The organism is Streptomyces sp. KLMMK, assembly GCF_036961605.1.
Lineage (GTDB): Bacteria > Actinomycetota > Actinomycetes > Streptomycetales > Streptomycetaceae > Streptomyces > Streptomyces telluris.
The window spans coordinates 1-56,717 of record NZ_JBAMDC010000012.1 but is presented as its reverse complement, the minus strand read 5'-3'; the positions used below and the strand labels follow the sequence as shown (position 1 = coordinate 56,717).

At 71.8% G+C, this 56,717-nt stretch carries 52 protein-coding genes and 1 pseudogene (1 of these 53 running past the window's edge); 36 read left to right on the top strand and 17 right to left on the bottom strand.

The features are described from left to right. Positions 1–906: the 5' portion of a sensor histidine kinase gene (locus V7793_RS04105; RefSeq protein ID WP_335581504.1), read on the bottom strand. It extends 423 nt beyond the left edge of the window; only the first 906 of its 1,329 coding nucleotides appear in the window; its start codon is at positions 904–906; its stop codon lies beyond the left edge, outside the window. A 166-nt stretch (positions 907–1,072) separates the two neighbouring features. Here V7793_RS04105 and V7793_RS04100 point away from each other — a divergent pair, with 166 nt between their 5' ends. Together V7793_RS04100 and V7793_RS04095 are read left to right on the top strand one after the other, a co-directional pair. Further along, the gene (locus V7793_RS04100) at positions 1,073–1,987 is read left to right on the top strand and encodes a CPBP family intramembrane glutamic endopeptidase (protein WP_335581503.1); all 915 of its coding nucleotides are present in this window, start codon (positions 1,073–1,075) and stop codon (positions 1,985–1,987) included. A gap of 19 nt (positions 1,988–2,006) precedes the next feature. Further along, positions 2,007–2,948 carry an amidohydrolase family protein gene (locus tag V7793_RS04095; protein ID WP_335581502.1) on the top strand — a complete coding sequence of 314 codons (942 nt, stop codon included), beginning with the start codon at positions 2,007–2,009 and terminating at the stop codon, positions 2,946–2,948. Between the two features lie 46 nt (positions 2,949–2,994). On the opposite strand, the gene V7793_RS04090 is transcribed toward V7793_RS04095, so the two are convergent. The 4 genes from V7793_RS04090 to V7793_RS04075 all read right to left on the bottom strand — a co-directional run bounded on the left by V7793_RS04090 (position 2,995) and on the right by V7793_RS04075 (position 5,915). Further along, complete coding sequence (locus V7793_RS04090; protein WP_335581501.1) at positions 2,995–4,050, bottom strand: cation diffusion facilitator family transporter; 1,056 nt, start codon at positions 4,048–4,050, stop codon at positions 2,995–2,997. Positions 4,051–4,120: 70 nt separating this feature from the next. Continuing rightward, the gene (locus V7793_RS04085) at positions 4,121–5,116 is read right to left on the bottom strand and encodes a hypothetical protein (protein WP_335581500.1); all 996 of its coding nucleotides are present in this window, start codon (positions 5,114–5,116) and stop codon (positions 4,121–4,123) included. After that, the gene (locus V7793_RS04080) at positions 5,097–5,708 is read right to left on the bottom strand and encodes a PadR family transcriptional regulator (RefSeq protein ID WP_335581499.1); all 612 of its coding nucleotides are present in this window, start codon (positions 5,706–5,708) and stop codon (positions 5,097–5,099) included. Before V7793_RS04080 ends, V7793_RS04085 begins: the two co-directional genes overlap by 20 nt. A 45-nt stretch (positions 5,709–5,753) precedes the next feature. Continuing rightward, a complete protein-coding gene (locus V7793_RS04075) occupies positions 5,754–5,915 on the bottom strand; it encodes a hypothetical protein (protein ID WP_335581498.1) in 162 nt (53 codons plus the stop codon). A gap of 288 nt (positions 5,916–6,203) precedes the next feature. Between V7793_RS04075 and V7793_RS04070 the strand changes: the two genes are divergently transcribed. The 6 genes from V7793_RS04070 (at position 6,204) to V7793_RS04045 (ending at position 13,294) form a co-directional block, all read left to right on the top strand. Next, entirely contained in the window at positions 6,204–9,812 is a 3,609-nt protein-coding gene (locus V7793_RS04070) for a CHAT domain-containing protein (RefSeq protein WP_335581497.1), read from the top strand. Beyond that, positions 9,809–10,204, top strand: coding sequence for a hypothetical protein (locus V7793_RS04065; RefSeq protein ID WP_335581496.1), 396 nt, complete (start codon positions 9,809–9,811; stop codon positions 10,202–10,204). Before V7793_RS04070 ends, V7793_RS04065 begins: the two co-directional genes overlap by 4 nt. A 184-nt stretch (positions 10,205–10,388) precedes the next feature. Then, entirely contained in the window at positions 10,389–11,258 is an 870-nt protein-coding gene (locus tag V7793_RS04060) for an SDR family oxidoreductase (protein WP_335581495.1), read from the top strand. 70 nt (positions 11,259–11,328) lie between these two features. Beyond that, positions 11,329–11,694: an AraC family transcriptional regulator gene (locus V7793_RS04055; protein ID WP_335581514.1), complete on the top strand. Its 366-nt coding sequence runs from the start codon at positions 11,329–11,331 to the stop codon at positions 11,692–11,694. Between the two features lie 91 nt (positions 11,695–11,785). Beyond that, positions 11,786–12,196, top strand: a complete 411-nt coding sequence (locus tag V7793_RS04050) for a VOC family protein (protein WP_058044088.1) — start codon at positions 11,786–11,788, stop codon at positions 12,194–12,196. A 114-nt stretch (positions 12,197–12,310) separates the two neighbouring features. Further along, complete coding sequence (locus V7793_RS04045; RefSeq protein WP_335581494.1) at positions 12,311–13,294, top strand: asparaginase domain-containing protein; 984 nt, start codon at positions 12,311–12,313, stop codon at positions 13,292–13,294. Positions 13,295–13,315: 21 nt separating this feature from the next. Here V7793_RS04045 and V7793_RS04040 read toward each other — a convergent pair whose 3' ends face one another. After that, positions 13,316–13,942, bottom strand: a complete 627-nt coding sequence (locus tag V7793_RS04040) for a hypothetical protein (RefSeq protein WP_335581493.1) — start codon at positions 13,940–13,942, stop codon at positions 13,316–13,318. Between the two features lie 119 nt (positions 13,943–14,061). On the opposite strand from V7793_RS04040, the gene V7793_RS04035 reads away from it, so the two are divergent. The 3 genes from V7793_RS04035 to V7793_RS04025 all read left to right on the top strand — a co-directional run bounded on the left by V7793_RS04035 (position 14,062) and on the right by V7793_RS04025 (position 16,586). Next, positions 14,062–14,973 carry an alpha/beta fold hydrolase gene (locus V7793_RS04035; protein ID WP_335581492.1) on the top strand — a complete coding sequence of 304 codons (912 nt, stop codon included), beginning with the start codon at positions 14,062–14,064 and terminating at the stop codon, positions 14,971–14,973. A gap of 125 nt (positions 14,974–15,098) precedes the next feature. Then, positions 15,099–15,782, top strand: a complete 684-nt coding sequence (locus V7793_RS04030) for a DUF5701 family protein (protein ID WP_335581491.1) — start codon at positions 15,099–15,101, stop codon at positions 15,780–15,782. 120 nt (positions 15,783–15,902) lie between these two features. After that, complete coding sequence (locus tag V7793_RS04025; protein ID WP_335581490.1) at positions 15,903–16,586, top strand: DUF899 family protein; 684 nt, start codon at positions 15,903–15,905, stop codon at positions 16,584–16,586. 252 nt (positions 16,587–16,838) lie between these two features. Here V7793_RS04025 and V7793_RS04020 read toward each other — a convergent pair whose 3' ends face one another. Beyond that, on the bottom strand, positions 16,839–18,032 hold the full coding sequence (locus V7793_RS04020; RefSeq protein ID WP_335581513.1) for a saccharopine dehydrogenase family protein: 1,194 nt from the start codon (positions 18,030–18,032) through the stop codon (positions 16,839–16,841). Positions 18,033–18,702: 670 nt separating this feature from the next. Between V7793_RS04020 and V7793_RS04015 the strand changes: the two genes are divergently transcribed. The 3 genes from V7793_RS04015 (at position 18,703) to V7793_RS04005 (ending at position 21,888) form a co-directional block, all read left to right on the top strand. Continuing rightward, positions 18,703–19,251, top strand: a complete 549-nt coding sequence (locus V7793_RS04015; protein WP_335581489.1) for an RICIN domain-containing protein — start codon at positions 18,703–18,705, stop codon at positions 19,249–19,251. 236 nt (positions 19,252–19,487) lie between these two features. Then, entirely contained in the window at positions 19,488–20,387 is a 900-nt protein-coding gene (locus V7793_RS04010; RefSeq protein ID WP_335581488.1) for a putative RNA methyltransferase, read from the top strand. 214 nt (positions 20,388–20,601) lie between these two features. Beyond that, positions 20,602–21,888, top strand: a complete 1,287-nt coding sequence (locus V7793_RS04005; protein ID WP_335581487.1) for an NAD(P)/FAD-dependent oxidoreductase — start codon at positions 20,602–20,604, stop codon at positions 21,886–21,888. 97 nt (positions 21,889–21,985) lie between these two features. Here V7793_RS04005 and V7793_RS04000 read toward each other — a convergent pair whose 3' ends face one another. Next, complete coding sequence (locus V7793_RS04000) at positions 21,986–23,170, bottom strand: DNA polymerase III subunit beta family protein (RefSeq protein ID WP_335581486.1); 1,185 nt, start codon at positions 23,168–23,170, stop codon at positions 21,986–21,988. 415 nt (positions 23,171–23,585) lie between these two features. On the opposite strand from V7793_RS04000, the gene V7793_RS03995 reads away from it, so the two are divergent. The 6 genes and pseudogenes from V7793_RS03995 (at position 23,586) to V7793_RS03970 (ending at position 29,107) form a co-directional block, all read left to right on the top strand. Next, positions 23,586–24,059, top strand: coding sequence for a hypothetical protein (locus V7793_RS03995; RefSeq protein WP_335581485.1), 474 nt, complete (start codon positions 23,586–23,588; stop codon positions 24,057–24,059). 468 nt (positions 24,060–24,527) lie between these two features. Beyond that, a complete protein-coding gene (locus V7793_RS03990) occupies positions 24,528–25,643 on the top strand; it encodes a PLP-dependent cysteine synthase family protein (protein ID WP_335581512.1) in 1,116 nt (371 codons plus the stop codon). Further along, on the top strand, positions 25,640–27,040 hold the full coding sequence (locus tag V7793_RS03985; protein ID WP_335581484.1) for an MDR family MFS transporter: 1,401 nt from the start codon (positions 25,640–25,642) through the stop codon (positions 27,038–27,040). The genes V7793_RS03990 and V7793_RS03985 overlap by 4 nt, the downstream gene beginning before the upstream one ends. Positions 27,041–27,419: 379 nt before the next feature. Next, a complete protein-coding gene (locus V7793_RS03980; RefSeq protein WP_335581483.1) occupies positions 27,420–28,199 on the top strand; it encodes a class I SAM-dependent methyltransferase in 780 nt (259 codons plus the stop codon). A 23-nt stretch (positions 28,200–28,222) separates the two neighbouring features. After that, positions 28,223–28,405, top strand: a pseudogene (locus tag V7793_RS03975) (MOSC domain-containing protein); the annotation flags it as partial. A gap of 39 nt (positions 28,406–28,444) precedes the next feature. After that, a complete protein-coding gene (locus V7793_RS03970; RefSeq protein WP_335581482.1) occupies positions 28,445–29,107 on the top strand; it encodes a hypothetical protein in 663 nt (220 codons plus the stop codon). A 76-nt stretch (positions 29,108–29,183) separates the two neighbouring features. On the opposite strand, the gene V7793_RS03965 is transcribed toward V7793_RS03970, so the two are convergent. The 3 genes from V7793_RS03965 to V7793_RS03955 form a co-directional block, all read right to left on the bottom strand. Further along, positions 29,184–30,164, bottom strand: a complete 981-nt coding sequence (locus V7793_RS03965) for an FG-GAP repeat domain-containing protein (protein WP_335581481.1) — start codon at positions 30,162–30,164, stop codon at positions 29,184–29,186. A 274-nt stretch (positions 30,165–30,438) separates the two neighbouring features. Next, positions 30,439–31,260, bottom strand: coding sequence for a hypothetical protein (locus V7793_RS03960; RefSeq protein WP_335581480.1), 822 nt, complete (start codon positions 31,258–31,260; stop codon positions 30,439–30,441). Positions 31,261–31,283: 23 nt separating this feature from the next. Beyond that, on the bottom strand, positions 31,284–31,640 hold the full coding sequence (locus tag V7793_RS03955; protein WP_335581479.1) for a hypothetical protein: 357 nt from the start codon (positions 31,638–31,640) through the stop codon (positions 31,284–31,286). Between the two features lie 153 nt (positions 31,641–31,793). Between V7793_RS03955 and V7793_RS03950 the strand changes: the two genes are divergently transcribed. Together V7793_RS03950 and V7793_RS03945 are read left to right on the top strand one after the other, a co-directional pair. Continuing rightward, complete coding sequence (locus tag V7793_RS03950) at positions 31,794–35,381, top strand: CHAT domain-containing protein (protein WP_335581478.1); 3,588 nt, start codon at positions 31,794–31,796, stop codon at positions 35,379–35,381. Between the two features lie 82 nt (positions 35,382–35,463). Continuing rightward, entirely contained in the window at positions 35,464–36,297 is an 834-nt protein-coding gene (locus V7793_RS03945; protein WP_335581477.1) for a MerR family transcriptional regulator, read from the top strand. Positions 36,298–36,361: 64 nt separating this feature from the next. Here V7793_RS03945 and V7793_RS03940 read toward each other — a convergent pair whose 3' ends face one another. Continuing rightward, a complete protein-coding gene (locus V7793_RS03940) occupies positions 36,362–37,333 on the bottom strand; it encodes a GlxA family transcriptional regulator (protein WP_335581476.1) in 972 nt (323 codons plus the stop codon). A 186-nt stretch (positions 37,334–37,519) separates the two neighbouring features. Between V7793_RS03940 and V7793_RS03935 the strand changes: the two genes are divergently transcribed. Beyond that, the gene (locus V7793_RS03935) at positions 37,520–38,512 is read left to right on the top strand and encodes an NADP-dependent oxidoreductase (RefSeq protein ID WP_335581475.1); all 993 of its coding nucleotides are present in this window, start codon (positions 37,520–37,522) and stop codon (positions 38,510–38,512) included. 22 nt (positions 38,513–38,534) lie between these two features. Here V7793_RS03935 and V7793_RS03930 read toward each other — a convergent pair whose 3' ends face one another. Beyond that, the gene (locus V7793_RS03930) at positions 38,535–39,200 is read right to left on the bottom strand and encodes a TetR/AcrR family transcriptional regulator (protein WP_335581474.1); all 666 of its coding nucleotides are present in this window, start codon (positions 39,198–39,200) and stop codon (positions 38,535–38,537) included. Positions 39,201–39,299: 99 nt separating this feature from the next. On the opposite strand from V7793_RS03930, the gene V7793_RS03925 reads away from it, so the two are divergent. From V7793_RS03925 to V7793_RS03910, 4 genes are all read left to right on the top strand, one after another. Then, complete coding sequence (locus V7793_RS03925) at positions 39,300–40,211, top strand: class I SAM-dependent methyltransferase (protein ID WP_335581473.1); 912 nt, start codon at positions 39,300–39,302, stop codon at positions 40,209–40,211. A gap of 181 nt (positions 40,212–40,392) precedes the next feature. Then, positions 40,393–40,611, top strand: coding sequence for a lasso RiPP family leader peptide-containing protein (locus V7793_RS03920; RefSeq protein ID WP_335581472.1), 219 nt, complete (start codon positions 40,393–40,395; stop codon positions 40,609–40,611). Positions 40,612–40,851: 240 nt separating this feature from the next. Further along, positions 40,852–42,528, top strand: coding sequence for an asparagine synthase-related protein (locus V7793_RS03915; RefSeq protein WP_335581471.1), 1,677 nt, complete (start codon positions 40,852–40,854; stop codon positions 42,526–42,528). A 49-nt stretch (positions 42,529–42,577) separates the two neighbouring features. Then, on the top strand, positions 42,578–43,981 hold the full coding sequence (locus tag V7793_RS03910) for an amino acid permease (protein ID WP_335581470.1): 1,404 nt from the start codon (positions 42,578–42,580) through the stop codon (positions 43,979–43,981). Between the two features lie 55 nt (positions 43,982–44,036). Here V7793_RS03910 and V7793_RS03905 read toward each other — a convergent pair whose 3' ends face one another. Next, the gene (locus V7793_RS03905; protein ID WP_335581469.1) at positions 44,037–44,597 is read right to left on the bottom strand and encodes a CGNR zinc finger domain-containing protein; all 561 of its coding nucleotides are present in this window, start codon (positions 44,595–44,597) and stop codon (positions 44,037–44,039) included. A gap of 62 nt (positions 44,598–44,659) precedes the next feature. Between V7793_RS03905 and V7793_RS03900 the strand changes: the two genes are divergently transcribed. From V7793_RS03900 to V7793_RS03890, 3 genes are all read left to right on the top strand, one after another. Next, positions 44,660–45,109, top strand: a complete 450-nt coding sequence (locus V7793_RS03900; protein WP_335581468.1) for an MFS transporter — start codon at positions 44,660–44,662, stop codon at positions 45,107–45,109. Positions 45,110–45,268: 159 nt separating this feature from the next. After that, a complete protein-coding gene (locus V7793_RS03895; protein ID WP_335581511.1) occupies positions 45,269–45,928 on the top strand; it encodes an MFS transporter in 660 nt (219 codons plus the stop codon). Between the two features lie 31 nt (positions 45,929–45,959). Further along, on the top strand, positions 45,960–46,718 hold the full coding sequence (locus V7793_RS03890; RefSeq protein ID WP_335581510.1) for an ArsR/SmtB family transcription factor: 759 nt from the start codon (positions 45,960–45,962) through the stop codon (positions 46,716–46,718). A 408-nt stretch (positions 46,719–47,126) separates the two neighbouring features. Here V7793_RS03890 and V7793_RS03885 read toward each other — a convergent pair whose 3' ends face one another. Both V7793_RS03885 and V7793_RS03880 read right to left on the bottom strand, forming a co-directional pair. Further along, the gene (locus tag V7793_RS03885; protein ID WP_335581467.1) at positions 47,127–48,674 is read right to left on the bottom strand and encodes an alpha/beta hydrolase; all 1,548 of its coding nucleotides are present in this window, start codon (positions 48,672–48,674) and stop codon (positions 47,127–47,129) included. A 191-nt stretch (positions 48,675–48,865) separates the two neighbouring features. Further along, entirely contained in the window at positions 48,866–49,363 is a 498-nt protein-coding gene (locus V7793_RS03880) for an ArsI/CadI family heavy metal resistance metalloenzyme (protein ID WP_335581466.1), read from the bottom strand. 136 nt (positions 49,364–49,499) lie between these two features. On the opposite strand from V7793_RS03880, the gene V7793_RS03875 reads away from it, so the two are divergent. Genes V7793_RS03875 through V7793_RS03865 form a run of 3 tightly spaced genes read left to right on the top strand, consistent with a single transcriptional unit; the run spans position 49,500 to position 51,410 of the window. Beyond that, positions 49,500–49,895, top strand: a complete 396-nt coding sequence (locus V7793_RS03875; RefSeq protein WP_335581465.1) for an ArsR/SmtB family transcription factor — start codon at positions 49,500–49,502, stop codon at positions 49,893–49,895. After that, on the top strand, positions 49,892–51,007 hold the full coding sequence (gene arsB / locus V7793_RS03870; RefSeq protein ID WP_335581464.1) for an ACR3 family arsenite efflux transporter: 1,116 nt from the start codon (positions 49,892–49,894) through the stop codon (positions 51,005–51,007). Before V7793_RS03875 ends, arsB begins: the two co-directional genes overlap by 4 nt. Beyond that, complete coding sequence (locus tag V7793_RS03865; RefSeq protein WP_335581463.1) at positions 50,991–51,410, top strand: arsenate reductase ArsC; 420 nt, start codon at positions 50,991–50,993, stop codon at positions 51,408–51,410. The genes arsB and V7793_RS03865 overlap by 17 nt, the downstream gene beginning before the upstream one ends. An 82-nt stretch (positions 51,411–51,492) precedes the next feature. On the opposite strand, the gene V7793_RS03860 is transcribed toward V7793_RS03865, so the two are convergent. Continuing rightward, positions 51,493–52,437 carry an MBL fold metallo-hydrolase gene (locus V7793_RS03860; RefSeq protein WP_335581462.1) on the bottom strand — a complete coding sequence of 315 codons (945 nt, stop codon included), beginning with the start codon at positions 52,435–52,437 and terminating at the stop codon, positions 51,493–51,495. 106 nt (positions 52,438–52,543) lie between these two features. On the opposite strand from V7793_RS03860, the gene V7793_RS03855 reads away from it, so the two are divergent. The 3 genes from V7793_RS03855 (at position 52,544) to V7793_RS03845 (ending at position 56,529) form a co-directional block, all read left to right on the top strand. Then, on the top strand, positions 52,544–53,494 hold the full coding sequence (locus V7793_RS03855; protein WP_335581461.1) for an AraC family transcriptional regulator: 951 nt from the start codon (positions 52,544–52,546) through the stop codon (positions 53,492–53,494). Positions 53,495–53,652: 158 nt separating this feature from the next. Continuing rightward, positions 53,653–54,897, top strand: coding sequence for a threonine synthase (locus V7793_RS03850; RefSeq protein ID WP_335581460.1), 1,245 nt, complete (start codon positions 53,653–53,655; stop codon positions 54,895–54,897). A gap of 435 nt (positions 54,898–55,332) precedes the next feature. Then, positions 55,333–56,529, top strand: coding sequence for a cytochrome P450 (locus V7793_RS03845; RefSeq protein ID WP_335581459.1), 1,197 nt, complete (start codon positions 55,333–55,335; stop codon positions 56,527–56,529). Positions 56,530–56,717: the final 188 nt, after the last annotated feature.

Genomic DNA, 56,717 nt, shown 5'->3' with positions numbered 1-56,717 from the left:
CGGCGGCGACGTCGGGGCCCGGCCCTCGCGGAGGATGCCGAGGACGTGGTCGAGGTCGTCCATGGCCGCGCGGGAGGCCTCCTCCAGGCCGGTGAGGGCGCGGCGGGCGGCGGCCGGGTCGGTGTCCACGAGCTCCTTGGCCACCGCGGCCTGGATGGTGGAGGCGGTCAGGGTGTGACCGATCGAGTCGTGCAACTCCTGGGCGAGCCTGTTCCGCTGGGCCAGGACGCGCACCTGCCCTTCGAGCGCGGCGAGCCGTTCGGCCGGCAGCGGGCCGAGCAGAGGGGGAGCCAGCCGCCTGAAGAGGGCGCTCGTGCCCTCGGCGACGCAGCAGGCGAGGGCCAGGAGCAGGGCGGCGGCCGGCGGCGTCCACGCTCCTGACCCGCCCCCGGCCACGTCCACGGGCAGGAACAAAATGATCCGGTCGCCGCCCCTGAGCCATACGGCGGGCAGGGCGACGGCCGCCATCAGGAGCAGGCCGGAGGCGGCGACGGACGCCCCGCCCAGCAGCGCGTGCAGGACGAGCCAGGCTCCCGTACGCAGGCGGTGCGGCCGACCGGAGCCTTCGGAAGCCGGTGCCGGAAGAGCCGTGCCCAGCAGGTGGTTGGCGAGCCGGACGGACGCGGACCGGGCGGGACGGGAACGGCCCGCGGCCGCGCACAGCGCCGCCCAGAGCGCCAGGAGGAGAATCACGCGGACGGGTCCCGGCCCGCCGGCCGACATCGCGGCGACCACCGGTACCGCCACCGCAAGCGGCAGCAGGCCGGCGACTGCGGCACCGAGAAACGCATAGAGCCAACTGGAGAACCAGTTGGAGAACCGGCCGGCGAGCCAACCGGAGAGCCGGCCGGCGAGCCGGCCTTTTCGGGAATCCGCGGTGAAACGCGGAGGTATGAGCGTGCGCACGCCGCGGAGTATCGCACCGGCGTCCCGCCGGAAACCTCCCCCGCAAGAGCCAGATGCGGATTCCCCCGCTACCGGGATGTGCCGGCCACCCCGGCCCGGCGAAGGTTGCCGGGCACGACGAACGACGCAGACGACATCGCAACATCGGGAAAGCAGGGGTGCGTTCATGGCATCGAAGGCGTTGCTGCCGGAATCCGGCACGACGAGAAGGAAAGGGGTGGCGGCGTTCCTCGTCATCTGTTTCGGGGCCAGCTGGGCCTATGTCTTCACGGCCCGTTTCGCATGCGGCCTGTCGCTGGAGAATCCGCTGGTGCAGCTGCCTTTCGGCCTCATGCCGGCCATAGCGGCGACCGTGGTGCGCCGCTGGGTCACCAAGGAGGGCTTCGCCGATTCCGGCCTGCGCCTGCGGCTGCGGAGTGCGTGGCCCTATTACCTCGTGGCCTGGCTCGGCCCCTTGGCGCTGACGGTCGCCACCATGGGACTGGCGGCGGCACTGGGGCTGTGGACCCCGGATTTCACCGCGCTCCGCGACTTCGCGGGTGGCATGCCCGCGTGGGCGTTCGTCGTGGTGCTCATGCTCGTCCTGCCGCTCCTGACGCCGATCTACGGCGGCGAGGAATTCGGCTGGACCAGCTATCTGCGTCCCCGCCTCTCCCCCGGCCGGTCCGCGAGAGCCACCGTCCTCACGGGTCTCATCTGGGCGTCCTGGCACTACCCGCTGGCGTTCACCGGCTACATCGAATTCCCCGGCGTCCTCATCGGGCTGGTGGCCTGGACGGTTTCCTTCCAGTTCCAGGAGGCGCTCCTGGTCTGGCTGTACGTACGCAGCGAGAGCGTCTGGGTCGTCAGCCTCGCCCACGCCGGCAACAACATGGTCCTCTCCCTCGTCTCGGGCATCCTCCTGTCCGAGGGCGCGGGCCTGGAGGTCACATCGGTCACCCTCCTGATGACCGCCCCGATGGCCGTCGTCTGTGCCGTACTCGCCCTGTGGGGGAAGCGGGGTGCCGGATCGCCACATCGCCGGATCGCCGTAGACGCGAATTGCACCTACGGTGGACAGGTGGGGCCAGGGGCTTCTTGAGTTGCATGAGAGGGCCGCCATGGCGATCGACATCCACGCGCACGCATGGACGGACGCCTACCTCGATCTGCTCCAGGGGTACGGCAGGACCGACACCGCCACGCAGCGCGGCCTCGGCGCGGGCGTCTCGGACGCGGACATGGAGGCGCGCTTCGAGCTGATGGACGCGGCGGGCGTCACGCTCCAGGTGTTGTCGGTCACCCCTCAGTCACCGCACTTCACCGACCGCGAGCACGCCGTACGGGCCGCCCGCACGGCCAACGACCTCTACGCGGACGTGGTGCAGCGCTGGCCGGACCGGTTCCGGGCGTTCGCCGCACTGCCGTTCCCGCACACGGACGCCGCGCTGGAGGAGCTGGCGCGAGCGCTCGACGAGCTGAACATGGCGGGTGCGTGCACGACGACGTCGGTCCTGGGCCGCTCGGTGGTGGACCCGGCGTTCGAGCCGGTCTTCGCGGAACTCGACCGGCGCGGAAGCGTCCTCTACGTACATCCCGCGGGGACCGGAGCCGAGTCGCCGCTGATCGCCGGCCACCGTCTGACGTGGACGATCGGCGCCCCCGTCGAGGACACCGTCGCGGCGATGCACCTGATCCTGGCCGGCGTCCCCAGCCGTTATCCCCGCCTGAAGGTCGTGATCTCGCACCTGGGCGGAGCGCTGCCCATGGTGCTGGCCCGGGCGGACCACCAGTACCTCTGGGAGGCGCCGGACATCCCGGAGAAGCCGAGCCTCGCGGCGCGCCGCATGTGGTACGACACGGTGGGACACGGACACGTGCCGGCGCTGTGGGCGGCCGTGGAGACACTGGGCGCCGACCGGCTGGTCCTGGGCACCGACTTCCCCTACCAGGCCGGCGAGCAGTTCCTGGCCGCCACGGGCTACATCCGGTACTCGGGCCTGCCCGACGCCCAGGCGACCGCGATCCTCGACGAGAACGCCACCCGGTTGATCACGCTGTGAGCGGCCACCCGGTGGCTCCTCCTCCGGCTCCGATCCCGGACACCGTTCACACGCCGTGGTGAGCGAGCGGCGCGTGCGGGTCGCCGCCGACGGGGGTGTGGTCGGTGTGCACGGTCACGGCGGTCAGCCGGGGTACGGCGTGGATCAGGGCGTGTTCGGCCGCGACGGCCAGGCGGTGGGCCTGGACGACGGTCAGGTGCGGGTCGACGACGATGTCGGCCTCGGCACGCAGGGAGTGCCCGACCCAGCGGATGCGCACCTGCCCGAGGTCGCGCACGCCGTCCACGCCGCGCAGGGCGTTCTCGGCGCTGTCGACGAGTCCCGGTTCGACGGAGTCCATCAGGCGGCGGCCGACCTCCCGGGCGGCGTCCTTGAGGACGAGGAGGATCGCGGCGGTGATGAGCAGGCCGACGAGGGGGTCGGCGAGGCGCCAGCCGAGGGCGGCGCCGCCGGCGCCCAGGAGGACGGCCAGGGAGGTGAAGCCGTCGGTGCGCGCGTGCAGGCCGTCGGCGACCAGGGCCGCGGAGCCGATCCGCCGGCCGGTGCGGATGCGGTAGCGGGCCACGCACTCGTTGCCGACGAAGCCGGCCAGCGCGGCCAGGGCCACGGCCCACAGGTGCGTGACGTCACGGGGGTGCAGGAGCCGGTCGACGGCCTCGTACGCCGCGAGGGCGCACGAGGCCGCCATGGTCGCGAGGACCGCGACGCCCGCGAGGTCCTCGGCGCGGCCGTATCCGTAGGTGTAGCGGCGGTTGGCGGCCCGTCGCCCGAGCACGAACGCGATGCCCAGCGGTACGGCGGTCAGTGCGTCGGCGGCGTTGTGGAGGGTGTCGCCGAGCAGGGCCACCGACCCGGAGAGTGCGGTGACCACCGCTTGGACGACGGTCGTCGCGCCCAGGATCCCGAGCGACAGCCACAGCGTGCGCATGCCCTCCCGAGATGCCTCCATCGCCGCGTCGACCTTGTCCGCGGCCTCATGGCGGTGCGGGGTGAGGAAGTGGCCGAGCCCATGTCCATGTCCATGCCCATGCCTGTGCCCCTCCCCAAGGCCCTCCCCGTCCCCGTGCCGGTGCCCGTGCTGCCGGTGCCGGTTCCCGTCCATGGCACCCACGATGGCACGCTGATCCGATTGCGGCTACCACCGTCATACGTCCCGTGACCAGGTGCGATGCCTATGCAGGTGCACTCAGCTCCGCGACGAGTGCCCGCATCACGCCGAAGGCCGGTTTGGGGGTGTAGTCGTCGGCGGTGAGGCCGAATTGATGGAACAGGCCGGGGTCGGCGCTGTCGGCGTCGCGCAGCGCGAAGTGGGTGTAGACGCCGATCCGCAGCTCCTCCGCGTGGGCCGCGACGGTCCGTACGACGGTCTCGACCACGTCGGCCTGACGGTGCTCGGGGCGGTCGGGCCCGGTGGGCCAGCCGTGCTCGGTGATGTGCAGGGGCAGGTGCGCCAGACCGGCGGGTGCCAGTACGGCGTCCCGGTGGTGGTGCAGCAGTCCCTCGGTGGCGGCGGCGAGGCCGGCGGGGGCGACGGGCCGGAAGACGTCGGGGAAGAAGTCCAGGCCCACGTAGTCCAGGTCGCCGGTGAAGTCCGCCTTCCCGTGGTCGGTCAGGTCGGCGACGAAGGAGGCGGCGGGGCCGAAGAGGGGGGTGGTGTTGAAGCCGACGCGCAGGTGGGCGTGTCCGAGTTCCCGTGCGCGCGCCTTGGCGGCGGAGACTCCGCGGGCGATCGCCTCGTTCACCCGGGGGTAGAAGCCGTCGAGCGTGGGGATCGTGGTGACGTTCGGCTCCTCCGTCACCTGCAGGGTGTCCGTGATCCCGCCGTACTGGTCGACCAGCTCGCGCAGGAACGCACAGTAGCCGTCGACGTTTCCGGCCGCGGACCGGTACTGCGCCACCAGGTCCAGGCGGCGGCCCCGTACCGCGTACTGCTCGGCGGCGGCCGGCGTCGCCGTCGCGTGCGGCCCGCCGGGGCGGGTGGTGTCGTCGAAGGCGGTGTAGGCGCGCACCAGGAAGGGGCGGTCGGGGCGGCCTTGGAGGAGGTCGAGTGCGGTTGCTATGCGGGCCGGGTCGTCGGGCGGCCCGGCGGCCAGGTGTCCGGTGTCGTCACCGGCGACTCCGCCCGGGTAGATCCCGAAGACGAGTCCGTCATGCGTTTTCGTGGGCATCGGTGGTGCGGTTCCCTTCGCTCTCGGCGGGCCATGTCAGGGCGCCGGTGCGGATGTCGTCGATGACGGCCTCGATCCACGCCGTCTCGGAGCGGGCGAGGCTGATCGCGTATTCGGCTTCGATGACGTGCAGCCGGGGCACGCCGGCCTTGCGGGCTTCCGCGAGGCGTTCCTCGTCGGCCGCCGTGCGCTCCCGCAGGCGCCGGGCCCGTTCCGAGAGGGCGTCCACGGCGCCGCCCGGGCCGAGGGCGCCGAGGTAGGCGACCGCGCCCAGGAACTGGGAGAACTCCCGTTCCGGGTGGCGGATGCGGGAGTCCAGGCGCCGTACGAGTTCCTCGTGGCCGGCCCGGGTGAGGGCGTAGACGGTCTTCTCCGGGCGGTTGCCGGACCGTTGCTGCCCCTGCACCGTCGCCCAGCCGGCTTCGGTCAGGGCGGCGACGACGTTGTAGAGCGAGCCCCGGTTGACCGCGGCTGCGTGGTTGTCGCTGCGGGTGCGCAGCTCGGCGAGCATCTGGTACGGGTGCGAGGGCTGCTCCAGCAGGAGTCCCAGCACGGCGAGCACGATCGGGTTGTCGAGGACGCGGCGCGGCATGCTTGCAGCCTATAGTCTAAATAGACCATTAGGCCATGGGGAAGCTCAGCCCGGGCCCACCGCCTCCGCCCTCACCGCGGCGGGCTCCCGCCGGCCCGGTCCCGCCAGCGACGTGACCGTGGCGCGCGCGTCGGAGCGGACCGCGTCCTGGAGGCGGGCCTGTGACAGCACGATGGCCAGCTGGACGGTTCCCAGGCACAGGGCCACGGCAGGATGCCCAGCGGGTGCCGCCCCAGGGAGCCCGCCGCGAGCAGCACCGCGGCCACCGCGAGGGCGGCGGCCGGCCGCGAGGCCCCCAGCCCGGCCAGCGGTCCGGCGAGCCGGCCGCCGAGCGCCTTGCCCACCTCCGTACCCCCCGTGGGCTCCGCCGGTGGCGAGGAACTCCTGCTCGGCGAAGTCGAACAGCTCCCCTGCCGCGCCATCCACCCCCCGGCATCGGTAAGTTCACATCGGCAGAGTGTGAGAGCAGGGGTTCGAGAGGGGCTCTGGTGCGCAGTGGCGGACCGCTTGCTGGTTGATCTCGACGCGTCGGGACGCGCATCGGTGTCGGCGTGGCTGGACGGGGACCTCCCGGGCCCCGTGGGCGAGCCGGTGACGCTGAACTGGCCGCTGACCTCCGACGAACTGGAGGACCTCCGCTGGTACCTGGAGGACTACCTGCGGGCTCCCTTCGGCGTGTACGAGGACCGGGGCGACCGGATAGCCCGCCGCTTGCCCTCCTGGGGCCGCACCATGTTCACCGCCCTGTTCGGCTCGGGGCCCGCCCGCGACGCCTACGTCCAGGTGCGCACCCGGGCCGCCCACCCCGGCTCCACCGAGATCGTCCTGCGCTCGGCCGTCCCCGCCTGGCTGGGGCTGCCGTGGGAGCTGTTGTGCGACCCGCGCCTGCCCACCCCGCTGGTGCTGGACGGGGTGGGGCTGAGCCGCGGCCTGCCCGCGGCGAACCTCGGCAACGCCTTCGACGTCGGCGGGCGGCGGCTGCGCGTCCTGATGGTGATCTCCCGGCCCGACGGCGCCCGCGACGTCGGCTACCGGATGATCGCACGCCCGCTGCTGCGCCGCCTGGAGGCGGTGCGCGGCCGCGTCGAGGTGGAGGTGCTGCGGCCGCCGACGCTGGAGGCGCTGGCCGAGCGGCTGCGCACGGCCCGCGAGGCCGGAACGCCGTTCCAGATCGTGCACTTCGACGGGCACGGCGCGCTGACGGACGAGGGCGTGCTCGTCTTCGAGAGGCCCGGCGGCGGCGCGGACCACGTCGGGGCCGACCGCATCGCCCGCGTCCTGGCGGACGCCCGCGTGCCGGTCGTGGTGCTCAACGCCTGCCAGTCCGGGGCGGTGGGCAAGCAGCTGGAGGCCGCCGTGGCCACCCGGCTGCTGGCCGGCGGCGCCTCGGCGGTGGTGGCCATGTCCTACAGCGTGTACGCCGTGGCGGCGGCCGAGTTCATGACGGCCTTCTACGAGCGGCTGTTCGCCGGTGACACCATCGGCGAAGCGGTGCGCGCGGGACGGGCGCAGATGGCCCGGCGCCCGGGGCGGCCGAGCCCGAAGGGCGAGCTGCCGCTGGAGGACTGGGCGGTCCCGGTGCACTATCTGCGCCGCGAGGTCCGCTTCCCCGAGCTGCGGTCCGCCCCCGCCTCCGCCCGGCCGGAGCCGTCCCTGGAGGCCGCCCTGGACCGGCTGCGCGAGCGCGGCCCCGGGGAGCGGGACGATCCGCTGGCTCCCGAAGGCGAGTTCGTCGGCCGCGACACGCTGTTCCACACCCTGGAGGCCGCGGCCCGCAACCGGCGCGTGGTCGTCCTGCACGGCCCCGGCGGAACCGGGAAGACCGAGCTGGCCAAGGCGTTCGGCCGCTGGTGGCGCGACACCGGCGGCGTCGGCCGGCCGGAGTGGGTGATCTGGCACTCCTTCGAGCCCGGCGTCGCCTCGTTCGGCCTGGACGGTGTGGTCTCGGCGATCGGCCTGCGCGCGTACGGCGCGGACTTCGCCCGGCAGAACACGGACACGCGCCGCGAGCTCGTACGCGACCTGCTGCGCGAGCACCGGCTGCTGGTGGTCTGGGACAACTTCGAGTCGGTCGCGTCCATGCCCGACCCCGACGGCGCCACTGCCCCGCTGGACGAGGCCGCGCGCGGCGAGCTCAAGGACTTCCTCGCCGAGGTCGCCGCCGGCGGCCGCAGCGTCGTCCTGGTGACCAGCCGCACGCCCGAGCACTGGCTGGGGGACCTGCGCCGCGTCACCGTCGGCGGCCTCTCGCACGACGAAGCCGTCGAGTACGCCGACCACGTGCTGCAGCCGTTCCCCGCCGCGGCACCGCGCCGCGCGGACCGCGCCTTCGCCGACCTGCTGGAATGGCTCGACGGCCACCCGTTGAGCATGCGGCTGATCCTGCCCCACCTGGACACCACCGACCCCGCCGCGCTCCTGTCCGGCCTGCACGGCGGCACCGCCCTGCCCGCCCCGCCCGGCGGCGACCGCACCACGTCCCTGCCGTCCAGTATCAGCTACTCCCTCGCCCACCTCGACCCCGTGGAGCGCCGGCTGCTGGCGGCCGTATGCCTGTTCCAGGGTGTCGCCGACGCCCGGGTGCTGGCCGAGTTCTCCCGCCACGAGCGGACCCCGCAGCGCTTCCGCGGCGTCGACAGCCGCGGCTGGGACACGGTGCTCGACCGGGCGGCCCAGGTGGGCCTGCTCACCGGCCTGGGCCGGGGCATGTACCGCACCCACCCCGCGCTGCCCGCCTACCTCGCCGAGCGGTGGCGCGCCGACGACCCGGCGGCCTACGCGGCGCAACGCGCCGACGCCGAGGAGGCGATGCTGTTCGCGGTCACCGGCTTCGCGGAGTGGCTGCGCCGGGAGCTGCACGCCGACGGCGCCTCGCGGGCCTACCGCACGCTCGGGCTGCACCTGCGCACGCTGGGCCACCTGCTGGCGCACTCCCTGGCCGGCCGGTTGTGGACCAACGCCATGTACCTCGTCCGGCCCCTGTACCTCTACTGGCAGCGCAGCGGGCTGAACGAGGAGATCCTCGCGTGGAGCGACCGCGCCAGGCTGGCCCTCGAAGGGCCGGACGGCACCCCGCCCTTGCTCGGCGAACCCGGTGGAGAGCTGTGGCTGCTGGTCGCGCGGGCGCAGGCGGGCAGGTTGCAGATCCAGGCCCGGTTCGACGCCGCGGAGACCGTCTACACCGAGATCCTCACCATGCTCGGAGCACACCCGGAGCCTCCCCGTGAACAGCTCGCGACCGCCTACGACGAGCTGGGCAAGCTGGCCCAGGTACGGGACCGGCTGGACGAGGCCGAGCAGTGGTTCGGCCGGGCCCTCGCCCTCAGGAAGGGCTCGGGCGACCCGTCCGGCGAGGCCGAGGCGTACCGCAAGCTCGGTCTCGCGGCACAGGAGCGGAAGCAGTGGGAGGAGGCCGACCGGTGGCTGCGCCGGGCCCTCGCCGTCACGGAGGAGGCGGGTGACCGCCGCGGCATGGCGGACCTGTTCAGCGACCTCGGCGTCGTCGCGGTGCTGCGGGGCCGGGGGAACGAGGCGGAGCAGTGGTACCACCGGCTCCGCGCCGCCAAGGAGGGAGCGGCGGCGGAACACCCGCGCCGCAGGGCCCACCTGTGTCACAAGCTCGGCCTGCTGGCGATGGGCGGAGTCCTGTGGGACGAAGCCGAACGGTGGTACCGCGAGGCCCTCGCCATCGAGGAGCAGCTGGGCGACCGGTCCGCCATGGCCGGCACCTGCAGCGACCTCGGCCGGGTGGCGCACGCGAAGGGACGGCTGGACGAGGCCGAGCAGTGGTACCTGCGGTGCCTCACCATCGAGGAGGCGCTGGGCGACAAGCGCTCCCTCTCGCTCACCTACCACGAGATGAGCGGGCTGGCCGCGTCCCGTGGCAGGACCGGCGAGGCCCTGGAGTGGGCGGTCCGGTCGGCGACCCTCTTCGACCGCTTCCCCCACCCGTCGGCCGGCTCGCGCCCCCGCGACCTGGCACGCCTGACCGGACTGCTGGGCACGGCGGCGCTGGAACAGTACTGGGCGCGCGTCACCGGCACCCCACTGCCCGCTGACGTACGTCAGTGGATCGAGACACACGGCTCGGAGGAGAGACGATGAGCGAGCGGACGGCAGCGACGGAGAACCCCGCCAGCAGGGGAGCGCGGGCGGCGGCACGGCGGATGGCCGCCACGCACGGCGCGCAACTGGAGGCACAGGTCGAGGCGGCGCTGCACGCGCAGGGCGCCGGATCCGGTGCCCGCGCGGGACAGTACCTCGACGCCGATCCGGTCGCGCTCGGCTCGCTGATCGTCAGCGTGGCCTCCCTGGCGTGGACGGTCTACCAGGACCTGCGCACGAGGACGCCGTCCCCGTCGCGGCCGGTGATCGCCCGCCGCGTACGGATCGAACTGCCGGCGGACGGCCGGACCACTCCGGAGGAGCGGGACAGGATCATCGACATCGTGGTGGAGGAAGTCACCCGGAATGCCGAGGACGGGGAACAAGCGTGATGATGCCCGGCGGTCTCACAGGCCGCCGGGCATTGGGCATCGGGCATCGGGCACGCCCGGCCGGCCGGTCTGCGGCAGCGCCGGGCGTAGGGGGGTGTAGGGGCTGAAGCCGCTCCCGGTCCGCCCGTAGTCTGCCGACGGAGCCGGAACCTCGGCGTCATCGACGGAAGGCGGGCGATCGGCCGTGGCGGTAGTCCTCATCACCGGTTGCAGCAGCGGCATCGGCCTGGAGACGGCACTGGCGTTCGCGCGCAGAGGGGACCACGTCAACGCCTCGATGCGGAACCCGGCCAAGGCGGACGGGCTCCGCGAACGCGCGCGTGCCGAGGGGCTGGACATCGAGGTGCTGCCCCTCGACGTCACCGACGACGCGTCCGTGACCACCGCCGTGCGGGCGGTCGAGGAGCGGCACGGCGCGGTCGGCGTCCTCGTGAACAACGCCGGCGTCGACTACACCAGCGCCGTCGAAGCCGCCTCCCTGGAACAGGCGCGCGCGGTGATGGAGACCAACTACTGGGGTGCGCTGCGCACCATCCGCGCCGTCCTTCCCGCCATGCGGGCCCGGGGCGGCGGCGTGATCGTCAACGTCAGTTCCCTGGCGGCCCGGATGTTCGCGGTGCCCTACGGCGGGTTCTACACCTCCAGCAAGGCGGCGCTCGGGGCCGCGAGCGAGGCGCTGGCGGCGGAGGTGCGGCCGTTCGGCATCCGCGTGGTGTGCGCCGAACCGGGCGCCTTCGTCTCCCGGATCCACGAGAACGCCGCCAAGCGGGAATCCTCCGGCGACGACCCGTACGCGGCGGACGAGACCTGGCTGGCACGCTTCCTCTCCCGCATGGGCGAGGGCGCCGGGGACAGCCGCGAGGCGGCGGAGGCGATCGTCGCCGCCGTGGAGAACCCCGCCACCCCGCTCCACACGGTGATCGGCAAGGAGGCGGAAGCGGCACTGGAGCTCACACGCGGCGTCTCCCACGAGGAGTGGCTCCCGCAATTCGTCCAGCTGGCCGAGTCCGTGGCGGGCCCGCGCCCGGCCCCGAAGACGCGCCCTCACAGGTGACCGGGCCTGAAGGCGGGCGTGATGTGATGGCGCAGTGAACCGCACCGCCACCGAAGACACCAACCGCCGCATGCTCAGGGCCCGGGACGCGATGGACCGGGCCTACGCGCAGCCGCTGGACGTTCCGGCCCTGGCCCGGATCGCCCATGTGTCGGAGGCCCACTTCACACGCACCTTCCGGGCCGCGTTCGGCGAGACGCCGCACCGCTACCTGCAGCGGCGGCGCGTCGAGCGGGCGATGTTCCTGCTGCGCGAGACCGACCGCAGCGTGACGGACATCTGCTTCGAGGTCGGCTTCGGCAGCCCCGGAACCTTCAGCCGCACCTTCCGCGACATCGTCGGCCGGTCGCCGAGGACGTACCGCAAGGAAGCGGCGTCCGCGGCCGCAGGCGTACCGACGTGCTTCACGATGGCGTGGACGCGGCCGAGCGTCTGACCAGCCGGGGGGGCGCCGGCTGACTGAGCAAGCTGCTGACTGAGCAGTTTTGGATAAGTTTCCATCCGGCCCGCCCAGTAGCGTGATGCTCATGTTCAACGCCATCACGCAATCGCAGATATACGTTCTCGACCAGGACGAGGCCCTCGACTTCTACGTCGGCAAGCTCGGCCTGGAGGTCGCCGCCGACGTCGACATGGGCTTCATGCGCTGGCTGACCGTCCGCATCCCCGGCCACCCGGAGCGCCAGATCCTTCTCGAGAAGCCGGGCGCGCCGGCGATGTCGGAGGAGACGGCACAGCAGGTCCGCGAACTGGTGACCAAGGGGGCCATGGGCGGCTGGCTCATCTTCACCACGGACGACTGCCGCAAGACGTACGAGACGCTGCTGGCCCGGGGCGTCGAATTCACCGAGGAGCCCACCGACCGCCCGTACGGAACCGACTGCGGCCTCCGCGACCCGTTCGGCAACCGCATCCGGTTCACCCAGCCGAGGGGCTGAGGCGCGGGCCCCAAGGAGGAACAGGAGCCCGGGGGCCGAGGCGGGGGCGCGAGCAGGGGCGTCAACAGGAGCCCGTAATCTGGCGCCTGTTGACGGTGGTAACGAGGGGGGAACGTGAGCATCGCACTGTTCGCGCTCGGGGGCACGATTTCGGTGTCCGGGCGCGCCAAGGGTGAGCGGCTCACCGGCGCCGAGATCACCGCCGCCGTACCCGGGCTCGACGGCCTCGGGGTGGCACTGGACGTACAGGACGTTCATGCCGTGCCGAGCGGAAGCCTGACCTTTGCGCAGGTGCTCGGCGTCGTCGAGGCCGCCTCGCGGGCCGTGGCGGAAGGAGCGGTCGGTGTCGTCGTCACGCAGGGCACCGACACGCTGGAGGAGACCGCGTTCCTCGTCGATCTGCTCTGGGAGCACGAAGCGCCGTTCGTACTGACGGGCGCGATGCGGCAGCCGGGCACGGCCGGCGCCGACGGCCCGGCCAACGTGCTCGCGGCCGCCCGCGTCGCCGCCTCGTCCGCGGCGCGCGGGCTCGGCGCGCTGGTGGCCTTCAACGACGAGGTGCACGCGGCGCGCTGGGTCCGCAAGTCCCACAGCACGAGCACGGCGACGTTCGCCTCGCCGAACGCCGGTCCGGTGGGTCACGTCATCGAGGGCGAGGTACGGATCCTGGCCGCCCCGCCGCGCCGTTCCACCGTCCTGCCGGCCGGCTGCGACAGCGCACGGATCGACGCCGCCCGCGTGGCCCTGCACTGCGTCACGCTCGACGACGACGGGGCTCAGCTCGCAGGGCTCGCCGAGACGTACCGCGGCCTGGTGGTGGCCGGCTTCGGCGTCGGGCACGTGCCCGCTTCCCTCGCCCCCGTGCTGGGTGCGCTCGCCGACCGCATCCCGGTCGTCCTGACCTCCCGTACGGGCAGCGGCCCGGTGCTGCGGCACACCTACACCGCGCCCGGCTCGGAGACCGACCTGCAGCAACGCGGGCTGATCAACGGCGGGTTGCTCGACCCGTACAAGGCCAGGGTGCTGCTGCGGCTGCTGCTGGCGGCGGGTGCGGGGCGGGAGGTGGTGGCCGCGGCGTTCGCCGAGCACGGCCACTGACGTTGCCGGGGGTGCGCGTCCCTAAAGGCCGGTGTCCGCGTCGGAGCCGGCGTCGGAGCCTGCGTCAGTGTCCACGACGGGGTCCCCGTCGGAGTCCACGTCGGGTTCCACTCTGCGGGCGCGGGCCCACTGCTCCTCGAACTCTTCGCGGCTGATCTCCTGCGCCACCGATTCCGGGGCGAAGAGGTCCACGATCGGCGTGTTGAAGATCCAGTCGTCGGGGGTGCTCTTGACGGCGGTTCCGTCCTCGGCCAGTTCCACCTGCCGCATGCGGCGCCCGTCGGGCGAGACCTCCATCAGGTAGACGGCTAGGCCTTCGTCGTCCTCGTCGTCCCATCGGCGACGCAGGTACACGACCTCCTTGTCCGCGAGTGCGCCGAAGCCCGGGTGTTCGCGCTGCGCCTCCCGTTCGGCCCGCAGTCCGTCCAGGCCCGGAGGCATCTGCGGTGCGTCGATGTCGACTTCCGGTATGCCGTCGTCGCCTTCGCGCCATGCCACGGTCTCCGGGTCCGTGACGACCTCCGCCCACGCGAACGTCTCGACGATCTCCCGCTCCGACCGCGCGAAGACCCACCACCACGCGCCCCCCATGCCGTAGTCGTGGAGCACGAGGAAGCGTGTCTTGGGCGCGGCGTCAGTACCAGTCACAGCGGCAAGATTACTTGGATTGTCATGAACCGCCCCACCGGCTACTTAGGCTAACCTAACTCCACCTTCGGTCGGTCGAAGGAACGGCTTGCCCGGATCCGCTTCTGAGGACGGTCACCATGCAGCGACAGCACAGTCAGGGCACACCCGGCACCGCACGGACCCGTGACGGCCGCGAGCTGTTCTTCATGGAACGGCCGGGACCGGCAGGAGGCGGCGGCACGACCGTGGTGTTCGAGGGAGGCCTGGCCGCGACCCGCTCGTACTGGGCGCCCGTCCAGCAGGCCGTGGCGGGCTCGGCCCGGACGGTGGTCTACGACCGCAGCGGCCTCGGCCGCAGCGCCCCCGACCCGTCGGGCCCGCGCAACCTCAACCGGCTCGCCGACGACCTGGGCGACCTGCTCGACCACCTCGGGCCGGGGCCCTTCGTCCTGGTGGGACACAGCTGGGGCGGCCTGATCGTGCGCGTCGCGGCGGCGGCCCGGCCCGAGCGGATCGCCGGCCTCGTGCTCGTCGACCCCACGGACGAGGCCTGCGACCTGCTCCTCGAACCCTCCATCCGCAAGCTGGAGAAGAACCGCTACCGCATATCCGTGCTCCTCGCCCGCCTCAAGGTGTTCGGCCTCCTCTTCCGCAAGGTGACCAGCGCCCTGCCGCCCGACGCCGCCGCCGACATGCGCGCGGAGGCCTTCACCCTCGCGACGGTGCACACCATGGGCGCCGAACAGGCCTCCGTCGAGGCCGACCTGCGCGCCCTGCTCGCCCACCCGCCGAAACTCGGCGACATCCCCGTGACGATCATCTCCGCGACCCGTCCCACCCCCGGCATGAGCGCACAAGCCCGCAAGTCCGTGAACGCGTCCCATGCGTACCGCGCACGGCAGTCGCCACGCGGCCGGCACGTCCTCGCACAGCAGGCCGACCACATGGTCCCCACGGCCGAACCCGCGATCGTCGTCACGGAGACGGAACGCTTGCTCGGCGTCGAGGACCCTGCTGCCGCCGCTGCCGACCCTTCCCCGGAACGCTGACTTGCGGCGGGCGATGAGGCGATCGACTGTTACCGCCGCCGGGTCCGCCGGTCCGGGAACATTCCGGCAGGGCGCCTCGTTTGACCTCGGGTCCACCACCCCTTGATCGCGAACCGAGGAGTACCTTGCCCGAGACTTCGCCCGAGAGCTCCCCCTCCGGCACCGTGACCGCTCTTCCCTCACTCGCCGCCCAGGCAGAACGCCTGATCGAGCTCGGGGTGCACGAGATCGCCGGGATACCCGCCGATGAGCTGCGCGCCTTCGCCGCGAACGCCGGTGACGAGGGCGGCCGGCGCGGTGACGGCGGCGCCCTGCTCGCCGTCCACCCGCACCGCGCCCCCGCCTCCGCGCTCGCACCGCTGCTCCGGCACGACGGCAAGCCCGGCTTCGTCGTCACCGACATGGCCGACGTCGATGACTTCGCCCCCTGCACCGTGGAACTGCCCGACGCCCCTCTCTACCTCGTCACCGGCCTCGACCGCGGCGACCACATGGCCGACTGGAGCCCGGAGGAGGCCCTGCCCGCCCTCGCCGCGCGGGACCGCACCCCGCTGCTGCTCACCGAAGGCATCCACTGGGTGCTCCAGCAGCCGGGGATCCTGGAGCGCAACCGCTGCTTCATGACCATCGGCTCCCGGCTGCGCAAGGCGAACGGCGCCCTGGACGCCCGTACCCCGGCAATCTGGATCAGCAACGGCACCGGGCGGGACGGCCGCGAGCGGCGCAACGCCCCGAAGGTCGGCTGGTGCTGGTGGGGCAACCGCCACACCTGGCTCGGCTTCGCCTCCGCCACGGGCCGAAGGCCTTAGGTTCACCCTGCCTGCCAGGGGGTCCGTGGCCGCGGCACCATACGGAGATGCCGCGGCCCCGGCCGCGGTCCAGGATTGTTCGGAGATCCTCATCCACCGGGGGGCACCCTAGGAGGACGCATGTTGCGGCAGACCAGACTGGCCGGGGAATCAGCGGACTACCTCGCCGCCCGCGAAGAGCTGCGCCTGGCCGAGATCGAGCTCATGCGCCACCGGGAGCAGGTCGCGGCCCGGCGGCGGTCGCTCCCGCAGGGGCCGCCCGTCGACGACTACGCCTTCGCCGAAGGCCCCGCCGACCTGGACGCCGGCGACACACCGGTCAGCGAGGTCACCCTGAGCGAGCTGTTCACCGCCCCGGACCGCCCGCTGATCGTCTACCACTTGATGTACGGCAAGTTGCAGACCATCCCCTGCTCGATGTGCACCCTGTGGATCGACGGTTTCAACGGCATCGCCCGCCACATCGCCCGCAACGCCGACTTCGCCATCGCCGCGGCCGCCGACCTGCCGGCCCTCCGGCAGCACGCCCGCAACCGGGGCTGGCACGGGCTACGGCTCCTGAGCTGCGGCGACAGCACGTTCAAGTACGACCTGGGCAGCGAGGACAAGGACGGCGCACAGGACTCCACCGTCTCCGTCTTCACGCGCGACGGTGACGGCACGATCCGCCATTTCTACTCCGCCCACCCCCGCATGGCCGACGACATCGACCAGCGCGGCATCGACCTCCTGGCTCCTGTCTGGCACCTGCTCGACCTCACCCCGCAGGGCCGCGGCGACTGGTTCGCGGGCCTCGATTACTGAGCCGAGCTCCGACGACCGCACTCACCAAGCAGATCACACCAGAACGGTATAAATTGGTCGAAGATCTACGGGAGAGGAGACCTCATGTCCTCGAAGCGGCGCCGTAAGAAGAGGGCCCGCCGTAGCAAGGCGGCCAATCACGGCAAGCGGCCCCAGTGCTGATCTCTTGACCGTGCTCGATACCCCGCCCGCAGCCCGACGGCCGCCGGCGGGGTGGGGCAAAGTGAATGGCGTTCGGCGCGGCGCGCCTCGTCAGTCGGCGTGACAGAGCCGGAACGGCATGCCGGCGTCCCGCAGCCGTCCGATCAGCGCATCACCCATGGCCGTAGCCGTCGTGACCTGCCCGGCGGTCGCCGGCAGATCGTCCAGCGCGAGACACAGCGACGCCTCGGCCAGCATTTTCGCCGTCTCCCCGTAGCCCGGGTCACCGCCCGTGACCTCGGTGAACACCCGCTGACCGCCCCCTTCACCGACGGCCCGCACCCGGAACCGGGCGCGCGCCCGCTGCTCCGCGCTCGGCCCCCTCCCCGGCTCGTAGCGGCTCATCAGCCACGTCCGCACGGGGGACACCTGCGCGGCCGCCCACACCACCCCCAGGCCGACCGGCCCGGCCAGGGCGATGGGCAGCCTCTTCACCGACGCGTAGTGGCGGTAGCGGAAATCGGGCCCGTACCGCTCCAGCGCGGCCGCCGAGCGGCGTACGACCTGGGGGTCGAGCGTCGGCAGCGGCAGCGCCCACATGCCGGTCTCCTTGCTGAACCGCGGCGCCCCCAGCGGAGCCCGGACCCGGCGACCGGCCGGCTGCGGCTCGTACCGGCCGCGCTCCTCCGCCGCCGCCTTCGCCTGGCGCTGCCGCGAGGCGATCGCCAGGGACGAGGCCAGCGTGCCGCCGGAGATGATCCCCGACGCGCGCACGAACCCGTCGACCGTCAGCGGCACCCCTTCCGGCAGCTGCTGCACGGTGAAGTAGGCGAGGAGGTCGTGCGGCACCGAGTCGAAGCCGCACGCGTGGACGATGCGCGCGCCCGACTTGCGGGCCTGCGCGTCGTGGCGCACGTACGTCAGGTCCACGAACTCCGGCTCCCCGGTGAGGTCCGTGTAGTCGGTGCCTGCTTCCGCGCACGCGGCCACCAGCTCCTGGCCGTACCAGATGTACGGGCCGACGGTGGAGGCGACGACGTGCGCGGACTCGGCCAGCGCGCGCATCGCGGCCTTGTCGCCCGCATCCGCCGTCACCAGTGCCACGTCCGCCGCACGTACGGAGTCGAGCGCCGCCAGCCGGTCCCGCAGCTTCTCCAGCTTCGCGCGACTGCGCCCGGCGAGCGCCCACCGGCACCCATCCGGCGCATGCTCCAGCAGGTACTCGGCCGTGAGCTCCCCGACGTATCCCGTCGCACCGAAGAGCACGACGTCGTACGGGCGTTCCGGGCCGGACTGCCGGTTCATCGTGGTGCTCTGGGGGCCGTTCACGGAGCGGTTCATGGAGCCTCCGGCTGCTGAGGTCGAAGTCGGTTCGAGGCCGCGGTCGGGGTCGAGGTCGGGGTCGGGGTCGCGGTCGCGGTCGCGGTCAGGGGCAAGGCAGGACACCGGGCGTCCGGAACGAGCACCTACCCGTATCCGTCCGCCCACGGCTGATTCTCCGTCCGCCCGGCTGTTACGGGCACATAGCCGCCGCCGGTCCGCGTGTCCCCCGGCCACGTGTCGAAACTCCGCCACGCAGGCGGGGCCGCCACGGAATGCGCGGCGACCCCGGCCCGGGAACCGGCTCGGGCGCCGGCCCGGACAGCGGCTCGGGGCACAGTCAGGCGGCCCGAACCGGAGGCCCGACACCCCGTGAGAAGCGCGTCGCGCTCCGCAAAGCAGTGATCACGCGCGGGCGGACCCGGTATGCGCCGCGCAGCGCGGGCACCGCCTTGCGCGCACGCCGGGCGCCCTCGAACGCGCGGCGCCGCCGCTGCGCACTCGCCCGAGCCGTATGCCCATGCACGAACCGGTGGTGGGGAACGGTTCCGGTGGGTGGGCAAAAGGGCGCTGGCTCATGCTCATTGCGGACAGCGCGGTTCTGGGGCGAACCGTTCGCCTTCTCGGAACCACGCGCAGAAACGGCAGGAAAGCCATGCCCGTGCACCCGCTCGTGCACCCGCTCGCCCGGCGCTCCGCGATCCTCGCGGCCGCCGCAACAATGGTGGTCCTGGCCCCCGGCGTGGGCCACACCGCCGCCTCCTCCCCGGCGCCCATCAAGAACGAGGGGGCGGGGTGGTACCTCGACAGCGGCAGTGAAACCTCCGCCGCCAAGGCCCCCACGTTCACCGCCAAATACACGGGAGAGCCCGCGTCGGCGCCCGGCAACCTGAAGTGGTCCTACGACCCCGCCACCAAGCTCATCAAGAACGAGGCGCACGGCTGGTACCTCGGCAGCGGCGGCGACTCCTCCTCCGACAAGGCCCCCGCGTACACCACGAAATACACCGGGGACCCCGCAGCCGCTCCCCCACAGCTGAAGTGGTCCTACGACGCGAGCACCAAACTCGTCAAGAACGAAGGAAACGGCTGGTACCTGGGCTCGGGCGGCGACAACTACGGCAAGGCCCCCGCGTACACGACGAAGTACACGGGAAGCCCCGCGTCGGCCCCGGCACAACTGAAGTGGGCGATAGCGTCCTAGAATCGGGGCGTGGCATTCATGAGCAACCCGCACTACTGCTTCCTGTGATGGGTAGGCCTTGAGGGCGATGCCGGACGGCGTCGCCCTCCTCGGTGTGCCTGCTGCGTGAACCATGTTCCCCGGCGCTGCCCGTATCAAGGTGGCCGGACGCCGGGCCCGTTCCATTCCGGGGCGACGACTTTCGCATCACGTGTGCAGGCACGGTCCCTTTCCTTCACCGTTGCCAGGAGTGCCTTGTGCCCGTGTCGCTCTACCCTGCCCTCGAACTCTTCCTCGACCTGCTGCGCTGCCCGAAGTGCCGCGCCCGTCTTCATCCCGACCTCCGCGCGCTGCGCTGCCCGGCGGGCCACACCTTCGATATCGCTCGCCACGGCTATGCCGGCCTCCTGACGGGCACCCGCGCCACCAGCGGCGACGATGCCGCCATGGTCCGGGCCCGGGACCGGTTCCTGGCCACGGGCAAGTACGGGCCCATCTGCCGGGCCGTGGCCCGGCTGGCGGCCGAGGCCGATGCCGTGTCCGGGCAAGGCACGGTCGTGGACGTCGGGTGCGGCACGGGCTACTACTTGGCCGGCGTACTCGACCAGCTGCCCGGCGCCCGCGGCCTGGGCCTGGACACCTCGGTGCGCGCGCTGCGCTCGGCGGCCCGGGTCCACGAGCGAGCCGCCGCGGCGACCTGGGACGTCTTCCGTCCCTTCCCGCTGGCCGACGGGATGGCCGACGTCGTGCTGGACGTGTTCGCCCCGCGCAACCCCGCCGAGTTTCGCCGGGTGTTGCGCCCGTCCGGCCGGTTGGTCGTGGTGCGTCCTACCGGCCGGCACCTGGCCGAGCTGCGCGGCCGCGGGCCCGCGGTGGTCAGGGTCGACCCGGTCAAGGAACAGCGCCTGCACCGGGCGCTGGCCCCCTTCTTCGAGGCCACCCGTACCGAGCGGGTCGAGTACGTCACGTCCCTGACCAGGCTGGAGGCCCTCGACCTGATAGGGATGACGCCGAGCGCACGTCACCTGAGCCCTGCGGACCTGGACGGCGCCGGCCTCCTGCCCGACCAGGTCACCGTCTCCGTGCTGGCCACCGCCTACCGGCCGGCCTCGGTGACCACGAGCGGGCGCACGGGCCTGCTGACCGACGGATCGTAGGCATACCCGCCCGGCGCCCTGCCTTCTCCACAGCACGGGGGAGGCAGGGCGTCCCTTCGCCGGACACCGCCGCATCGCTGGACGGTCTCGGTGGACTCGACGACGATCAACCGCTCTCGATCCACAACTCTTGACAACTGTTCATGCACCTGACAGCAGTGGCACTGCACCACTCCCCCGAACGGCACCACACCCCGAAGGGAGCGATCAGCGCATGACCAGACCTGAGAGCGCGGGATACGACTACGACGTCGTCATCAGCGGATCCGGCCTCGCCGGCAGCGCCGCGGCCACCTTGCTCGCTCGACGCGGTGCCCGCGTCGCCCTGCTGGAACGCCGCACGGACCCCGAAGCGTACAAGGTGCTGTGCACCCATTCCCTCCAGGCCTGCGCCTACCCGGTGCTGGACGAACTCGGCCTCGTACCCGCTCTCGAGAAGGCGGGAGCCGTCCGCAGCACGGCCCGCTATTACACCCGCTGGGGATGGATCGAGCCGAGGGCTGCGCCGGCGGGCCCCGAGCTGCCGTACGCGTACAACGTCCGGCGCAGCACCCTCGATCCGTTGCTCAGGTCCCGTGCGGCGGAGACCCCCGGCGTCGATCTCCTCCTCGGTCACCACGTGACCGGGCTGCTCCGGGAAGCCGGGCGAACCTCGGGGGTGCGCGCGTCGACGCCCCGGGGCGAGTGTGAGATCCGGGCCCGGCTGGTGGTCGGCGCCGACGGCAAGGACTCGGCCGTAGCGAAGTTCGCCGCGGTGCCCGCCCGGTTGCACGAGAACGCGCGGTTCGGCTACCTCGCCTACTTCCGCAACCTCCCGCTGCACGGCGGGATCAGTCAGACCTGGTTTCTCGAACCCGACATGGCATACGCGTTTCCCAACGACGACGGGGTGACGGTCCTTGCGGTACTCCCGGACAAGAAGCGGCTGCCGGCCTTCCGGGAAGACCTGGAGGGCAGCTTCCTCGCCTTCTTCCGCGCCTTACCCGAGGCACCGCCCATCGACTCCGCGGAGCGCGTTTCGAAGTTCATCGGCACTGTCAACTATCCGCTTCACTACCGCAAGCCGACCGCACCGGGCGTCGCACTCATCGGCGACGCCGCCCTGACCAGCGACCCCCTGTGGGGAGTGGGATGCGGGTGGGCTCTGCAGTCCGCGCAATGGCTGGCAGAGGCGGTCGCCTCGGCCGCATCCGGTCGGGGCGACCTCGACAGATCGCTCGCCGTGTACGCACACAGACACCGGCGCCGGCTGCGTGGCCACCAGTACCTGGCCGTCGACTTCGCCAAGGCCCGCCCGTTCAATCCCCTGGAGCGGCTGATGTTCTCGGCGGCAGCGCGCGATGAAGCGATGGCACGGCACATGCACCTGTTCGGATCCCGCCTGATCGGTCCGCTGCGGTTCCTGAACCCCGTGGCAGTGGCCAAGGCTTCTGCCGTCAACATCAGGCATCGCGGGGCGGCCGCGGCGCCACCCACGCGCCTCTCACGCACAGGGACATGACCAGCTGCCCATGACCGCGCCCACGACGCGCCCCCCGGCAGCCCCAAGCCCCCTGTCCCCTGCCCCCTGCCTCCCGCCTGGTGGGGTCAGCGGAAGGTCACTTGTCAGCCGCCGCGTCGTGGACCGGCATGACCAGCGTCGTGAAACTGCCCTGATCCGCGGAACGGACCACGACGGGCTGGTCCGGGGACGAAATCTCCAGCAGCACGTCAGGGCCGACGCCGGCCTCGATCACCGCGAGGAGCACGTGCGGGTCGAAGGCGATGCGCAGGGGCGGCCCTGTGCAGATGGCGGGAAGCATGAGCCCGTCCGAGCCCGGGGCCGGCTCCCCGGGCGTGAGGGCAAGCTGCTGTTCGTCTGTGCGGAGGATGATCGGCGCATCGCCGTATCCGGCCTCGGCGAGTGCCGTGCGCAGAGCTGCCCGGTCCGTGATGAGCCGGTGCCGCGTCATGGGGAAGTTGTCCAGGACCATCCGGTAGTCGGGGAAGGGAAGGACCGTCTCGTCAGCGGTCGGCAGAGTCCGTGAGCGGGCTCCGCTGCGCAGGCGCGCGCCTTCCCGGTCCACCTCGATGCTGACGTCCGGCATGCGCATGGCCCAGGCAGCGGCGTCCTTCATTTCCGAGGCTGCGATCAAGACGTGGCAAGGATCGCCCTCCATGGATATGGCCCGCAGGGTGCGGACTGCCAAGCGGTAGCGGTCCGTGGCCACCAGGCGCACCTCCTGCCCGTCGATCTCGATCAGGATGTGGCCGAGTACGGGGAATTCGTCCCCTACGGGACCGGACGCCACCGCCGGTGCGACCTGTCGCACGGCGCTGGCCAGCTCCGCCCCACCGACGCAGACCTTGGCTATGGCATTGCCCTTGGCCTTGGCTTTGGCCTTGGCTTTGGCCTTGGTGGTCCAGGGCGTTCCGCCGGGAAGAGCGCGGAGGATCTCCTCGATCACCACCTGCGCCGAGGCGGCTGTTTCCCGCGCCCTTGTCGCGTGCTCCTGCAGAACGGCACGGGCCTCCTCATCGGTACCGTCCAGCACCACCGAGGCATCGGTGAGCGGCACCCCGGCCTCCCTGAGCCGCCGGACGAGGACTGCACGGGCCTGCTGCTCCGGGGCGTAGTAGCGGTATCCGGTCGCGTCGTCGACGTGGGCGGGGCGCAGTACGTCGCAGTCGTCGTAGAACCGCAGGGCGCTCGGCGCCAGCCCCACCCGGCGCGCGAAGGCGCCGATGCTCATCAAAGTGCCGATGTCGGTGCCGGTGTCGGTGTCGGTGTCGGTGTCTTCCATGGCGGCAATTCTCGGCTTTCAAGCAGCTTGAAGGTCAAAGCGTAGAGGCATGGAGGCATGGAGGCGGCACCACCCGATCAGGGCAACGGCACCGCAGCGTGCCTGAGCAGGTCGCCGACCGCGACGGCCTGCGCCTCGGCCGGCATCTCCACCTGCACCCAGCCCTCGCGATCCGGCGGGCGGTTTGCGGGGATCCGGCGGCGTCACCGCCGAGCACGGCACACCGGACAATCACCCGGCAGCGCAGCGCATGGCACATATCCTTGGAGAGGTGAAACGGTTTCCGTTTGCGCACGGATAGCGGACCCGCGCCATTAAGCAACCTCCATAAGAAAACATCCGCGTTGGCTGATTTGCATGCCCTCGATACAGCGCCCTTGACATAAGTAGCCCTGCATTCCGCTACGATCACGTCATGGTCTCGGCCCAGCTCGCATTCCGGCCGCGACGGACCCACCCTTCGGTGTCGGGTCTGCCGCGTCTGTCACGTCTGCTGTGGCCAGCCTTGCTGCTCCTGTTCGGTGTGCTCTACACGCACGGCATCAGCGGGGAGAGCGCGGTCAGTCACGCGACCGGCAGGCCGGTGGCGTTGTCCGTCTTCGCGCACGCCGTTGACGAGCACCACGCCCATGGTGAGCCGGCCCCGGTCGCCGCCCCCGGTACGGAGCAGGCACACGCCGCTGACCATCACGAGGACGAGTCCTCCCACGGCGCCGAGAACTGCACGTCCGGCAAGCCCCAGGACGGTCCGGCCCTCTTCGCTCCCAGTTGCCCGGCGCTGTTCGACGCGCTTTCGGCACTGAGCTCACAGCACTGGACGGGCGCACGGCCGTCTTCCACCGCGCCGGAATCAGCACACTCGGCGGCTTCACGCATCCTGCGAATCTAGAAGTCAGACACTCCGAACGCTCCGAAACCGGTCGGATTCCACTCCCACCCGGCGGCCTTGGCGCCTTCCTCTCCATTCCCCCTGTTCTTCTGAGGGGAATTACCGAGCCCTGCCTCGGCGCCATCCGGCCGCCCGTCTGACTCGCCTCCACCTGCCCGGAGAATTCCGGCCACGTGGCCGTCGTACGGAGTGCTGTGCCGCGCAACTCACCCGTTCATCACTACACGTCTGTCACCCCGGATCCCCGCAAGGCGGAAACCGAGCGGTCGAGGCGGAAGACGCTCGCCTTTCTCTGCCGGTGGCGCAAATAGGAGCTCGCCGACCACGCGAGACGAGCCCCCTCACCGGCGCACCGACCGACCGAAAGGCGAACGAGCCATGGACCCCCTGACGACCAACGGCACCGGTTCAGCCCGCCCCAGCTCCTCTGCCGCCCCCATCACACCCACCGCTCACAACTCCCCCAACATGCCTGCCTCCCCCGCCTCCCCCGCCGCCCCCAACACCTTCGGGATCTCCGGACTCGTCGGCGACACCCCGGTCCTGCGCGTCTCCGAACCCCTCGCCCCCGCCGGGCACGGCTTCTGGGCCAAGCTGGAGGGCTTCAACCCGGGCGGCATCAAGGACCGTCCGGCCCTGCACATGGTGGAGCGGGCCCGCGCCCGCGGCGATCTGGCTCCCGGCGCCATGATCATCGAGTCCACCAGCGGCACGCTCGGGCTGGGCCTGGCACTGGCCGGAATGGTCTACGGGCACCCGGTCACGCTGGTCACCGACCCCGGCCTGGAGTCGTCCATGACCCGGCTGCTGAGCGCCTACGGGGCACAGGTCGACGTCGTCTCCGACCCCCACCCGACCGGCGGCTGGCAGCAGGCCCGCTGCAACCGCGTGGACCGGCTGCGCGAGCAGCACCCCGGCGCGTGGGTGCCGGACCAGTACAACAACCCCGACAACGTCGCCGCCTACACCCCGCTCGCGCTCGAACTGGCCGCCCAGCTGGGCCACATCGACGTCCTGGTGTGCAGCGTCGGCACCGGCGGCCACTCCGCCGGCGTCTCCCGCGTACTGCGACAGCTCTATCCCGGTCTGCAGTTGGCCGGCGTGGACACCATCGGCTCCACCATCTTCGGACAACCTGCCCGCAGCCGGTTGATGCGCGGCCTCGGCTCCAGCATCTACCCCCGCAACGTCGCGTACGAGAACTTCTCCGAAGTGCACTGGGTCTCCCCCGCCGAGGCCGTATGGACCTGCCGGCAACTGGCCTCCTCCCACTACGCCACCGGCGGCTGGAGCGTCGGCGCGGTCGCCCTCGTCGCCGGCTGGCTCGCACGCACCCTGCCCGCGCACACCCGGATCGCGGCCGTCTTCCCCGACGGCCCGCAGCGCTACCTCGGCACGGTCTACGACGACGACTACTGCTCCGCCCACGGCCTCCTCGACGCGCCGCCGGCCGCCGAACCCGAGGTCGTGGGGCGGCCGGACGAGAAGGAGGTCACCCGCTGGACGCGGTGCGCCACCGTCGTCGATCCGCTCGCCGCGCAGCGGGAGCACGGCGCCGACGCGAACGACGAGGGCCGGTCGTGAAGAACCCGCCGGCCCCCCGGAACCGTCTCAACCCCCTGTCGCAAGCCCGCACCTTCGACCGCAGCGTGCAGTTGCTGATGGCGAACCAGTTCACCATCAACCTCGGCTTCTACATGCTCATGCCCTACCTCGCCCAGTACTTGTCCGGGAACCTGGGCATGGCCGCCTGGACCGTCGGGCTGATCCTGGGCGTCCGCAACTTCAGTCAGCAGGGCATGTTCTTCTTCGGCGGCACCCTGGCCGACCGGTTCGGATACAAACCCATGATCATCACTGGTCTGATGCTGCGCACCGTCGGCTTCGCCGTACTCGGGCTCGTCGATTCCCTGCCCGCCCTGCTGGCGGCGTCGGCGGCCACCGGCCTGGCCGGCGCCCTGTTCAACCCGGCCGTACGGGCTTACGTCGCCCACGACGCCCGGGAGCGCCGCGTGGAAGCATTCGCACTCTTCAACGTCTTCTACCAGGCCGGGATCCTGCTGGGCCCGCTGGTCGGTGTGGCGCTGACGGGGGTGAGCTTCCGCCTGACCTGCCTCGTGGCGGCCGGAGTCTTCACCGCACTGTCGATCGTGCAGATACGGGTGCTACCGGCCCGGACACCGTCACACGAGGCCAGGGGCGGGGCCGGGGCCGAGGCCGAGGCCGGCAAGTCAGTGACGTCGGTGCTCTCCCAGTGGCGCACGGTCGTGTCCAACCGGCCGTTCCTGCTGTTCTCCCTCGCCATGATCGGCTCGTACGCGCTGTCCTTCCAGGTCTACCTCGCGCTTCCCTTGGAGGTGCGCCGGATGGCCGGGGACGAGCGGGTCGGGACGGTCGGCGTAGGGCTGCTGTTCGCCGCCTCCGGCCTGGCCACCATCGCGGGCCAGACCCGGCTCACGGTCTGGTGCAAGAAGCACTGGGACTCCGGACGGTCCTTGGTCGCCGGACTGACAGCCCTGGGAGCCGCCTTCCTGCCACTCCTGGCAGCCACGGCGGTCCCGGCACCCCCGGACGGACCGGCCCGCTGGGCACTGGCCGTCGGCCCACCCCTCCTCTCAGCACTCCTCATCGCCCTGGGCACCATGCTGGCCTACCCCTTCGAGATGGACACGATCGTCGCCCTCGCCGAGAACCGGTACGTGGCCACGCACTACGGCCTCTACAACACCATCTGCGGCATCGGCATCACCCTCGGCAACCTCCTCACCGGCGCGGCCCTGGACGCCGCCCACGCCGCCGGATCCCCGGCCCTCCCGTGGCTGGCCCTCGCGGCCACGGGAGGCGGCTGCGCCCTGGCCGTCCTCGGCCTGCACCGCACAGGCCGCCTGACTCCGACCACACCCGCACAGCAACCCGACGGGCCCGACGGCCCCGACAGGTCCAACAGGCCCGACGAAAGACAAGCCGCCACCAACGCCTGATCCAACGGCTCTGAACAACCAGGCTCGCCCAGCTCCCGTCCGTGGGAGGGCTGACGAAGACCACAGTCCGCAAGTCGGTGACCTTGCAGGACTGTGGTCTTTGAGCCGCCCCCTTCCGGTCTGGCCTGCGTCTTGTGAGGGCAGTGAAGGCCGGTGCCTCCACAGCAGGAGTACGGGCGCGGGCGCCGGTCGGTGCGTGGTCGGGGCGGGATGCCCGACGGATGGCGGAGCCCGCCGCCCCGGACGTACCGGTGCGGATCAGCCCGGCCGGAGGCCGGGTGCGCGCCGAGAAGCCGAGTGCCGAAGCGGTGAAGCCGGGTAGGTGCCGAAGTGGTGAAGCGGGGTAGCCGACCGCTTCCGGCGTCGCTAGCGTCAGCGCATGGACCAGGATGAACGGCTGCTTCACGCCTCGTCGTTCGGCGCAGCGGCGGTCGCATACGCCGAGCACCGTCCGGACTACGCGCAGGCCGCGGTGCGCTGGGCGCTGCGGCCCGCGCCCGGCCAGCGCGTGCTCGACCTCGGTGCCGGAACGGGCAAGCTGACTGCCACGCTGGTCGCGCTGGGTGCCGAAGTCGTCGCAGTCGAGCCCGACCCGGCGATGCTGACCGAGCTGCGCCGCTCACTGCCGGCTGTCCGTGCCCTGCCGGGGAACGCCGAGGCGATACCGCTGCCGGACGCGTCCGTCGATGCCGTGCTGGCCGGCAACGCCATGCATTGGTTCGACATGGCCGCCGCGGGACCCGAGATCGCCAGGGTCCTCGTACCCGGCGGCGTCCTGGCCGGCCTGTGGAACGTCATGGACGACCGGGTCGCGTGGGTTTCCGGGCTCGCGCGGGTCGGCGGGAGCGCGGCCGTCGGCCCGCGTGACACGCCCGCGAGCTGGCGCGCCGAGACGGCGGACATGCATCTTCCAAGGACTGGCGTGGCCGCCCGGTTCGGCTCGCCGGAGCAGGCCGGGTTCCCGCACGGGCAGCGCCGCACCGCCGACTCCCTCGTCGCGACCATCGCGACGCGCGCAGGGGTGCTGGTGATGCGGGAACAGGAACAAGCGACCACGCTGAGCCGGATCCGCGCTTTCCTCGCGAGCAGACCTGAGACCGCCCACGGCGAGTTCACCCTCCCGATGCTGACCGGAGTGCTGCGCGTCCGGCGCCTGTGAAGCATCACGTCGACGACAACCGATTCAGCGTCGCCCCGGGTGAACTCGGCGAGAACATCACCACCAGCGGCCGCGACGAGGCCGGGACCATCGTGCGCAAGGCCGGAATCATGAGCGTGGTCAAGGTGGGCGGATCCGTGCATCCCGACGACACGATCACGGTGGAGCTGCCGGACGGGCCGCATCGGCCCCTCGACCGGGTGTGATCTCCTTGCCTTTCAGTATCGCGAAGGAGTTTCATCACCGTGATGTCCAAGCGTGCCCGGCGGACGGCCGCAGAGCTTCTGGGCGAGCGCCCTGTTGCCGTGGGCTGGTGCAAACTCGGACCCATCCCGAAGCCGCCGAAAGACGTCTACGCGGCGGCCGGACATCCCCGGCTGCGGCCGGGCCGGATACGTCCCCTCGGGATTCTGGGATGTATCGCGGTGTCCCCCTTCCTGCTGATCGCCATCGGTTACGCCGCCCTGGAGGCGGCCGCCGAGGCCGTCCTCGGGCCCCTGTTGCGCACGAAGAAGGAGCGCCAAGCGCTCCGGGACGAGAAGGCCCGCAAGGAACGGCTTCGACGTGACACCGAACTCCCCGGGAACCGGCCCGTGGAAGTGTTCGACGGGGACTGGCACGCCGAAGCCGGCCGGCTTCTCCTGCGGTGGTACACGCAGTCCTCGCACCCGAACCGGCTCGTCATCCTGGGCCCCGACCGCGTTTTGCTGGCCGGTCCTCGGCGCCGGGTGACCGTGGGGCAGGACAAGAAGGCGCAGATCCTTGACGTTCTGAAGGCCGACCAAGCGGTCGTCGACGGCCCGTTCCGCAGCGGCCTCGCCACCGGTCCACTTCGGATTCGCTTTCGTGACGGCTCATGGCTCCGACTGACGGCGGTCGAATCCGTACGCGATTCCCTGCGCGGCTGACCACGGCCCGCGAGCCACCGGCTCGACGCCCGTCGGACACGCCGTAGTGGCCCTTCCGCATCCGCGCCGGGCGCCGTCAGACCGGAATATCGCCGGATTGGCCGTACTGGCGGATGGTCTGGCCGCCGTCGGTGGTGCGCAGGACGTACCACGTGCCGTTCGACGGACGCCACACGGCGAAGTCCGCCTTGCCGTCTCCGTCGAAGTCGGCCGGGACGGCCAGGTCGCCCGTCTGACCGTACTGCCGAATCGTCTGCCCGTCGTCACTGCTCCGCAGGACGAACCACGTGCCGCTCGACGGACGCCACACAGCCCAGTCCGTCCTACCGTCTCCGTCGAAGTCAGCCGGTACGGCCACGTCACCCGTCTGACCGTACTGCCGGATGATCTCCTTGCCGTCGCTGCTCCGCAAAGCGAACCAGACACCGTTCGACGGGCGCCACACAGCGAAATCGGCCTTACCGTCACCGTCGAAATCCGCCGGAACGGCCACGTCGCCCGTCTGACCGTAGACCTGGATCGTCTGCCCGCCGTCAGTGCTCCTGAGTGCGTACCACGTGCCGTTCGACGGCCGCCAGATCACAAAGTCGGCCTTGCCGTCTCCATCGACGTCAGCAGGGGCCGCAACGTCGTTCGCAAAGCTTCCGTACTGCTGAATGGTCTGGCCGCCATCACTGCTCCGCAGGACGTACCAGGTGCCATTGGAAGGGCGCCATACCGCGAAGTCGGCCTTGCCATCGCCGTCGAAGTCGGCCGGGACGGCCACGTCGCCCGTCTGGCCGTACTGCCGAATCGTCTGCCCGTCGTCACTGCTCCGCAGGACGAACCACGTACCGCTCGACGGACGCCATACGGCGGAGTCGGCCTTTCCGTCACCGTCGAAATCGGCTTTCACCCTTTGTGCTGCCGCGCTGTTGCTGCTGCCCTCACGGGAATTCGACGGTTCGCCGCCCGCAACCCCTGCCCACGCGCTCGTGGCGCCTCCGGCGAGGGTGGCCAGTACCGTCGCACCTGCCGCCGTGAGCAGCCCAAGTCTTCGGGTTCTCCGCACCTTCATCAGCGAGCCTCCTGGACCCGTAGCCCTTCATCTCCGCGCCCGAGGATGGCGCAGGGTGGAGCCCGGGGCCAGTGGTCCGGCTCGTGGGGTGGTATCGGTCGGCTGCTTGTGTCCGGAACGCGATGCACTCGGGCCCTGTTCAAGCCGTCGGGGCCATAGATCCTCCGCCCGATACATCAAGCGGCGCCTCAAGCGGCACCTCAAGTCGTTCGCTCAGCCGTTCCTCGGACCGTTCTTCACACACATTCCTCACGCCCGTTCCCCACGCCATTCCTCAAGCGCCTTTGTTGAGCTGGTCGTTGATGCGCGCGCCATCGTCCGGAGTGATACGTCCGTCCTGCGGTGTGCGACCGAAGAGGTCGGCGATCAGCTGTTGGTTGACGTCGACGCTCGCCTCGGTCAGATCGGCGAACGACGCCGCGCCGCTTCGACCTCGGTGGACGCCTGCCCCCACGGCCACGAGCCCGATCAGGGCGGCCGGCCACCAGGCGAGCCCGAGGGGCAGGTACAGCAGGCCCCATGCGGTGAGGGCGGCCGCGTCGGCGAACGCCACGCGGGCCGCCTCGATCGGGGCTCGCTGCTCCGGTGTGAGGGCGAGCCACAGTCGTGGCCACAGGAGGGCGATGCGCAGTCCGTACTCGGCGTGTACGCGGTCATCGACCAGCCGCAGACGGTCCGCGATCCAGGTGGGGCGGGCGGGGAGGTAGCGGGTGACGGCCGGGGGCGCGGGGGAACGTTCGGCTCGGCTGCGGCGCCTGCGGGTGAGCGCCAGGTCGAGCGGACCGGCCCAGGACGGCCAGGGACCGGCCCACACCCACTGAACGAGGATCGCCAGGCAGCGCGCGGTCAGGCCCACCCCGGCCGCTGCGAGCAGTAGGCCGGCCAGCGTGAGGACCACGAGGGCTGGGGCCGGGTCACGCAGGCTCGGCCCGAGGTCGCGCAGGGCGGTGGTCACGGGTCGGTGGCCGAACGGGTCGCTGTGGGGCAACACGTGGGCGCAGGACGCCGTGGCGAGGAAGAGCAGGCCCGGCAGGACCAGCAGGCTGAGCCACTTCTCCGCCAGTTTGTCGGCCAGGTGGGTCAGGAATCCGCCCACGGCCCGCTCCTTCTCCTCATCCCTCAGCCGCCGGCGGGGCGCGGACGCAGGCGCAACGGCGCCTCGAAGAGCACGCATGCCGGAACTCGCCCGTCCGCGTCGCGCTCTTCGCGCCGCGAGCACGACCGCCGAGGGCATTCGTACGTGCTGACGGGGATACGAGGCTGTTCCAGTCCGGGCAGCGGACTGTAATCGTCCGGGCCGCGGCGCGCGTGCGGAAGGGGAATGCCGACCTGCGCGCAGACGTCGAGGGCGGAGGCGGTGCGGGCGCGCAGCCCGGTGACGCCTTGTTCGAGAAGTTCGAGCCGGGAACCGCTCCACAGGTCGCGTATTTCCGGCAGCAGGCGGCACAGCTCACCCAGCGCCGAACGTTCGTCCACCTTTTCCCCTCTCTCCTGCGCAAACCCAACTCACCTGCCGATAGGCGGCATTCAGCATAGACGGGTGGTCTGTGCGTGCGAGGATTCCGGCAGGTTTCCGGCAGGTTTCCCGCAGGATTCCAGTCCGGCGACGAGAGGGGAGGGGAGCAGCGGTTGGAAGGGGATGACGGGCTCGTCGGACGGGCCTTCGAGCGCGTCCAGCGCTACGACCGGACGGGAGACGCCGCTGAAGTCGTCGGTCCGGAAGTCGACCGGGAGATGGATCTCCTGTCCGAGGCCACCCTGCCGAACGGCGACTGGCCGGTCCCCGCGGTGACGGCCCTCGCCGTCCTGCGCCTGTTCCGCGCCCGGGCTCTGGGAACGCCGGAGGCCGGGCCCGACCAGAACGAGCTGTTCCTCGCCCGGACGCTCTTCACCATGCTCTTCACCCACGCGCCGGAGCTGGTGCCCGGTGGGCTGTACCCGATGCTGGTTCCCGACGAGGACGTGATGCGGGGCCTTCCGTCGTTCATGCTGGACGGCACCGTCGAGATGCTGCGCGCCGCGGTGTCGGCGACCGCCGACGAGCACCCCGACCGCGTCTACGACCTCGGCAAGGCGCTGCTGACCCGGTTCGAACGGACCGGGTCGGCGGACGACGTCGACGAGGCCGTCGGCATCCTGCGGCACCACACGGCTGTCGAACCCGGCCGGCACGATGTCCCTCGACCGCCCGGGGCCCGGGATCCGCTCCTGATGTCCCTCCTCGGGCAGGCATTACGGACCCGGTTCGCGCACACGGGCGACCCGGCAGCGCTGACGGAGGCCGTCGACTACGGTCATCGGGCCGTGGCGGCCCTCACCGCCGGTCACGCGGACCGCGCGCTGGTGCTCTCCGGCCTCGGCGGGACCCTCATCGCCTGGTTCGAGCACACGGGGTCCTCCGGGCCGCTGGACGAGGCGATCTCCGTTGCCCGTGAGACCGTGGCGGCCACTTCCGTAGACGCAGCCACAGGCGTAGGCACAGACGTAGGAACAGGCACAAGCGCAAGTGATCCGAACCGGGCCCTGGCGCTGTCCGGCCTCGCCGCCGCGCTGTCCATGCGCTGCGAGCGCACGGGTTCACTGAGCGACCTCGACGAGGCGATCGGGGCCGCGCGGGATGCCGTGGCGGCGATCCCCGCGGACCACCCGCAGCGCAGCTCGGCGCTCTCCGCCCTGGCCCACTGCCTGTGCAGCCGTTTCGAGCACAAGGGCGACCTCGCCGACGTGGACGAGGCCATTGACCTCGACCGCCGGGCGGTGGCGTGCATTCCGCCGGGCTCGCCGGATCTCCCGATGACGCGGGCCAATATGGCCTTGTCCCTCTTCCGCCGCTTCGAGCGCACCGGCGTGAGAGACGAGTTGGACGAGGCCGTCGGCCTCGGGCGGCAGGCTCTGGAGGAGAGCCGTCCGGACGACCCTCTGCGGGGGCCGCGCCTGGCGAACCTGGGCGGCTTCCTGCTGGCCCGGTTCGAGGTCTCGGGCGCACTGGCCGACCTGGACGAGTCCGTGCGGCTGCTGCGGCAGGGGGAGGCGGCGATCCCCGAGGGGCATCCCGCCCGTAGCGTCTGCCGGAACAGCCTGGTCACGGCCCTGCAACGGCAGTTCGAGCGCCATGGCGAGCTCGCGTGTCTGGACGAGGCCGTCGCTGCAGGACGTACGGCCGTGGCGGCCACACCCGAGGACGACCCCCATCACGCCATGTACCAGTCGAGCCTTTGCCTCGCCCTGTCCTCCCGGTACCCGCACACCCGCGACCCGCAGGACCTGGAGGCCGCCGTAACCGCCGGGCGAGCAGCCGTGGCGGCCACTCCCGAGGGTCATCCCAGACGCGGCCTGTACCAATCGGGGCTCGCGCGCGCTCTCGTAGCGCGCATGGAGATCAGCGGAGACCCCGGCGATCCGGACGAGACCGTCCTCACGGTGAGCCGGGCGGTCGAGGCCACGCCCGAGGACCACCCCGACCACGGTCTGTTCCTGCACAACCTCGGGGTCGCGTTGATGATGCGCCATTACGCCGTTGCTGTCGGCGGTAGCAGGGGCACCAGCAACAACACCAACAACACCAACCCAGCCGACCTCGAACACGCCCTCACCGCCATGCGCCGGTCCGCCGAACTGCCCGCGGCCCAGACCGCGACACGACTCCGCGCAGCCCGTTCCTGGGCCGGCCTCGCGCTGGACCTCCCCCGGCCCGACCCGGCCGCGAGCCTGGCCGGCTACCGCCTCGCCATCGACCTGGCGCCCCGGCTGGCCTGGCCCGGCCTCGACTTCGGCGATCAGGCGTTTCAAGCGCACTTCTTCGCCGGTCTCGCCTGTGACGCCGCGGCCTGCGCCCTGGAGGTGCAGCGGCCCACGTACGCGGTCGAGCTGCTCGAACAAGGCCGGGCCGTGCTGTGGGGCCACGTCCTGCAGCGGCGCAGCGACCTCACGGTCCTCCGTGCGGCCGACCCCGGGCTCGGCGAGCGGCTGGAACGCGTCCGCCGGGCCCTGGACCGCCCGGTCTCCCCCGCCACCACCGCACCGCTCGGCCACGAAGACCGAGCAGCCCTGGCGAAGGAGTTCGACCTCCTGGTCGACCGGGCGCGCGGCCTCCCGGGGTGTGCCGACTTCCTGCGCCCCGTCCCCTTCGAGCGTCTGAGCCGTGCCGCCGACCGCGGTCCGGTCGTGATCGTGAACCTCAGCCGGCACCGCTGCGACGCGCTCCTCGTCCACGCCGACCGCGTCGACCCGCTACCGCTGGCCACCACCTTCCAGGAGGCCGAGCAGCAGGCGGCGGCCTACCTGACGGCCGTAACGGAGCGGGCCGCGGCCCGCAGTGGACCGCGTGCCCTCGCCGCGGAGGAGCGCATCGGCGAGGTGCTGGCCTGGCTCTGGCGCAGCGTCGCGGAACCCGTCCTGCTCCGCCTGGGCCACGCGAGCGCCCCGGGCGCCGGCATGGCCTGGCCACGCGTCTGGTGGTGCCCCACCGGGCCCTTGGGCCTGCTGCCGCTGCACGCAGCCGGCCTCAACCCGTACGAACACCCCGGCCGGTCGGTCCTGGACCGGGTCGTGTCCTCGTACACACTGACCCTGGCCGCACTGGAGCACGCGCGGAGGCCGCTGCCGCCGGCACGCCGGGAGGACGGCGGCATGCTGCTGGTCTCTCTGGGCGAGACGCCCGGGGCCCCGCGTCTCGAGGGACCGGGACAGGAAGCCTCGCTGCTGGGAGGGCTACTGGCCCCCGCCCCGCTACGGCTGGAAGGCTCGCAGGCCACCCGGGAGAGGGTGCGCAGCCTGCTGCGGACCCACCGCTGGTTCCACTTCTCGGGGCACGGGACGCAGGACCTCGGCGACCCGACCCGGGGCGGCCTGCGCCTGCACGACGCCGTACTGACCGTGCACGACCTCGCGAACCTGGACCTCGATCCGGGCGGCGAGCTCGCCTTCCTGTCCGCCTGCCGGACGGGCCTCGGAGGGGGACAGGTGCCCGACGAAGGCATTCACCTGGCGTCCGCGCTCCAGCTGGCGGGGTACCGGAACGTCATCGCCACCCTCTGGAACGTCCACGACGCCCCGGCCGCCCGCCTCACCGGCGCCGTCTACGAACAGTTGATCACCGACGGCATCATCAACCCCGCCCACGCCGCCGAAGCCCTCCACCACGCGGTGCGGTCGCTACGGTCCGAGCATCCCTACGAACCGGGCGTCTGGGCCCCGTTCCTCCACACGGGTCCGTGAGGCAGGGCCACGCAAAGCGCACCGTGTCACGTCGTCAGCCTGTCTTGACCTTGACCCAGGGGCAGACCGGAGAGTGTCCGGCATGGAGGACGACGACCCCTTGCTGAGCATCGGCGTGTTCGCGCGCCGTGCCCGGCTCTCGCCCAAGGCCCTGCGCGTGTACGACCGGCAAGGGCTGCTGACCCCGGACCGGGTCGACGCGATGACCGGCTACCGGTACTACCGGCAGAGCCGGCTGGCCGCCGCGCGGCTGATCGTGCGGCTGCGCGGCCTGGACATGCCGCTCGCCCGCATCGCGGAGGTGCTGGCCGCGCCGGAGCCGGAAGCGGCCGGCCTGGTCGCCGCGTACTGGGAAGGCGTCGAGCGGCGCGTCGCCGCGCAGCGGGAGCTCGCCGTCCACCTTCGCATCCAGTTGTCAGGAGGGACGGAAGGCATGGACAAGTACGAGATCAGGCAACGTGACGTGCCGGAGCAGGTGGTGCTCGTCGAGCAGCGCCACGTCCGGCCGGAGGACCTGTCGGTATGGATCCCGGAGACCTGCACGCGCCTTGAGGAGGAGGCCAGGGCCTACGGGGGCGTGGTCGCGGCGCCGTTCGTCGTCTACCACGGCGAGGTCAACGAGGACAGCGACGGGCCGGTGGAGCTCTGCGTACCCATCGATCCGCTCCGGGGCCCGGAGGCGGCGGAGGCCGGCACGGCCGTCCGGACCGAGCCGGCCCACCGCGAGGCGTACACCACGCTCACCAAGGCGCAGGTGGAGTACCCGCAGATCCTCTCGGCGTACGACGCGGTGTACCGGTGGATCGAGACGAACGGCGGCGGCGAGACCGGGCCCGGCCGGGAGGTCTACTTCGCCGACTGGGCATCGGCCGGCTCGGCAACAGAGGTGTGCGACATCGCCGTGCCGGTGGCGTAGGGCCGGCGGCCGCTGCGCCTTCCGTCCGGGGAAGGTTGCGATTCGCTCGCCGCCGTTCCCGACGTCAGGCGACCGTCCGCCCGGAGCGGAACGTGCGGCGGTACGCCTGGGGGCTGACACCGATCGCCGTGCGGAGGTGCTGGCGCAGGGAGGCACCGGTGCCGAATCCGGACCGGAGGGCGACCAGGTCGACGGGCCAGTCGGTCGTCTCCAGGAAGTGCCGTGCGAGGTCGACGCGCTGCCGGGTCAGCCACTGGCCCGGCGTGCTGCCGGCTTCGTCGCGGAAGCGGCGGCTGAAGGTGCGCACGCTCATGTTGGCGTGGGCGGCGAGGCCGGACAGCGTGAGCGGTTCGGCCAGGTGCTGCGCGGCCCAGGCCCGGGTGGCCGCGGTGCTGCCCTCGGACGGGGCGGGGACGGGGCGGCGGATGTACTGGGCCTGGCCGCCGTCGCGCCAGGGCGGTACGACGCAGGAGCGGGCGACCTCGTTGGCCACGTGGCTGCCGTGGTCGAGGCGGACGATGTGCAGGCACAGGTCGATGCCCGCGGCGACTCCGGCGGAGGTGAGGATGTCGCCGTCGTCCACGTACAGGACGCCGGGGTCGATGCGGGTGGTGGTGAACATGCGCTGCAATCGGTCGGCCTCGCGCCAGTGCGTGGTGGCGGGACGCCCGTCGAGGAGTCCCGCCGCGGCCAGGACGTAGGTGCCGGTGCAGATCGCGACGATCCTCGTGCCGGGGCGGACGGCGGCCAGGGCATCGCGCAGCGGCCCGGGCAGCCGGCCTTCTTCCCGTATCGCCCCCAGCCGGTGGGAGGGCGGGACGACGACGGTATCCACGGTCGCCAGCAGGGAGGCGTCGTGGGAGACGGCGAGGTCGTAGTCGGCATCGGCACGCACGGGGCCGCCGTCCAGGCTGCACGTCGTCACGGAGTAGAGCGGCTTGCCGTCGCCGTCACGGGCGGCGTTGAAGATGCGGGCGGGAATGCCGAGCTCGAAGGGGACGACGCCGTCCAGGGCCAGGACGCCTACGTGGTGCATGGCCGGATCCTTTCATGACGTGGCCATCACGCCGCCACCAGGGGATTTGCCGAGGGGGCAGCCTTGGGGCGTGCCGCGCCCAGCCGTGCACCGGCACCACCCGGCACCACCGGCACCACCGGCACCACTGGCACCACTGGCACCACCGGCACGAGAACCCCGTACGCCCCTGAGAAGGAACCCTTCATGTCCCACCCCCTCACCACCCCCGCAACCATGCGCGCCGTTTCCCAGGACCGGGCCGGAGGCCCCGACGTCCTGAAGGTCGTCGAGACGGACCGCCCTGAGCCGGGCCGCGGCGAGATCCTCGTCCGTGTGCACGCGGCGGGCGTGAACCCCGCCGACTGGAAGACCCGCGAGCGCGGCGCGTTCGCCTCGGGAGCGCTGCCGCCGTTCACCCTCGGCTTCGACGTGTCCGGAGTCGTCGAAGCCGTCGGCGCGGGGGTGACGATCTTCCGGCCCGGCGACGAGGTGTTCGGGATGCCGCGCTTCCCGCACCCGGCGGGCGCGTACGCCGAGTACGTCACCGCACCGGCCCGCCACTTCGCCCCGCGCCCGCACGGCCTCGACCACATCCGGGCCGGCGCCCTGCCGCTGGCCTCGCTCACCGCGTGGCAGGCCCTGGTCGACACCGCTCGCGTACGGCCCGGGCAGCGCGTCCTGATCCACGCTGCGGCAGGCGGCGTCGGCCACTTGGCCGTGCAGATCGCCAAGGCGCTCGGCGCGTACGTCATCGCCACCGCAAGCGCCGCCAAGCACGACCTGCTGCGCACGCTCGGCGCCGACGAGGTCGTCGACTACCGCACCCAGGACGTCGCCGGCACCGTTCGCGACGTCGACGTCGTCCTCGACAGCATCGGCGGCCCCAACTGGGCGCGCTCCCTGCGCACCCTGCGCCGGGGAGGCTTGCTCGTCTCGATTCTCCCATTGGACGACACCTTCCCCACCCGCCAGGCCGAGGAAGCCGGGGTACGGGCGGTCTTCATGCTCGTCGAGCCCGACCAGCAGGGGCTGCGCGAGATCAGCGCACTGGTCGAGGACGGCCGCCTGCGGGTGATCGTCGACACGGTCCTCCCGCTCGAACAGGCGGCTCAGGCCCACAGCTTGGGCGAAACCGGCCGCACCACCGGCAAGATCGTCCTCGCCGTTGCCCACCGCCCCGCACCGCAGAAGCCGTAGCGGGGCGGCGCTCCCTCACCGCTCAGCCCTCCGCCACCCCGGTCTCCATCACCCCAGCCTCCCCCACTCCGGCATCCACCACTCCGACATCCACCACTCCGACATCCACCGCTCCGGCGATGACCGAGGTCACGAGCGTGCGGACGGCTTCGGCGTCCGGCGGAGCGGCCTTGCGGTCGGCGAACAGCAGGTGGCCGGCTCCGATCAGCGTGGGGGCGAGCGTGTCGACGTCCGCGTCGGGCGCGACGCGGCCGAGTTCGCGCTCGGCCATCAGGTACGAGGCGAGCATGGCCGTGGCTTCCGTCAGGACCGGGATGCCGGACGGGCTGGTGCGGCGCAGCCGGTCGCGGAGGTCGTCCCGGAAGGTGACGAGGGAGACGATCGCCACGGCGACCGAGCCGAACAGGTCCGTCAGCGCGCCGGTGAGGTTGCCGGCGACGGTGCCGGTACCGGCGGCGGCGCGCAGGACGGTGCCCTGGTCGTCGATGCGGGCGATGCGGTCCAGGACGAGGTCGGCGAGGAAGGCGTCGAAGTCGGCGAAGTGCCGGTGGAGGACGCCCTTGGCGCAGCCCGCCTCGGTGGTGACTGCCCGGCCGGTCAGGGCGTTCGGCCCGTCCCGTAGCAGGATGCGCTCGGCGGCGTCGAACAGCTGCTCTCGCGCGTCGCGCATGGCTACACCTGTCGGCATACCGCGATCCCTCTTTCCCTCACCTGTACCGCTTTTCCCTTTTTCCCTTGCCTGTCCCGCTCGTTGACGAGTGGGCGACCGCCCATTCATAGTGGGCGCATGCCCACTCTACCTCCGGGGCACTCGCGCCCTTCCGAGCACGAGCCCCATCAGTATCGTCAGGCAGCGGAGTCGTTCGGCTCGGACGCCGAACGCTACGACCGGGCCCGGCCCCGCTATCCCGAAGCGCTGGTGGAGCGGATCGCCGCCGCCGGGCCCGGCGTTGGCGCCCCCGATGCCTTTGATGCGATTGACGCCCTTGATGACCTAGATGTCCTCAACAACCCAGACGTCCTCGACCCCCTCGACATCCTCGACGTCGGCTGCGGCACCGGCATCGCGGCCCGGCAGTTCCAGGCGGCCGGCTGCAAAGTCACCGGGGTCGAGCCCGACGCACGGATGGCCGAACTGGCGCGCCGACGGGGGCTCGACGTCGTCGACGTAGCGACGTTCGAGGCCTGGGACCCGGCCGGGCGGCGATTCGATGCGGTCGTCTCCGGCCAGGCCTGGCACTGGATCGACCCGGTCGCAGGAGCCGCCAAGGCCGCGCAGGTGCTGCGGCCCGGCGGCCGGCTGGCAGCGTTCTGGAACGTGCCCCTGCTTCCGTCCGAGGTGGCAGAAGCCTTCGCCGCGGTCTACCAACGGGTTGCGCCCGACTCCCCGTTCGCCCTCCGGGCGACGGCGAAGCCCGCCCCGGACGGCTACCGGGCCCTGTCCGCCAAAGCCTCCGACGGAATCCGCGAAGCGGGCGGATTCGGCGCACCGGAGCAGTGGCGATTCGACTGGGAGTGGTCCTGCACGCGGGACGCGTGGCTGGACCAGATGCCCACCCACGGCGCCCTCACCGGGCTCCCCCCGGACAAGCTGGCAGAGGTGCTGGAACACGTCGGAGCCGCTATCGACGCCATGGGCGGCAGCTTCACGATGCCTTACGTGACGGTGGCGGTCACCGCGACGCGAGCCGAACCGTAGCCGCAGGATGACCCGAACCCGTGCCGGCAACGCGCCCCTCTGCGCGCCGCGTGCGCCAGCGAGCCGCCGACTCCGGAGGGTACGCGTAGATGCTCAGGCCACCCGTGGGTAGAGATGCCGACGCCGAACACCTTCAACTGCAAAACTGCAGAACTGCAGAATTACAAAAGGGAGCCCGACGATGGCGGACCTCCAAGCAGCGCGATCCGTGACCCCCGGCTTCGACAAGCCGGCGCACGAGCCGATGCACAAGCCGATGCATGAGCCGACGCCCACGCGTGAGCCGGTGTACGAGCCTCCGGCGCTGGTCGAAGTCGGGAACTTCTCCGCCCTGACACTCGGCTGGTTCGAGGGAAACGTCCTTGAGGAAGGCGGCGAAGGCCTGCGGTGGTGGAGGTAGGACCAGGACCACTCTGCGCACGCATCACTGATGCCGGAAGACGTGTGGTTCGCCGTACTGCCCGACAGCCGAGCGGCCTGCACGGCCGCCGGTGCGCTGCGCCCAGCCGCCGATCGAGTCGTTCTGCACGGCTCCGGCCGGCCGTGGCTGCTCGGATGCTGGCCTGACGGTCATGTGACAGTCGCGGGCACCGGGGCCGGTGCGGCAGCGGCACGTGTGGCGGTGATCGGGCGGTGTCCGGTGACCACGACAGGGCTTGCTTCCCGCGCGACCCACCTGGCCGAGGCGAACGGCATGGATGCGGTCGAGCGGATCGTCGGCGGGCTGGCAGGAAGCTTCCACCTGGTGGTGGCCTGGGCAGGGGGACGAGGACGGGTCCGCGGCAGCGCTTCCGCGGTCCGCCGTGTCTTTCACGCCCGGGTCGGCGGCGTGACGGTGGCATCCGACCGCTGCGACGTACTGGCCGAGGTGATCGGCGCCCCGGTGGACGAAAGGGTGCTCGCTTCCCGGCTGCTGGCAGCCGGAGCGGTTCACTCGCTGGACGGCATGAGCATCCGGCGGGGCGTCATGGCTGTGCCGCCTGACCACTGCCTGCTGATCGAGCCCGACGGCCGGGCGGTCGTGCGGCGTTGGTGGCAGGCGCCCGAACCGTCCCTCCCCCTGCAGGAAGGAGCTGCCGCGCTACGCGGCGCGTTGTCGTCCGCCGTCGACTCCTGCACCGCCGGCGGCGGCACGGTCAGCGCGGACCTGTCCGGTGGGCTGGACTCCACCAGCTTGTGCCTCCTGGCGGCCCGCGGCCCGGCCCGGCTGGTCACCGTGCACCGGGAGGCGACCGACCCCGGCAACGACGACGCCGACTGGACGCGGCGCGCCGTGGCCGCCCTGCCCGGTGCAGAGCACCAGCAGGTCGGCCGGGACCGGATCCCGCTGTGGTTCGCCGGGGTGAACGGCAGCTCGTACCCGCCGTGGGAGGAGCCGGGTACCTGGGTGCGCGACAGGGCGCGCCTGGAGGACCTCACGCAGCGGATGACCGCCGCGGGCTCCCGGCTGCACCTGACCGGCTACGGCGGCGACGAACTGTTCACACTCACCCCGCGCTACCTCCACGACCTGGTCCGCGCGCACCCGTTCAAGGCACCCGGCTGCATTCGTGCCCACCGCCTGCGGCTGCGGCAGCCGCTCGTACCGTTGCTGCGCGCACTCGCCGAGCACACCCCGTACCAGCGCTGGCTCACGCGCGCCGCCGATCGACTGACCACCCTGCCCGACGCCTCCGCCCCCATCCCTTCCCTGACATGGGGGCCGGTGCTGCGGATGCCCCCGTGGGCAACTGCGGAGGCGGTCCGATACGTACGAGAACTGCTGCAGGAGGCGAGTGAGGCACGGGCGCATGAGGCCACCCACGGCGCTGCCGAGCCCTTGGCCCGGCAGCGCGCGCAACATGCGGCGATCCTGTACGCGCGGGCCACGGGAAGCGCGGTGCGCCGCCTCGACCAGGCCACCGGGCGGGCCGGACTGCCCCTGGCCGCGCCGTGCCTGGACGATGCGGTCATGAACGCGGCCTTGTCGGTCCGCCTGCACGACCGGGTCCCGCACGGGCCCCCGCCCACGGCCGCCAAACCCGTCCTGACCGCTGCCATGCGCGGCATCGTCCCGGACCCGCTCCTGGCCCGTACCACCAAGGGCGACTACAGTGCCGACTTCTACGCCGCCCTGCGCCGCCATCGCAGCGAACTCCTGGACCTCTTCGAGGACCCCCTGCTCGCCGGCATGGGACTCATCGACCCGGCACCCTTGCGCGCAGCGCTCCTCGGCCTGCACCCCACGACCCGCATCCTCACGTCGCTGTCCCGGACGGTCGCCTGCGAGACGTGGCTCCGCGCCGGCGCCCCGGGCATTCGGCGCCGCGGTGGATGACCGTCACCCCGTCCGTGGGTTCCGGCTCTCGCCGCGAAAGGCCCCCGCCATGACCGCTTCCTCCGAGCCGGGCGCACCTGCCGCCGCCGTCACAGCAGCCCCCGCCAGCCGCCGCGGGCCGCGCCGCCCGGTCCTCTTCTTCGCCTTTTCCTTCGCCGTGATCGCCGATCCGGTGTCCTCCGTCGCGTACGCGATCGAAGCGGCGCTGCGTGCGCTGCACGGCGACCTCGCCCTGCTCCTGCCGACGATGGCCCTGGTGGTGGGCCTGGTCGTGGTCGTCACCGCGAACTACTGGCAGCTGGTGCGCCGGTTCCCGCAGGGCGGCGGGGCTGCTGCCGCGGCCGGGCGGGCGTTCGGGCCGCGGTGGACGTTCGTGCCGATCGGGGCGCTGGTCGTGGACTTCGTGCTCACCATCGGGATCTCCATCGCCGCGGCCGCAAGCGCCGTCATCGCGCTCTTCCCCGGGCTGGCGGCGTTCCGTATCCCGCTCGCGCTGCTCCTGCTGCTCGTGGTGGCGGGGCTGACGTGGTTCGGGCACGGCGGCAGGCTGCTGTTCGCCGTCATGACGCTGCTCTTCGTCCTGGTCTCCGTCGCCGTGCTCGTGCTCGGTTTCGTCTCGCCGCACACGGTCGGGGAGGCGCCGGCCGCCACCGATCCGGGCCGGTCGGCGACCCTGGCGGTCGTCCTGGCGTTTCCCGTGGCGATGGCCCTGGCCACCGGAGTCGAAGCGCCCTCGACGGCGATCGCGCAGCTCGGCCAGCTCGACGACGCCCGGCGGCGGCGCTTCGGCCGGGGCACGCTGGCCCTGCTCCTGGTCATCGTCGGCGGGCTGACGCTGGCTCTGACGTTGCTGGCCGTACGTCTGCGCATCGGCGTCCCCGGCCACGACTCGACCCAGATCGCCGAGATCGCCCGGGCCGCGGCCGGATCCGGCCGGCTGTACGGCGCGTTCCAGCTGACCAGTTCCCTGCTGCTCCTCGCGGCGGCCAGCTCGTCCTTCCAGGCCGGTCCGGGACTCTTCAAGGCGCTCGCGGGCACGGCGGAGCGGCCCGGCGTGCTGCCCGCGGCCTTCGGCCGGACCAACCGCCATCACACCCCGTACTGGGCCGTGGTCGTGCACGTGGCCGCCGCCGGGGTGATCGTCGTGGCCGCCGCCGGGAAGGAGCAGGAGCTCGTGCTGTTCTACGCGGTCGCCGTCTTCGTGAGCTTCCTCGTCGGCCTCATGGCCATGAGCCGCTTCGCCCGCACCGAAGGCAAGGCCGCCCTCGCGTGGCTGAACGGTGCGGCCGCCGGCGCCGTCGCCTTCACCCTCGCGGTGAACCTCCTCCGCGGCTGGCCGACGCTCTCCCTCACCGCCACGCTGCTCGTCGCCGGGGCGCTCCACCTCCTCTGGGTCCGGGCGGGCCGCCCCCTGGGGATCGACGACGCCGAGGCCCGCGCCGAAGCGGCTTGAGCGGTCCGAGGCCGACGCAGCGCTGCTACCTCGGCTGCCACGGTTGCCGCCACCGCTATCGCTTGCCGCGATAGCGGGAGACCTTCTGCCGGTTCCCGCACACTCCCATCGCGCACCACACGGCGGAGTGGTTGCGCGAGTGGTCGTAGAACACCCATGCGCACGCGTCACTGCGGCAGATCTTCAGCCGCTCCCAGGTGCCGTCCCGCTGGGCGTCGTGCACCCGGCTCAGCAGCAGGCCGGTGATCCGTTCGGCCGACGTGCCGACCGGCTCGAAGCCGAGCCGCCCGGCTCCGTCCGCCCTGAGGGCATAGCGCAGTCCGGCCGCCACCTCCGCCACGCACTCGACCGCGCGCGCCCTCGCTCCCGTATCGCTCCCCGTGTGCACCAGGTCGCGCAGGGCCGTACGCAGCCGGACCAGCTCCGCCAATTCCTCATCACGGATGCCGTCTTCGGCGGGCAAGCCGATGTCCCGGAGTCGGCCCGGAGCCGTGGCGGGGTCGGCCAAGGTGTCCGTTCCCCGTTCGACATGCAGGGAGTTGCAGAAGTCCTGCACGGCCTCCAGTGCGCCCGGGGCCGATGCGGGCTGCGACCGCACTCCCGACTGCTGCGGCATGACCGCCCCTCTCCAGTCCGATCGACCAGTCCGATCGATCTATTCCTGTCGATGCATTCCGATTGACACCGCGCGAGCGCGGCGGACTGTGGCGTGACGCCGACTTCCTGAAGTTCTGGGGTGTCGAGAGCCTGTCGATGTTCGGCACACAGATCTCCATGCCGGCGATCCCCCTTCTCGCCGCCACCGCCCTGGACGCCGGCCCGTTCCAGATGGGCCTGATCAACGCCGCACAGCTCCTGCCCTATCTGCTGTTCACGCTGCTCGCCGGGGCGTGGGTCGATCAGCGCCGGCGGCGGCCCGTCATGATCGGGGCCCACCTCGGCCGCGCGGCGGTACTGGCGCTGACGCCATCGTCTTCGCCGCCGCCACCCTCACCGTGTTCTTCGACCTCGCCTACCAGGCCTATCTGCCCTCCCTGGTGGGACGGGATCAACTCATCGAGGGCAACGGCAAGCTGGAGGGAAGCCGGTCCATGGCCCAGACGGGCGGCCCCGGGATCGGCGGCCTGATCGTCGGTCTGACGACCGCCCCCGCCGCCGTGCTCCTGGACGCCCTCACCTACCTCGCCTCCGCCGTCGCCCTGCTGTTCATCCGCCACCCCGAGGCGGGTCCCGCCACCCCCGCCACCGGCCCTTCCGCCACCGGCACCACCGCCACCTCCGCCACCGATCCCGGCCCGCTCCTCACCCGTATCGGAGCGGGGCTACAGCTGCTCGCCCGCCACCGCCACCTCCGCGCGATCGCCGGCGAAGCCGCCACCTACAACCTCTTCAACCAGGCGTTCTGGGCCGTCCTCGTGCTCTATCTCCCGGGAACTGCACTTCTCCGCCCTCCTCCTGGGCACGATGCTGGCGATGAGCGGAGTCGGCGCCTTCGCGGGCAGTGTGCTGGCCGGACGGCTCGCGCGCCGATGGGGGCTGGGCCGCACCATCGTGGCCACGACGGCACTCGCCTGCGCCGCACCACTGCTGATCCCGATCGCCGGCGGCAGCGGGATCGGGGCCGGCACCGGAAGCGGAGCCGGCGGAGACGGCGGACACGCCGCCGCCACGGCCGTCGTCGCGATCGCAATCGCGCTCCTGCTCAACGGCGCGGGCATGGCCATCAGCAACATCCACGTGGTGAGCCTCCGGCAGACCGTCGTACCGCCCGAACTCCTGGGACGGACCAACGCCGGCTACCGCTTCCTCGTCACCGGCACCGCCGCCCTCGGCGCGCTCCTCGGCGGCTGGCTGGGCGGAACGATCGGCCTGCGCGCCACCCTCACCGCGGCCGGACTCGCCACCCTGACGGCGCTCCTGTTCGTCGTCCGCCTGACATGCAGGTAAATGCCTGCATGATGGAGGGGTGAGCAGCGATATGGACAAGGTCTTCAAGGCCTTGGCTGACCCGACCCGCAGGTACCTGCTCGACCGGCTGCACGAGAACAACGGCCAGTCCCTGGGTGAGCTGTGCGAGAGCCTGGCGATGTCACGCCAGTCCGCCACACAGCACCTGGGCCTTCTGGAGGCCGCGAACCTCGTCAGCACCGTCAGGCGGGGCCGGGAAAAACTCCACTACCTCAACCCCGTACCGCTCCACGAGATCCAGGAGCGGTGGATCGACAAGTTCGAGCGCCCACGCCTCCGGGCACTGAGCGCGCTGAAGGAAAGAGCCGAGGCCGCCATGAGCAGCAAACCCGCGTTCGTCTACACCACCTACATCCACGCCACGCCCGAGAAGGTCTGGGAAGCCCTGACCGACGCCGGGGCGACCGCCGCCTACTGGGGCCACAGCAACGTCTCCGACTGGCAGGTCGGCTCCTCCTGGGAGCACGTCCGCACCGACGGTTCGGGCGTGGCGGACGTGGTCGGCACCGTGGTGGAGAGCGATCCGCCCAAGCGCCTCGTGACCACCTGGGCCGGCCCCGGAGAGGAGCGCCCCGACGGGCCGTCGAAGGTCACCTTCGACATCAAGGCCCTCGGCGACGTCGTCCGGCTCACCGTCACCCACGAGAACCTCCGCGACGAGGCCGAGAAGCGCCAGGCCGCAGGCGGCTGGTCGACCGTCCTGTCCAACCTCAAGACGTACCTGGAGACGGGCAGCCCCTTGCCCGTGGACCTGTGGGGCCGAGGCTGAGCCTCGACCCGCGGCACCAGGGGCGAAGGGCGAGGGGCGAGGGAGCGCGGACGCCGAATCGGGACGAGGGGTGAAACCCGTCAGCGGCCGCTGCGTTCGCTGCGTTCGCTGCGATGAGCAGGCCCCTTCGACCGGGGCTGAGGCTCGGGCAGCGCCCCTCCCTCCTCCTCCCAGTCGGCCAGACGCCTGCTCATCGCGTCCTCACGCGAAGGGGAATCCGCCTGCCCGAGCCCAGGTGACCGCTCACCTCGGGCAGCCTTCCCGGACTCGTCCTCACGCCGGCCACCGATCATGCCTTGCCTCCTGCTCATCCGAACGGGTTCGTGCCCACCCGTGTCCATCAGAGCAGCGCTTCCCCGGCCCCACGACTCCGGTTACCGCAGATGGGTGTTGCCCGAGTGCCCGCCGTCAGTCCCGGCAGGTGAGCCGTGCCGGCAGCTTGGTGCTGATCAGGTACGCGGTCTCGCGCTCCCGCGCGCAGGCGGAGTTGTAGTACGAGACGTGCCCGTTCACGTCGGTGACCAGAAGCCGGCTGCCGGCGATCTGGCCGACCAGGCGGCGGGCGCCCGGGAGCGGCGTCGCGGGGTCGTGGGTGTTGGCGGCCACGAGGATCGGCGGGGCTCCGCGGACGATGGTCGGCTGCCACGGGTTGGTGGCCTTGACGGGCCAGTCCGCGCAGGAAGCGGACATGATCCACGCCTCCGCGGCCGCGCCCGTGCGCGGGGCGACCTTGCGGGCTCGGCCCAGCCGAGCCGCGGCGTCGGCGTAGCCGGTGAACTGCGGTGGGAAGTCCAGGCAGGACACGACCGCGTACGGACTGTCCGGATTGCCGACGTAGCCTCCGCCCTCGACGATGCCGGAGGCGTCGTTGCGGCGGTCGGCGGCGGCCAGCCGCTCGGACAGCTCGACCCAGGCGTTCACGCCCATCGCGTCCTCGAGCAGGCGCATCCGCAGGAGCTGTTCGGGCAGGGCCATACGGATCCAGTCACCGTTGACGGCTGCGACCTTCGCGCCGGGCGCCGGGATCGGGGTGCGGTCGGCGCGCGCCACGACCCGGTCGTACACCGCGCCCGCGTCCTCGCCGTACAGCGCGCACGCGCTGTCCTTCGCGCACCAGGCGACGAAGCGATCGAACTCGCCCTCCATCGCGGCGGCTTCCTCGCGCAGGAAGCGGGCCGGGCCCGTGGCGTGGTCGACGGGGCCGTCCAGCACCATGGCCCGGATCCGGTGCGGGAACAACTGGGCGTAGGTCGCGCCGAGAAAGGTGCCGTAGGACACGCCGTGGTAGTTGATGCGCTCCTCGCCGAGCGCCGCGCGGAAGGCGTCCATGTCGCGGGCGACGGAGACGGTGTCGACGTTGCGGACGAGGTCGCCGTGCCGGGCCAGACAGCGCTCGCCACGGGCCCGGCTGTTCCGCTTCATCTCCTCGTACCCGCGGGGGCTCTTGGGGAACACGACCTGGCCGGGGTCGAGGACCGGGCCGCATTCCAGGGCCTGACTGCCGCCGGTCCCCCGAGGGTCGAGGCTGACGATGTCGAACCGCTCCCGCAGCGGCCCCCGGAACAGCATGTCGGCGGCGCCGTGCTGGAGCATCGTCGCCCCCTGCCCGCCGGGGCCACCGGGGTTGTAGAAGAGTGCGCCGACGCGGTGGGCCCGGTCACGCGCGGGAACCCGGGCGGCCTTGAGGTCGATCGTTCTCCCCGCCGGCTCCTTCCAATCCAGCGGAACACGTACCGTGCCGCATTGAACGGGAGCGGGGGAACCCTCGCTGCACGGCTTCCACTCCACGGGGGAGGCGGCGGCCGGTAAGGATGCGCTCGCCACCACGGTGGGCGGGGCCGAAGGAGCCGCGTACGCGGCAGGGGAGAGCGTGGTCGCCAGCAGCGCCAGGGCGGTGGCGCTCAGGGCCGCGCCGTGTCGCACGGCACGCGGCGTACGCCGGTCTTGATGGGTCATACGCCCATCCCAGCCCCGCTGCGATCTAGAGGGCAAGACCGGTTCTCCCCCGGACAGCCAATCCCGGCCACGCCCCCTTCCCGGCCGGGGTGTGGGCGGGCGGCCCGAGCGTTCACGCGGAAGGTCCGTACGTCCCGCAGACGGTGCCGATCAGCGGTTGAGGGGGGAACAGCCCGGGCCGGGGTGCAGGATCACGCGCCGCAGCCGCAGGCGACGACGGGCTCTGCTTCGGCGGCGGCTCCGCTGTCGTCGGCTGCTGCCGTGCCTGCGCAGCAGGCGTCGCCGTCACCGGTGCCCTGCAGGGGGCTCTTGCCGAGGGTGGTGGCGTCGGCCTTGACGACGTAGACCTCCCAGGGTTCGTGGCCGGGGCCGTGGACCCAGACCTTGTCCTGGAGGGCGTAGCAGCAGGAGGTGTCGTTCTCCTCGAAGGTGGCCAGGCCGGATTCCTTGAGGCGCTCGGAGGCGGCCGTGACCGCTTCCGTGCTGTCGACCTCGACGCCGAGGTGGTCCAGGCGGGTGTCCTGGCCGGGGTCGCCCTCGATGAGGACGAGCTTCAGCGGCGGCTCGGCGATGGCGAAGTTCGCGTAGCCGGGCCGGCGCTTGGCCGGTTCGACGCCGAAGAGCTTGGAGTAGAAGGTCACGGACGCTTCGAGGTCGGCGACGTTGAGGGCCAGCTGCATACGGGACATGGCGATCCTCCTAGATCCCCTTGTGTCGATCACACTGCATCGATCACACGGCATCAATCACTGGCATCGATCACCTTGTATCGATTGCCTTCGATGCAAGCTTGCGCCCTGGATCGACAGACGTCAACATAGAGGCATGTCGAATCAAGAATTCGTGGTGCTCGGGCAGGACGGCCCCGACGGCTGCTGCCCCGGCCTGCTGACCGCCCCGCTGGCCGAGGACCAGGCCGCCGAGCTGGCGAAGGTCTTCAAGGCCCTGGGCGATCCGGTCCGGCTCCGGCTGCTGTCCATGATCGCCTCCCGGGCCGGCGGCGAGGTGTGCGTCTGCGACCTCACCCCCGCGTTCGACCTGTCCCAGCCGACGATCTCCCACCACCTCAAGCTCCTGCGCGAGGCCGGGCTGATCGCCTCCGAGCGGCGCGGGACGTGGGTGTTCTACCGGCTACTGCCGGAGATGACCGACCGTCTCGCCGGGATCCTCACCCGCCCCGCCGGGCAGCCCCTGCCCGAGCCGGCCGAAGCTCTCTCGTGACCGGCGCGAGCACCGCCCCCGTGGCGGCCCGGTTGTCCTTCCTCGACCGCTACCTCGCGGTGTGGATCCTGGCCGCGATGGGCGCCGGTCTCGGCCTGGGCCGCCTCGTCCCCGGACTGGGAGACGCGCTGGCGAGGATCACCGTCACCGGCGTCTCGCTGCCAATCGCGCTCGGCCTGCTCGTGATGATGTACCCGGTGCTGGCCAAGGTCCGCTACGACCGCCTCGACACGGTCACCCGCGACCGCCGCCTCCTCATCCCGTCGCTGGTGATCAACTGGGTCGCCGGCCCGGCGGTGATGTTCGCCCTGGCCTGGCTGTTCCTGCCGGACCTGCCCGAGTACCGCACGGGCCTGATCATCGTGGGTCTCGCCCGGTGCATCGCCATGGTGATCATCTGGAACGACCTGGCCTGCGGCGACCGCGAGGCCGCCGCGGTCCTGGTCGCGCTCAACAGCGTCTTCCAGGTGATCGCGTTCTCCGCGCTCGGCTGGTTCTACCTCTCCGTCCTGCCCGGCCTGCTCGGGCTGGAGGCCACGGGGCTGGACGTATCCGTGTGGGAGATCGCCCGCTCCGTGCTGATCTTCCTCGGCATCCCGCTCGCCGCCGGCTACCTCACGCGCCGCCTGGGCGAGAAGGCCAGGGGCCGCGTCTGGTACGAGGCGAAGCTGGTCCCCCGCATCGGCCCGTTCGCCCTCTACGGGCTGCTGTTCACGATCGTCGTGCTCTTCGCCCTCCAGGGCGAGGCGATCACCTCGCGGCCCTGGGACGTCGCCCGGATCGCGCTGCCCCTGCTCGTCTACTTCGCCGTCATGTGGGCCGGATCCATGGCCCTGGGCCGCGCCGTCGGCCTGGACTACCCGCGGGCGACGACGCTGGCGTTCACCGCCGCCGGCAACAACTTCGAGCTGGCCATCGCGGTCGCCGTCGCCACCTTCGGCGCCACCTCGGGCCAGGCTCTCGCCGGAGTCGTCGGCCCCCTCATCGAGGTCCCCGTCCTCATCGGCCTCGTCCACGTCGCGCTGGCCGCCCGCCGCCGCTGCTTCCCCCACCCCGCCACCGGCCCGTCGGCCGCCGCCCCGGAAGGCTCCGCCCATGTCCGCAACCCGTAAGCCCTCGGTGCTGTTCGTCTGCGTCCACAACGCCGGGCGCTCCCAGATGGGTGCGGCCTTCCTCACCCACCTCGGCGCGGGGCGCGTCGAGGTCCGCTCCGCCGGGTCGGCCCCCGCCGCGACCGTCAACCCCGCCGTCGTCGAGGCCATGCGGGAAGTCGGCATCGACATCTCGGCCGAGACGCCCAAGGTGCTCACGACGGAAGCGGTGCAGTCGTCGGACGTGGTCATCACCATGGGCTGCGGCGACGCCTGCCCGTACTTCCCCGGCAAGCGCTACCTGGACTGGACGCTGGACGACCCGGCCGGCCAGGGCGTCGACGCGGTCCGCCCGATCCGCGACGACATCGAACAGCGCGTCCGCAACCTGCTCACCGAACTCGGCGTCCGGGCCCGCGCATGACTTCCGGCCGGGTCCCCATGCCGCACTCCGAGACCCCGCCGCCTCCCGCCTTCTTCCCCGTCCCCCTTCTGCTACGCCTTGTCTACGCCTTGTCGTAGACCGCCCACCGCTCCAGAGCGAACCCGTCGCCCTCCTTGCGGACTTCCATGGCGCCCGCGCCGCCGAGGTGCGCGGGGAGGACCAGTTCGCGCTCGGCTGCGGAGCGTTCCAGGATGCGGCGGCGGCTGGCCGCCGCCTGGTCCTCGTCGAGGCAGAAGCAGCTGTTGCAGGAGGGGTGGAGGAGCTGCACCGGGCTGTGCAGCAGGTCGCCCACGAAGACGGCCCGGTCGGTCCCGGAGGTGAGTCGTAGGACGGACGAGCCCGGTGTGTGGCCGGGTGCGGGCTCCAGCGTGAGGTGGTCGTCGATGCGGTGGGCACCTTCCCACAGCACGGCCCGGCCGGCCCTGTGGATGGGCGCGATGCTGTCCTCGTAGAGCAGCCGGTCCTCCTCCCGCAGCCCGTTCCCGTATCCGTTGTCCGGACCGTAGTGGAAGTCGTCGGCGGCCGGGATGAGGTACTCGGCGTTGGGGAAGGTCGGTGTCCACTCCCCCTCGGCGCCTGCGCTCGTGGTGTTCCAGCCGACGTGATCGACGTGGAGGTGGGTGTTGACGACAACGTCGACGTCCTCCGGGTGGATGCCCGCCTGTGCCAGCCGGCCGAGGAAGTCGCCCTGCCAGTGGTGGAAGTGCGGGGAGTCGGGCCGCTCGCGCCCGTTGCCCACGCCGGTGTCGACGAGGACGGTGCGCCCCCCGCTGCGCAGCACCCAGCTCTGCAGCGCCGATACCGCCCTGTCGGTGTGCGGCTCCCAGTGGTCCGGCGCAAGCCAGTCCTCGTTGTTCCTCCATGTCTCGGTGGTGGATCCGGGGACGAGGCCTCGGGCCGGCAGCAGCGGGCCCTGCCACTCCACTACCCGGATGACCTCGACGTCCCCGAGCACCAGGCTCTGAACATCCTGCACGTTTTCGCTCTGCGCATCCTCGCTCTTCATATCCCCGACCCTAGGAAGAGGCATCTGAGCTTCTCAATGATTGTTCTGCTCGCCTGGATACGTCAGCGTCTCAAGCCTGATGGCCCTCGGCGATACCCTGACAGCCATGGACGTGGTCAGCGACGCACTCTCCGCCATGCGCCTCGGGCGCCCCTTCTCCGACCGGGTACGGGCGAGCGGGAGCTGGTGCGTACGCATGCCGTCGTACGACGGGGCCGGGTTCCACGTCGTTCTTGAGGGCTCCTGCTGGCTGCTGGCCGACGGAGGCTCCCCCGTCCGCCTCGGCGCGGGTGACGCGGTGCTGCTCCCGCACGGTACGGGCCATGTGCTCGCCGATTTCGCGCTCGACGCGGGTGCCGTGGAGAAGGCGGTGCCGTTCGAGCAGTGGCGTGACGAGCCCGCGGCGCAGGACAGCACCGGCCGAGGCGATGGCGACAGCGACGTGGAGATGCTATGCGGGAAGTACCGGCTCGACCGCAGCCGCATGCACCCGCTGATGGCGGAACTGCCGAAGGTCGTCCACCTGCCGAACCGCGTGGGCAGCCCGGGCAGCCATCCCGAACTCCGCGCCGCCATCGCCCTGCTGGGCGGCGAGCTGGACGCACGGCGGCCCGGTGCGTACACGGCTCTGCCGAGCCTCCTCGACCTCCTCCTCGTCTACATGATCCGCTCCTGGATGGCCGAGAGCACGACCGGAGCCTGGCCCGGCGCGCTGAACGACGACGTGACGGCCGCCGCCCTGCGCGCACTGCACGCGGACCCGGCCGCGCCGTGGACCAACGAGCGCCTGGCCGCCGCGGCGGGCGTCTCCCGGCCCACGCTGGCCCGCCGGTTCACCGCCGTCGTCGGCCGCCCGCCGATGGCGTACCTGACGTGGTGGCGCCTGACCTTCGCCGCCACCCTGCTCCGCGACACCCCGGATACGCTCACCGCCGTCGCCCGCCGCGTCGGCTACGGAAGTCCGTACGCGCTCTCGCACGCCTTCAACAGGGAGTTCGGGACGACGCCGGGGCGATACCGGGCACAGGCACGGGCCCGGCTACAAGGCAGTCATTGAACTCCGCCATGCCGTCATCGCGGAACAGGTGGTGAGCGAAGGAGTGCCACCCTCGCGGCGCTGCGGGCGGATGCTCCACTCATTGTGCGGCATCTTCGCAAACCCGTTGCCCGACTTGTCCCCTGCCCTGCCGGACGACGGCTTCTAGACTCCCGGCCATGACCACGTCGATGACTGCAGGAGATTCGCTCGCCACCGGCCAACGATCCCTGGGGGACCCGGAGGTCCGCCACCCGCTGTGGCCGCCGCTGGTCGCGGGGTGCCCCACCACGAGCACCGACACGATCGCCCACCCGCTCGAGGTGGACTACGCGTACGACAAGGTGAGTTCGGCACTGCTCACCGGCGCCGGCTCCGGCACCGCCCCCGGCGCCGGTCACAACCGGTGGGCCCCGCTGCTGCCCCCGCTGCTCGCGCCCGGTCTCGGGGAAGGCGGCACCCCGCTGATCGGCATCGGGGACGGTGTCTTCGTCAAGGACGAATCCCGCAACCCCACATGGAGTCACAAGGACCGGCTCAACCGGGTCACCACCAGCGCCGCCGTCGGCGTCGGGGCGAGCGGCATCGTCGTCGCCTCCTCCGGAAATCACGGCGCGTCCGCCGCCGCGTACGCGGCGCGTGCCGGGCTGCGCTGCGTCGTGCTCGCGTCCGCGGACATGCCGCCCGCGGTCGCTTCCTTCCTGAACGCCTACGGGGCGGTGGTCCTGCCCGTGCCCGCTGCCGACCGCTGGCCGCTGATGCGGCTCATTGTCGACCGCACGGGCCTGCACCCGGTCAGCAACCTCGCGGTGACCCACACCGGTCACCCCTTCGGCGCCGAGGGCTACAAGACCGTCGCGTACGAGATCTTCGCCGACCTCGGCGTCCCCTCGGCGGTGTTCGTGCCCACCGGCTACGGAGAACTGCTCTTCGGCGTCTGGAAGGGGTTCACGGAACTGCACCGGCTCGGCCTGGCGGAGAGCATCCCGCGCATCCACGCCTGCGAGCCCGCCCTCGGCGGCCCGCTCCACGCCGCCCTGCGCCAAGGGGTCCCGGCCGCCCGGGTCGACGTCGGCGACTCTGACGCGTACGGCATCGACTGCGCGGTCGGCAGCATCCGGGGCGTACTGGCCGTGCGCGGCAGCGGCGGCAGCTCGCTGCTGGTCAGCGACGAGCAGATGCGGGCCGCCCAGGCGGAGCTGGCCGGCCACGGCCTGTGGGCGGAGCTCTCGGCCGCCGCGGGGCTGGCCGGCCTGCGCAGTGCGGGGCAGGAGGTGGAGCGGGAAGGGCCGGTCGTCTGCATCTCCACGTCCAGCGGCTTCAAGGACCGCGGCGTGGGCGCGTCGCCGGAGCTCGCCGCTCCCGTCGATCCCTCCTGGGACGAGGTGTCCCGGCGGTTGCGCGCTGCTGGAATCCGTGACTGACGAGGTGCGCCGGAGCGGCCGGGGCCCTTGGTCGCGGATTCCGCTGTGAGCAGCCTCCTCGCCCGAGGAGAAGGAAGGCTGGCAGCGTACGAGAACGGGGCGGAGCAGGACGAAGCGGAGGCGGGCATGGGGCTGTTCCGGAAGAAGTCCGGGTCGGATCCGGGTCGTAAGCGCGGTAAGAAACAGGGCAGGGGAAAGGGAAAGGGCGCAGCAGGCGCAGCGACGCACGCGTCGCACGACGGCGCCCAAGGGGAACCGACTGAAACCGGCGGGGCACGCACGAACAAGTAGTGCAGGTTTATGTATGCACCGATGGCGTGCGTGCCCGAGTGTCTGAATTGCACGCTCGGCAAAAGAGATACGCGCGCGTCACTCCTGCCGGATGTGTAGGGCGGGGGAATCCGCGGGCAGCCATGACGGAGAGGAGGATGTGACATGGAGTGTCCGCGGCTGTACGACGTCACCGATCTACCGGCACTGGAATTCGATCCCTTTCTCTGGGAATCGCTGAAAGACGCCCCGGTTTCCCGGATCCGGCTCCCGCACGGCGACGGGGACTGCTGGCTCGTGACCCGGCACGCCGACGTGCGGTTCGTCACCTCGGACCGGCGGTTCAGCCGGGACATCATCGGGCGGTCCATCCCGAAGATGACCAAGCACTTCATCCCGCTCGACAGGGCCGTCAGCTTCGTGGACCCGCCCGATCACGCACGGGTACGCGCGGTGGTGGCGCCCGCGTTCACCCAGCGCCGCATGGACCAGCTGCGCCCTCGGGCCCAGGCCGTCCTCGACCGCCTGGTCGACGGATTGCTCGAAGCCGGTCCGCCCGCCGACGTCATTCGCCACGTCACCTCGCCGTTCCCCCTGGCGGTGATCAGTGAGCTGCTCGGCATCCCGGCCGCCGACCGTACCCGCGTGCGCGACTGGGCCCGGACCCTGCTGTCGAGGGCGTCGGACCACGCGGCGGCCGAGCGCGCAAGGCAGGTGCAGCAAGCGGCCAGGGCGTACTTCCGCGAACTGGCCGCCCTGCGCCGGGCCGAGCCCCGGGACGACCTGATGAGCACGATGGTGGCGGCCGTCGACGAAGGCCGCATCGACGAGGAGGAGCTCCTCGCGCTGGCCACCCTCATGGGGCTCAACGGCTGGCACGCCGTCCGCAACAACGCCTCCAACATGGTGTACACGCTGCTCACCGAGAAGGGGCTGATGGACAGGCTGCAGTCCGAACCCGCGCTGGTGCCGCAGGCGGTGGAGGAGTTGCTGCGGTGGATCCCGCACAAGCACGGGGTAGGGCAGCCCCGGATCGCCACCGAGGACGTCGAAGTGGGCGGCGTCCTGGTCCGTCAGGGGGAGTTCGTCTACGTCTCCTACGTCGCGGCCAACTGGGACGAGCAGGTCTACCCCGATCCCGGCCGCATCGACGTGGACCGCCAGGGCCCGCCGCACGTCGCCTTCGGGCACGGGCCGCACTTCTGCGTGGGCCCCATGCTCGCCCGCATGGAGTCGGAGCTGCTGCTGGCCACCCTGGCCCGCCGCCTGCCCACCATGCGGTTGGCCACGCCGCGGACAGAGGTGCGGTGGCAGACCGAGGTGCTGATCCGGGGGCCGGTGGACCTGCCGGTCACTTGGTGAGCGGGCGTTCCCGGAGGCCCCCATGGCCCGGAAGCCTTCCGGGGCCTTCCGGAAGGCCCCGGAAGGCTCCGGCGGGTCCCTGCAGCCATTGCAGCGCCTGCAATCCCTGCAGCACCCCTGGATAGCATCGCTGCATGACACACGCATCATTGCGCCGTTCCATAGCGCCGGCAGCGGCCCTGACCCTG

What these genes read in the sequence shown, in the direction of transcription:
- V7793_RS04100 (WP_335581503.1), top strand. Translation starts at nt 1,073, where the DNA reads ATGGCATCGAAGGCGTTGCTGCCGGAATCCGGCACGACGAGAAGGAAA.
- V7793_RS04095 (WP_335581502.1), top strand. Translation starts at nt 2,007, where the DNA reads ATGGCGATCGACATCCACGCGCACGCATGGACGGACGCCTACCTCGAT.
- V7793_RS04090 (WP_335581501.1), bottom strand. Translation starts at nt 4,050, where the DNA reads ATGGACGGGAACCGGCACCGGCAGCACGGGCACCGGCACGGGGACGGG.
- V7793_RS04085 (WP_335581500.1), bottom strand. Translation starts at nt 5,116, where the DNA reads ATGCCCACGAAAACGCATGACGGACTCGTCTTCGGGATCTACCCGGGC.
- V7793_RS04080 (WP_335581499.1), bottom strand. Translation starts at nt 5,708, where the DNA reads ATGCCGCGCCGCGTCCTCGACAACCCGATCGTGCTCGCCGTGCTGGGA.
- V7793_RS04065 (WP_335581496.1), top strand. Translation starts at nt 9,809, where the DNA reads ATGAGCGAGCGGACGGCAGCGACGGAGAACCCCGCCAGCAGGGGAGCG.
- V7793_RS04055 (WP_335581514.1), top strand. Translation starts at nt 11,329, where the DNA reads ATGCTCAGGGCCCGGGACGCGATGGACCGGGCCTACGCGCAGCCGCTG.
- V7793_RS04050 (WP_058044088.1), top strand. Translation starts at nt 11,786, where the DNA reads ATGTTCAACGCCATCACGCAATCGCAGATATACGTTCTCGACCAGGAC.
- V7793_RS04035 (WP_335581492.1), top strand. Translation starts at nt 14,062, where the DNA reads ATGCAGCGACAGCACAGTCAGGGCACACCCGGCACCGCACGGACCCGT.
- V7793_RS04025 (WP_335581490.1), top strand. Translation starts at nt 15,903, where the DNA reads ATGTTGCGGCAGACCAGACTGGCCGGGGAATCAGCGGACTACCTCGCC.
- V7793_RS04020 (WP_335581513.1), bottom strand. Translation starts at nt 18,032, where the DNA reads ATGAACCGGCAGTCCGGCCCGGAACGCCCGTACGACGTCGTGCTCTTC.
- V7793_RS04015 (WP_335581489.1), top strand. Translation starts at nt 18,703, where the DNA reads ATGCCCGTGCACCCGCTCGTGCACCCGCTCGCCCGGCGCTCCGCGATC.
- V7793_RS04005 (WP_335581487.1), top strand. Translation starts at nt 20,602, where the DNA reads ATGACCAGACCTGAGAGCGCGGGATACGACTACGACGTCGTCATCAGC.
- V7793_RS04000 (WP_335581486.1), bottom strand. Translation starts at nt 23,170, where the DNA reads ATGGAAGACACCGACACCGACACCGACACCGGCACCGACATCGGCACT.
- V7793_RS03995 (WP_335581485.1), top strand. Translation starts at nt 23,586, where the DNA reads ATGGTCTCGGCCCAGCTCGCATTCCGGCCGCGACGGACCCACCCTTCG.
- V7793_RS03990 (WP_335581512.1), top strand. Translation starts at nt 24,528, where the DNA reads ATGCCTGCCTCCCCCGCCTCCCCCGCCGCCCCCAACACCTTCGGGATC.
- V7793_RS03980 (WP_335581483.1), top strand. Translation starts at nt 27,420, where the DNA reads ATGGACCAGGATGAACGGCTGCTTCACGCCTCGTCGTTCGGCGCAGCG.
- V7793_RS03965 (WP_335581481.1), bottom strand. Translation starts at nt 30,164, where the DNA reads ATGAAGGTGCGGAGAACCCGAAGACTTGGGCTGCTCACGGCGGCAGGT.
- V7793_RS03945 (WP_335581477.1), top strand. Translation starts at nt 35,464, where the DNA reads ATGGAGGACGACGACCCCTTGCTGAGCATCGGCGTGTTCGCGCGCCGT.
- V7793_RS03940 (WP_335581476.1), bottom strand. Translation starts at nt 37,333, where the DNA reads ATGCACCACGTAGGCGTCCTGGCCCTGGACGGCGTCGTCCCCTTCGAG.
- V7793_RS03935 (WP_335581475.1), top strand. Translation starts at nt 37,520, where the DNA reads ATGTCCCACCCCCTCACCACCCCCGCAACCATGCGCGCCGTTTCCCAG.
- V7793_RS03930 (WP_335581474.1), bottom strand. Translation starts at nt 39,200, where the DNA reads ATGCCGACAGGTGTAGCCATGCGCGACGCGCGAGAGCAGCTGTTCGAC.
- V7793_RS03925 (WP_335581473.1), top strand. Translation starts at nt 39,300, where the DNA reads ATGCCCACTCTACCTCCGGGGCACTCGCGCCCTTCCGAGCACGAGCCC.
- V7793_RS03920 (WP_335581472.1), top strand. Translation starts at nt 40,393, where the DNA reads ATGGCGGACCTCCAAGCAGCGCGATCCGTGACCCCCGGCTTCGACAAG.
- V7793_RS03910 (WP_335581470.1), top strand. Translation starts at nt 42,578, where the DNA reads ATGACCGCTTCCTCCGAGCCGGGCGCACCTGCCGCCGCCGTCACAGCA.
- V7793_RS03905 (WP_335581469.1), bottom strand. Translation starts at nt 44,597, where the DNA reads ATGCCGCAGCAGTCGGGAGTGCGGTCGCAGCCCGCATCGGCCCCGGGC.
- V7793_RS03890 (WP_335581510.1), top strand. Translation starts at nt 45,960, where the DNA reads ATGGACAAGGTCTTCAAGGCCTTGGCTGACCCGACCCGCAGGTACCTG.
- V7793_RS03885 (WP_335581467.1), bottom strand. Translation starts at nt 48,674, where the DNA reads ATGACCCATCAAGACCGGCGTACGCCGCGTGCCGTGCGACACGGCGCG.
- V7793_RS03880 (WP_335581466.1), bottom strand. Translation starts at nt 49,363, where the DNA reads ATGTCCCGTATGCAGCTGGCCCTCAACGTCGCCGACCTCGAAGCGTCC.
- V7793_RS03875 (WP_335581465.1), top strand. Translation starts at nt 49,500, where the DNA reads ATGTCGAATCAAGAATTCGTGGTGCTCGGGCAGGACGGCCCCGACGGC.
- V7793_RS03865 (WP_335581463.1), top strand. Translation starts at nt 50,991, where the DNA reads ATGTCCGCAACCCGTAAGCCCTCGGTGCTGTTCGTCTGCGTCCACAAC.
- V7793_RS03860 (WP_335581462.1), bottom strand. Translation starts at nt 52,437, where the DNA reads ATGAAGAGCGAGGATGCGCAGAGCGAAAACGTGCAGGATGTTCAGAGC.
- V7793_RS03855 (WP_335581461.1), top strand. Translation starts at nt 52,544, where the DNA reads ATGGACGTGGTCAGCGACGCACTCTCCGCCATGCGCCTCGGGCGCCCC.
- V7793_RS03850 (WP_335581460.1), top strand. Translation starts at nt 53,653, where the DNA reads ATGACCACGTCGATGACTGCAGGAGATTCGCTCGCCACCGGCCAACGA.
- V7793_RS03845 (WP_335581459.1), top strand. Translation starts at nt 55,333, where the DNA reads ATGGAGTGTCCGCGGCTGTACGACGTCACCGATCTACCGGCACTGGAA.